Genomic DNA, 57,671 nt, shown 5'->3' with positions numbered 1-57,671 from the left:
CACCGCTATTGTCCACGGGTCCGGACGGGGGCGACCCAGTGCCGCCGGGTACGCCGAACAATCCGAGATTTCCGCTGTCGTCATCCGGCGGCAATGCGCCGGGACTGACCGGTTCGTACGGCCTGGAGGGGATGCCGTTATCCGCCTGCGGCGCTGACGGATTTGCAGGATTGCCGGACTGGCCCGGATTGGATGCGCCGGCATTGTTCTGCGTCTGGAGTATATTTTCCTGAACGGCGCCACGCAGAGGGGGGCGTCCTGGGCCCGGGCCCCGAATGCAAACACGGTACTGCTGAGCAACGCCGTCGTCAGACAGACATTGATCGCAGTCCGGAAGCTGCCGCGGTGCGGTGCTTCGAAACGTGGTTGCCAAAAATGCATCAACAGGTTTGCCGCCGGTCTCCAAGAGGCCGCTCGATAACTCTTCGAACGGGCCTTTATCGTTTATGGAGCGTAAACGGCCATGGTTAATGACTGGCTAACCGCCGCCTGCTGCGACGTCGTTGCCTGTTTTCCGTTGAACAAAAAATGGACAGATGACGAGCAAAGCGCTAACGGTTGCGGCCATGCAGGCTATAAACGACACCGAACTGGACAAGACCGCGGCGGTTGATTCCGCCAAGCGGACGATTTCAACCGAGAAAGACGGGCTGGCGGCACTGAGCAGCGCGCTCGAGGGCCCGTTGGCCGAAGCTTTCTGCAAGGCGATCGAAAAGATTGCCGCCGTGCGCGGACGCATCATCGTAACGGGCGTCGGCAAGAGCGGTCATATCGGTTCGAAAATAGCCGCGACGTTTGCCTCGACCGGCACGCCGGCCTTCTTCGTGCATCCCTCCGAAGCCAATCATGGCGACCTCGGCATGATCGCCGCAGATGATGCGATCCTTGCCATATCCTGGTCGGGCGATACGGCGGAGCTCAAGGGTATCGTCAGCTATTCGCGCCGCTTCCGCATTCCGCTGATCGCGGTGACGGCAGGCGAAAATTCGGCGTTGGCAACGGCTGCCGACGTGGTACTGCTGATGCCGCGTGTAACGGAAGCCTGTCCGCATGGCCTGGCACCGACGACCTCGACGCTGATACAGCTGGCGGTGGGCGATGCGATCGCCGTGGCGCTGCTCGAGGCACGCGGGTTCACGGCAGGCGATTTCAAGACATTCCACCCAGGCGGGTCGCTCGGCGCCAGCCTGACGCATGTGCGCGAGATCATGCACCGCGGCGACAGGATCCCGCTGGTGCCTTTGGGCACGCCGATTCCCGAGGCGATGAAGGTTTTGTCGGAGAAGCGTTTCGGTTGCATTGCGGTGCAGAATGACGACGAAACGCTGGCAGGGATCATCACGGACGGCGATCTTTCGCGCAACCTTCACCGCAATCTGGTGACGATGAGGGTGGAGGAGATCATGACGCGCAGTCCGAAGACGGTGCCGCCGACGATGCTCGCCAGTGCGGCGCTGGCGTTGCTCAACGAGCACAATATCGGCGCGCTGATCGTGACCGAAAACAACTTCCCGATCGGGATCGTGCATTTCCATGATCTGCTGCGGATAGGCGCCGCCTGAGACGTTGCGAATTCAACCTGACGGATATCTGATGCAGCTTCCTGTGCTCATGGACCTAATGTCCACTGCGCTCCGGTGCTCGAAAACCACACCAGCTGCCTCAAAAGGATGAATTCAAAATTCGTCTCAGCAACCTTTTGTGTCGAACGCCTTGGGCAGGCCTGCTTGTTTCAGAACGGCGTTGGCAGTGTGGCGTTTCTCGATATTTGAGGGAACGACGAAGAACGGAGACGAAGTTTGTGTGGATCGCTCACCCAGCCATTCAGAACGGCAATCTCCGGCGCGATCTCCCAAACCCTTTCAAGCAACTCACTATAGCTTGGCGCTTCTGTTGCTATGGGCAAATCATCGTTGACGGCGATCCAGGCACCATCTTCCTGAAAAACAGATACGACAAAGCTTGGCGTTTTGTTCTTCATTTTCAAATCATATCACAGGCGCGACAGGCACCGCAAACGAGACAATAGTCTTAACCGATGACCCTAAACCGGCTCCACCACCAGTGTGCCATGATCGATGCCGGTGATGCGCACCGGCGTGCCGGCAGCGAGGTCCGGCCCTGTCACGCGCCACAGGCTGTCGCCGATGCGGGCGCGGCCGCGACCGTTGACCGTTGCCTCTTCCAGCGTCACCACCTGACCGATCAGCTGTTCGCCGCGCATGTTGAGCAGTGGCTCGTCGGACACGACGTCCGTCGCGCCGATCAGCCGGCGGCCGATGAAGACGGAAATGACGGAGAGGATCAGGAACAGGATGACCTGCAGCTGCCAGCCCAGGCCGAGCGCTTCGCCAAACAGGATCGCTACCGTGCCGACGATCAGCGCGGCGATGCCGAACCAGAGGAAGAAGATGCCGGGTGCGGCGACCTCGAATATCATGAGGACAAGGCCAAGAACGACCCAGTTCCAGGGGCCGAGTTCAGCGAAGAGACGTTCCAGCATAGGTGTCACTCCCCCGCTTGCGGATTATGAATTCGAGCCGCCACCGGTGCCGGGAACCGTGCGGGCACGCGCGGGCGGGGTTGCGGGAGCGGGCGGGGTTGCGGATGCGCTGTCGCCGAATACTTCGCGGGCAATCGCGCCGATACCGCCAAGCGAGCCGATGAGCGAAGAGGCCTCCATCGGCATCAGGATGACCTTCTGGTTGGGGCTCGTTGCGAACTTGCCGAAGGCTTCGGTGTATTTCTGCGCCACGAAATAGTTGAGCGCCTGCACGTTGCCGGCGGTGATGGCGGCAGAGACCAGTTCCGTGGCCTTGGCCTCGGCTTGCGCCAGGCGTTCGCGCCCCTCGGCTTCACGATACGACGCCTCGCGCTTGCCCTCTGCTTCGAGGATCTGCGCCTGTTTCAACCCTTCGGCGCGCAGAATCTGCGCCGCCCTCGTACCTTCGGCTTCGAGCACCACCGCGCGTTTATCGCGTTCCGCCTTCATCTGGCGGCCCATGCTGTCGAGCAGGTCCTGCGGCGGGTTGATGTCCTTGATCTCGACGCGGGTCATCTTGATGCCCCAGGAATGCGCAGCCTCGTCAACGACGCGCAACAGGCGGTCATTGATCGTATCGCGGTTCGACAGAAGTTCGTCTAGTACCATGGAGCCCATGACGGTACGAATATTTGTCATGGTCAGGTTGAGGATGGCGTTCTGCAATCCGCTGACCTGATAGGCCGCCTGCGGCGCATTGAGGATCTGGTAGAAGGCAATGCCGTCCACAGCGATGTTGGCGTTGTCCTTGGTGATGACTTCCTGGGTCGGAACGTTCAGCACCTGTTCCATCATGTTCAGCTTGGCGCCGATCCGGTCGAAAAAGGGCACGATGAGGTTGAGCCCCGGTGCGAGGGTGCGGGTATATTTGCCGAAGCGTTCGATCGTGTAGTTGTAGCCCTGGGGGACCGTCTTGACGCCCGCAAACAGAACCACCAGTACCAGAATGACGAGAACTGGAATGGTAAAGTCGAAACCGCTGAACGGCATGGTGGTCTCCCCTGGCCGACACCGCTTGAGCAGCGTCACATATGATCATCGCCCCTTGGATGGGCGAGGGCAAGATAGACGATAGTTATGATTCTAGCGAGCCCGGGGAGAGCTCAAATCCAGCCTTGCAATTCACGCCGGACCAGCTCCTCGATGACCTTCATGCCCTCGCTGGAATCATTGAGGCAGGGGACGTGGGTGAAGTTGACGCCGCCATTGTGCCGGAAGATTTCCGCGCCTTCGCCGGCGATTTCCTCCAGCGTTTCAAGGCAATCGGAAACAAAACCCGGATTGAAGACGGCAACTGACTTCACGCCATCCCTCGCAAGTTTCTCGAGCGTCTTGTCCGTATAGGGCTGCATCCATTCTTCCGGGCCGAAGCGGGACTGGAAACAGGTGATCAGCTTGTCTTCGCTCCAGCCAAGGCGTTCGCGCAGGAGACGCGTGGTCTTCCAGCAATGGCAGGGATAGGGGTCGCCGCGTTTGAAATAGCTCTGCGGAATGCCGTGATAGGAGGCGATGAGGGCTTCAGGCTCGAAATCAAGCGTCGCGTAATGTTTTTCGATGGAGGTGGCGAGGGCATCAATATAGACAGCTTCGTCCTGATACGACGGAACCGTGCGTGTTGCAGGCATGTAGCGCATCTTGATCAGCGCCTCGAAGAACTTGTCGTTGACCGTCGCAGTCGTCGTTGCCGAATATTGCGGGTAGAGCGGAAACATCAGGATGCGCTTGCAACCGGCATTGTCGAGGCGCTCCAGCGCTTGCTCGATCGACGGCTGGCCATAGCGCATACCCCAATCGACGAGGATTTCAGGATGGGAAGCGAGGGCAGCACCGAGCTTTTCGCCCTGCGAACGGGTGTAGGTACGCAGGGGCGACTCGTTGCGTTCGCGGTTCCAGATCTTCGCATAGAGCGCGCCGGACTTCTTCGGGCGGGTGTTGAGGACGATGCCGTAGAGCACCGGGAGCCAGAGGGCGCGCGGCCATTCGATCACGCGCTTGTCGGACAGGAATTCCTTCAGGTAGCGCCGCATCGACACCTTGTCGGTGCCGTCCGGAGTGCCGAGATTGACGAGAAGGACACCGACCTTCGAGGTTTCGATGCGTGGATGGTCTTCGGGCTTTATTACCACCGCCAGATCCCCGCCAGAAATTGCCATGTCCATTACTCCACTTCTGCGCGTGGAACCTAGTGGGGGCGGGTATTATTGCAAGAGTGCGAATGGCCGCATGTTTTGGGCGGTCATGTTTGAAGCAGTGTGGCGTTCTCACCCCCCTGTCCCGCACGACAGAGGGGGCGAGAATCAACTCTTACAGCGCCGGGACTTTCATCGCCGCACCGATCGGCAACTTCATTACCCTCATGTCGGGATTGGCTTCAGCGAGTTTCTTCCACTCGCTGCCCTTGCCGTAGACCTCTTCAGCAATATCCCAGAAATTGTCTCCGCGCTTGATCGTATAGGTATCCGGATGATGGTTGGCCGCCGGCGCCGCCGCTGCCGATTCCGGCGCTGGCTTTGCGGCAGCTTCCGCCGCCGGTTCAGCCGGTTTTGTCTCCGCGGAAGTTCCTGGCGCGAGCACAGTGATACGCCCGTCGGTGTATGGCTTGTAAGGCGTGTTCTTGCCCATGTAGTCGGCAAGGACCAATTCAAGCCCGGGGCCGTAATCATAGGCATTCACCGCGTTGGTGGAGAAAATCTTGTAGCCGTCGCCACCCGCGCGCATGTAGTTGTTCGAAACGACACCATAGGTCGCCCCGGTATCGATCGGCCTCCAGCTGTCACCCTGCATGACCTGAACGTCAGAGACGCGGCTGCCAACCGGCTTCGACGCATCGAATGCATATTTGAGCCCGGCGACCTGCGGGAAACGGCCCGCTCCCTGGTCGATCTGACTGACGCCGTTTTCAAGCGCTGCGACCACATCGGACCCGCGCAACTGGAAAGTCGCCAGCGTGTTCTGGAAGGGCAGGACTGTCAGGACTTCACCCATGGTAACTTCGCCCGCATCGATTGATGCGCGCAGGCCGCCGCCATTGATGATGGCGATCGTCACGCCTTGGCCCTTGACGCGGTCGAGCAGGGCATCGGCAACCAGATCGCCCATGCTGCATTCCTTGACGCGGCAAACCTCGCGCGCAGCTTCGATCACACCGCTGGATTCACCGACGTTCTTCGCCTTCAATTCCTCGATCGGTTTGCCCAATTCCTTGATGCGGGCCACAAAGGCGGGATCCGGAGTGACAGACGCGTCGAGCAGGATCGGTGCGCCTTCGCTCTTGGTGACATTGCCGTCATCGTCGAAGGTGACCTTGAGCTCACCGAGATATTTCGAATAGGACTTTGCCTGAACGATCGGCACGTCCCGGCCGGAAGGATTCTTCACCAAGGTCGGATAGGGACCGAGCGCTTCCGCGTCGGTGTTCGACAGGAGCGTATGGCTGTGGCCGCCGACAATGACATCGATGCCGTCGACCTTTGCCGCAAGCTCCTTGTCCCTGAGATAGCCGTAATGGTTGACCGCGATGATCTTGTTGACACCTTCGGCCTTCAGTGTGTCGACCAGTTTCTTCAGCGTCTCGACTTCATCGGCGAATTTGACATCGGGACCGGGGCTCGAAATTTCCGCCGTATCCGTGGTCAGGGCGGAAATGATGCCGATCTTCTGGCCGCCGATTTCCTTGATGAGATAGGGTTTGAATTTACCGGCGATGGGCGAATTCGGCGCGACTTCGATGTTGCTGGAAATGACCGCGAACTTCACCTTGTCGAGAAATTTGCCGAGCGTGACGGGGGTGTCGTCGAATTCGTGGTTGCCGAGAGCCATGGCATCGAAGCCCATCTGGTTCATGAATTCGGCGGTGTCGTCGCCCTTGTAGGTCGTGTAGAACAGGGAACCCTGGAACTCGTCACCGGCATCGAGAACAATCACGTTGCCGCCGTCTTTCGAAAGCGCGGCCCGGCGCTCGTCGATCTTGGTTTTGACGCGGGCGATCCCGCCGAAACACTCTTTCTTGGCCTCTTCCTCGGCCGAGCAGGTGGAATCAAACTTGTTGATCGCCTCGATGCGCGAATGCTCATCGTTAATATGCAAAATATTGAGCGTGTAGTCGGCCATCGCCACGCCGGCCGTCATGCCGAGGGCGGAGGTGGCTAACAGGATTTTCGGCAGGATCTGGTTGAGGATTCTGGACATGACTGCTCCGCGGGCTCATTTCGATCGAATGGTTTAGTATCTTCATCCTATGTTTCGCGCGTCAAGAAGATATGACACGTGCCGCTGCCGAGGACGTAGATTTTGCCGAGTTTTCCAAGACAGGAACAATTTGGCGAAAATACCAATCTGAAATGCAAGAACGAATCCCATCATCCATTTGATCAGCATCAATTCGGACTTGATTGAGGTAATGTCGTCGTTTCGCCTGCTCAATGCAGTTGCCGCCCTCATCGCCCTATCTCTGGAACATCGATTGCTCGAACTGCCTCAAATACTTCTTTGCACGACGCTCATTATTGCCTCTTTCCGTTGACCACCGATGGCCTTCGAAGAAGGTAGCGTCATGCATTGCGGCGTTCAATTATACGATCGTTCAGCCATTCGCGCGAGGAATTGAGGAGCCTAGCCTACCTGCGGTGAGCGGCGCGTCAGTGAGAATTGCTGACCTGATGAGGAAGTGCAATTCAGCTGGCCAGCACTGACCAAGGCGCAATTAACCTTGGATTGGGTGCCGCGGGCAAGCGAGCGCAAATTGATCTCGATCAGATTGGCCGAAGCGAAGCGATAGCTGCCCTCCGCCAATTTTTCCTTGGTATCGTTGGCCCGCGTTTCGAACGCGCCACCATTGAAATTGGAGAAAGCGACGCCGGATGTGTCGAACCATTGACCCTGCACGGCGTCAGTGGGCCGGGTGACCGGACCGCCTTCCTGGACGCCGCCGCTCATGCAGCCGGCAAGGGTGATGGTCAGTGCGGTTGCGGCGATGGCCAGCGAAAAGCGTTTCATCCAGACTGTCTCCCAATGGATCTGCCTCATTCAATGCCGCGAAAATCAAGCCAAAACAAGACCTAAGTTTAATTGAAGATTTGAAGGATACGATATTTTCCGGCAGAGACTACTGACATGGCGGCCTTGTGACCTGGACCACAGTTGGCGATAGTAGCGACCACAAATTATGGAGCGAGGCGATGATCGGCTATACCATGGTTGGAACCAATGATCTTCAGCGGGCGATCAAATTCTACGATCCGCTCATGGCAGAAATGGGCCTCGATCAGTGCTACAGGGATCATCTTTCGAGCTCCTGGGGCCGGAAGGGCGATGACACTTTCCCCCTGTTTTTTGTGGGTCACCCTTTCGACGGCGGGCGCGCGACCGTCGGCAATGGCGTCATGACGGCATTCCGCTTCGACGATAATGCACCGCTGGTTGACCGGCTCTATGCACTTGCGATCAAGAACGGCGGACGGGACGAGGGCAAGCCCGGTTTCCGCCCGCAATATGGCGAGGGCTTTTATGCTGCCTATATCCGCGATCTTGACGGCAACAAGCTGGCGTTCGTCTGTTATGACGCCAAGCCAGTTGCGCCGGAATAGCCGGCAAAGAATGGCGGAAGCGAAAACGGCAGCCCGAAGGCTGCCGTTTTGATTTGAGCGCTGCTGTCAGCGCACCAGGATGTTGCGGAACTGCCAGGGATCGTCAAGGTCGAGATTTTCCTTGAACAGACCCGGGCGGTTTTCCAATGGGGTCCAGTCCGTATAGTGGCCCCTGAGCGGACCAAGATAGGGCTTCTGGACTTCAAGGCAGCGGCGGAAGTCCATTTCGTCAGTCTCGACGATGCCCGCGTCGGGATTTTCCAGCGCCCAGACCATGCCGGCCATGACCGCAGACGTAACCTGCAGGCCCGTCGCATTCTGATACGGAGCAAGCTTGCGGGCTTCCTCGATCGTCAGCTGCGAACCGTACCAATAGGCGTTTTTGTCGTGGCCATAGAGCAGGACGCCGAGTTCATCGGCACCATCGACGATTTCGGATCTCGTCAAGCACATGCTGGATCGCCTGCGGCTGACCGGCTGCACCGAACATCTCGTCGAGAGACAATGTCGCGACATTCGAGGGATGGTAGGCATAGTGGCATGTCGGCCGGTACGATGCCTTGCCTTTCTTGTCGTACACCGTGAAGAAGTCCGCAATCGAGATCGCTTCGTTGTGCGTGACCAGCAGGCCGAACTGGGCGCCTTCCGTGGGGCACCAGGTGCGGATACGTGTATCGGCGCCGGGCTGTTCCAGGAAGATCGCGGCCTTGTTGCCCTTTTTCTGCTTGCGGGCATTCTTTGGCATCCACTTTTCGTGGGTGCCCCAGCCAAGTTCGGCCGGTTGCAGGCCCTCGGAAATGAAACCGTCGACGGACCAGGTGTTCCAGAAAGCGCCGAAAGGTTTCGGCTCGGTGGCGCGCTGGGTGTCACGCTCGGCAATGTGAATGCCCTTGACGCCGACCTTGTTCATCAGACGGGCCCAGCCGTCACGATCATTGCGCGCCGGTTCGGTGTGATCAACGCGCAGGTCCCGCGCCAGGTCGAGCACGGCCTGCTTGACGAACCACGAAACCATGCCTGGATTGGCGCCGCAGCATGAAACCGCCGTCGGTCCGCCGGGACGCTTCTTGCGTTCGGTAAGAAGTGTCTGGCGCAGGGCATAATTGGTGCGGTCAGCGTTATCGAGGTCGTTGGCGTAGTAGAAGCCGGGCCAGGGTTCGATGACGGTATCGATATACAGCGCGCCGAGCTTGCGGCAAAGATGCAATATGTCGACGGACGAGGTATCGACGGAAAGGTTGACACAGAAACCCTGTCCACCGCCTTCGGTCAGAAGCGGCTTGAGCAGCGTCTTGTAATTTTCCTTGGTAACGGCTTGCTGGATGAAGCGGATGCCGCGCTCGTCGAGCAATTTCTTGTTGGCAGCGCTTGGATCGATAACGACCAGCCGGGATTTATCATATTTGAAGTGGCGTTCGATGAGGGGCAGGGTACCCCGTCCGATGGACCCGAAACCGATCATCACGATCGGACCGGTAATTTCTCCATGTACAGGCCAATCAGCCTTCGCCATTTTTTTGTTGCTCCTAATTTTGATCTCCATCAATGAGTGCAGCGGTTAATTCCCCGCTTCAAAGAAACCATAGAGCATAGACATGACAAAGAGCAAACAACCCATTGCCCTTTTAGGGTGAATTGCCTATAGCCGCTTGAGCGCTTCGATAAGCCGTTCGCGGATTGCCATAATACCTTTGTAATGCAATTGCGCAGGATTAAGCGCTTCGAGCTGGCGGGAAAAAGCTTCAGCCACGGCCCGGCACTCCGGGTGTTTCTTCAGCGCTTTTATCGGATCAAGATGAATGCGGATGGTGAAAAGAATATCGCCGGACCCAGGCAGTTTGCGCAATGTCTGGCGCTCGACCCGAACGTAGCTCTGTTCGGCGATGTCACCATCGGTGTAGAGCGCGCCCTTCTGGTGGCTGGCGAGCGGGTGATAGAGATTGCCATCGGGTTGGAGCGACCAGTTCATACGCCAGACCGGGCGGTCGAGGCGCAGATTGTCGAACATGCGGGTGATCAGCCCGGCATTGCGGGTTCCCGCGCCGAAATCAGGGACGGGCGCGTGGATTTCGTCCATCGAGCGGCCGAATTTCTCCAGCAGCGTCCAGGACGAGGGAAACGACAGGGAGGCAGCGCCAAGGTGCCAGCCGCGCTGCTCATCCTTGCGCATCAGGACCAGGTCTTCCTGAACGAGACTGGCGGCGCGGCGCAGGGAGGGCGTTTCCGCTTCGCCAAGCGGCACCGGTTCATCCCGGCCGGCAATGGCGATGGTTTCGCCGTCACGGGTGTAGATGGAGGGGTAGTGCCCGGTGAGATGGGCGGCGAGCAGCTCCAGCACTTCCTTTTGAGCCTCGTCCGTTCCCGTCTCCTCGACGAATATGCGCTCGCCATGCAGTGTGAACAGGCGCTGCTTTTCTGCCAGACAGGCGAGAAGATTCTCGTCGATCTCAATCCAGTCCTTCAGGTCGAGCTGCTGCAATCCTATGGTGAAGGGTTGCGCCGAACCATCATAAGGCGTGTGAGCCGGAGTAGTCGTGACCATTATGCGGCGTCCATCGCCTCCAGCTCGTCGATAATGCTTTCGATGACCGACAGGCCCTTCTGCCAGAAGGCAGGATCGGTCGCATCGAGGCCGAAAGGCGCCAGCAATTCGGAGTGGTGCTTGGTGCCGCCGGCCTTGAGCATGTCGAAATACTTTTGCTGAAAACCTGCATCGGCATTCTGGTAGGCCGCATAGAGCGAGTTGACCAGGCAATCGCCGAAGGCATAGGCATAGACGTAGAAGGGCGAGTGGATGAAATGCGGAATATAGGTCCAGAAGGTTTCGTAGCCGGGGCCGAAGCGGACCGCCGGTCCAAGGCTCTCCTTCTGCACATCCAGCCAGATTTCGCCGATGCGGTCGGAGGTCAATTCGCCGTTCGTGCGTTCAGTGTGGACACGGCGCTCGAACTGGTAGAAGGCAATCTGGCGCACGACCGTGTTGATCATGTCCTCGGCCTTTTGCGCCAGCATCGCCTTGCGCTCGCGTTTGTCCCTGGTCTTCTCCAGAAGCGAACGGAACGTCAGCATTTCGCCGAACACCGATGCGGTCTCGGCCAGGGTCAGCGGGGTCGAAGCCATCAACGCCCCCTGGTCGCCAGCAAGCACCTGATGCACGCCGTGACCAAGTTCGTGCGCGAGGGTCATCACATCGCGCGGCTTGCCCATATAGTTGAGCAGCACATAGGGGTGCACGGAGGGCACGGTGGGATGGGCGAAAGCGCCGGGGGATTTGCCAGGCCGGGTCGGTGCATCGATCCAGCTCCGGTCAAAGAACCGCCTGGCGATATCGGCCATTTCCGGGGCGAAGCCGTGATAGGCGGAAAGCACGGTTTCGCGGGCTTCAGTCCAGGATATGACGGCCTGCGGGGTCTCGGGCAGCGGCGCGTTGCGGTCCCAGTTGTTCAGATATTCCAGACCGAGCCACTTCGCCTTCAGCGCATAGTAGCGATGCGACAATCGGGGGCAAGCGGCCTGCACCGCCTCGGCAAGCGCGTCGACAACCTCGCGCTCGACGCGGTTGGCGAGATGGCGGCTATCGGCGATGTCCTGAAATCCGCGCCAGCGGTCGGAGATTTCCTTGTCCTTCGCCAACGTATTGGTGATGAGGGTGAAGGTGCGCAGGTTTTCCTTGAATGTCTTGGCAAGCGCTTCGGAAGCGGTCTTGCGTACGTTCGCGTCCGCATCCTGAAGCAGGTTGAGCGTGGGCTCGAGCGACAGCTCCTCGCCATTCACCTCAAAACGCAGGGCGGTCATGGTTTCATCGAACAGGCGGTTCCAGGCGCCACGGCCGGTAATCGATTTTTCGTGGAACAACTGCTCAAGCTTGTCCTCAAGCTGGTAGGGCCTGTCCTTGCGCAGGTCGACAAGCCACGGCCGGTAATGGCCGATGGCGGGATTGTTCGCCATTGCCTTTTTCGATCACCGCATCGTCGATGCGATTGAGCTCGAGGCTGTAGAAGATCAGATGCGTGCTGGCATCCGTCATCTTCTGCTGGATATCGCCATAAAGCTTGGAGCGCTTCGGGTCTGACGTGTCCCCTGCATAGACCAGGCCGGCGAAGGAGACGATCCTGCCAATGAGTTCCTCCAGCGCCTCAAACTCCCGGATGGAGACGGCAAATTCGCCGCCGTCCGGTTTGCCCGCTTCGGCCGTGAGATTGCCCTTCCAGCGCGCTTCGAAAGCTGCGGTGAGCTCATTGGCCCTTGCGATATCGGCTTTCAGCTCGCTACTTTCGGTTGACGGATACAGATCCGCCAAATTCCACTCGGGAAGGACGCCAAGCGCCGCCTGATCGTTTTTCATGGCTGCCGCGCCGCCGGTTTTTGCCGCAGCCATAAGTGCGTGATCGAGCGTGTATCCAGTTGTTTCAGAAGTCATTTTGGCACCATGTCATTGTAGCGAATGAAATTTCGAAGGTCCGAATCACAAGAGGAAGACCGGCGATCCAAACCTTAAGAGTCCGTTGGCGATTGATCCAGTTCTGTCTTGCTTGTTCAATACTTGAGCAAATTTTAGACTTTCGTGGGGTGGATTCATCAGCCAAAAGACGTTAACTGTGCTGTGAACAACCCGTTTACCATGCCACATAACGATGGATTCTGCGTGAGTTTTTGCCATGCTCTCAACGTATTTGTTCTTCAATAAAGCGACCATTAACCATTAAATCCGATAATCCAGCTGTTCGGGGGTTGGAATAGCGGTCAAGGTTGGGACGAATTGTCAGACATGAATCATGTTAAGAACGGCGGATCGACGGTGGGTATTCTTGTGCGTTCCGGCTGGTTTGCGTTCCTCGTGGTTCTTGCGTCGATGTTGTTTGCATCCACGCAGGCTAATGCCGAGACACGCACCCTGAAACTTTATTTCGTCCATACGAACGAACGTGCTGAAATCACATTCAAGAAAAACGGCCGCTTTCAGCAGGACGGCTTGAACAAGCTGAACAAGTTCCTGCGCGACTGGCGCCGCAACGAACCAACCAAGATGGATCCCCGCCTGTTCGATCTGGTGTGGCAAGTATACCAGGCGGCCGGTGGCAGGGACTACATTCACGTTATCTGCGGTTATCGCTCCCCCTCCACGAATTCAATGTTGCGTTCCCGTTCGCGCGGCGTCGCGGAGAAGAGCCAGCACATGCTTGGCAAGGCGATGGACTGGTACCTCCCGGGTGTGAAACTCGCGACGCTTCGCAACACGGCCCTGAAGTTCGAGGCTGGCGGCGTGGGTTACTATCCGACCTCCGGTTCCCCCTTCATACATACCGATGTCGGCAATGTTCGCCACTGGCCGCGCATGAGCCGCAAGGAGCTGCTCACAGTTTTCCCGAATGGCAAGACCTTGCACGTTCCCTCCGACGGCAAGCCGTTGCCCGGCTATGAGCAGGCCGTTGCCGCCTATGAATCGCGCAAGCGCAGTGGCAGTTCGATCCAGATTGCCAGCGCCTCCTCGAGCTCCGGCCGTAAGACACTTTTCGGTGTTCTCTTTGGCGGCGGCGCCGATGAAGCAGAGGATTCCAGTGAAGGTTCAGTTGCTGTAGCATCGGCGGCGAAACCCTCGAGGACCGTTGCTGCAAAAGCGGAAGTAGCCGATGGCGATGGAGCACCAGCACAGACCAAAGCGTCACAGGCCAATCCTGTAGTGCCGGAGCCTGAAACGCCGATGGCGGGAACGCCCGAGGACAATCAGGCTCTAGCACTCAACGTTCCGGTTCCCCTGCGCCGTCCGGACTATTCGCCGACGCCGGTGCCGGCTGAGCCGACACTGAATGCGCTGGCTGCATTGCCAGAACCCCGGCCGCAGAACGGCGTCGGTGCAATCAATGAGCTCATGGCGGCCAACACCCACGGTTCCAGTGCCGCTGCCCCCAAGACGTCCGCTGAAATGGTCAATGCTCTGGTGCCTGTACCTTTCGACAAACCCAAGCACAATGACATGATGGTAGCGGCGATTGTGCCCGACCAGCGCCCTGCGCCTGCCTCGGCTTTGCCGGAGACGGCGGCGAACGACCGGGATATCATTCAGGTACCGGACGTCGACCCGACACCGGAAACGCTTCTCAAACAAGCCCAGCAATTGCCCACACTGCCAGGAACGATCGGCGGGCGCCTTGCCCACCCGCAGCCAGCCGTGCAGCAGAATATACAAATGGCATCAGCTGAACCGCGTGAGCCCGCTGTCATACTTGACAGCGGTGTGAACACCACGGCGAAAGGATCGAAACCGCGTCGTCAGACCGCGCAGGATGAAAGCGCCAAGGCGATCCAGGTTTCCTCGGATGTTCCGGATCGCGCGCTCTCGACCGAGCAGGTCGCTGATGTAGCGCCACATGTGGAACCGGCCGTCCTGCGCAATGCATTGATGCGAACGGCACCAACGACCGTTTATGTGGGCGGCTTCCGCCATGACACGCCAGTGGCCGCCAACAAGTTCACAGGCAAGGCGGTTACCTTCCTGCAGATCGCCAAGTTCAATCCGACCAGCGGATCGTAACGCTCCTCCCTATCTCCCTCATTGGTGAGATAGGGATTTCAACATTCTAGAGCGGTTTGCACCAAAATTCCGGCGTCTACGCGGCCAGCTTGACTGCTTCGGCGGCGAGTCTGGTGATCTCGTTCCACTTGCCAGCCTTGACCAGTTCCTCCGGTGCAACCCATGAGCCGCCGACGCAGACGACATTGGGTAAGTTCAGATAAGTCTTGGCATTGGCGATACTGATACCGCCGGTCGGGCAGAAGAGCGTACCGGCCAGCGGCGAGGCCAGCGATTTCAGAAAGGTCGCGCCGCCAGCCTGTTCGGCCGGGAAGAACTTCAGCATCGTATAACCCTCTTCGCGCAGCGCCATGATTTCACCGGGCGTGATGGCGCCAGGGAGCAAAGGGACCTTGCTGTGGCGCGCAGCTTCGATGAGCTGCGGGGTCACACCGGGGCTGACGATGAATCGCGAACCGGCTTCGCTTGCTTCCTCATACTGGCGGGCGTTGAGGATGGTTCCCGCGCCGACAATGGCTTCCGGCACTTCATTGGCGACAGCGCGAATGGCGTCGAGGGCTGCGGCCGTGCGCAGTGTGATCTCGATTGCCGGCAGGCCCCCGGCGGCAAGGGCGCGCGCCAGCGGAACGGCGTCGGCAACGTTCTGGATGAGAATGACCGGAATAACCGGCTGGCCCTTGAGGACGGGTAGGAGCAAATCGGTCTTCTGGGTCATGTAGCTTCTCCGCAATCTTGAACTTCAATCGATTTAGTAGGGCTTGGCAGATTTGTCTACCTGGTTATCTCACAAGCTGCACAACTGGAACACAGTTCGAGGCCGGCAGCGTAAAACCCTTGAAATTGCAGGCATAGCACAGTAGTTGGATGCGATCATGACGGATCATTCTTCAAACCTGCCATTTACAGTGGCCGCACTCTATCGCTTTGCCCGGCTGGATCACTACCAGTCGTTGCAGGAGCCGCTGGCGAAGCTGTGCTGCGGTGAGGGGATCAAGGGCACGCTGCTCCTTGCCGCTGAAGGTATCAACGGCACTGTCGCCGGGTCGGCGGCCGCAATCAAAAACCTGGTCGAATTTCTCGAAGCCGAGCCAGCCATTGCCGGAATGGAGCTTAAATATTCCCATGCGAGCGAGATGCCTTTCAAGCGCATGAAAGTGCGGCTGAAAAAAGGAAATCGTCACCATGGGGGTGGAGGATATCGATCCGTTGCAGAGCGTTGGCACCTATGTGCCGGCGAAGGACTGGAATGCGTTGATCTCCGACCCGGCGACCATCCTGATCGATACACGCAATGATTACGAAACGGCGATCGGTACATTTGCCGGCGCGATCGACCCGCAGACGAAGACCTTCCGCGAGTTTCCGCAATGGGTGGAAAATCACCGCGAAGAGCTCGAAGGCAAGAAGATTGCCATGTTCTGCACCGGCGGCATTCGTTGCGAGAAGGCGACCGCCTTCGTCAAAGGTCTTGGCTTCGACGATGTGTTTCATCTGAAGGGCGGCATCCTGAAATATCTCGAAGATGTGCCGGCGGAGCAAAGCCGCTGGGAAGGCGAATGTTTCGTCTTCGACGAGCGGGTTTCGGTCGGTCATGGTCTTATCGAGGGTGAGGCCGAACTTTGCCACGCCTGCCGCAATCCGATTGCGCCGGAAGACAAGCTTTCGCCGCTGTTCGAGGCAGGCGTCTCCTGTCCGAACTGCTACCACGAGCGCACGGATGCAGACCGTGCCCGATTTGCCGAACGGCAGAAGCAGGTCAGATTAGCCAAAGAGCGCGGCGAGAAGGCGCATATAGGCAGCTAGGCGCCTGACAAATTCCTCTCCTGTCATTGCAATGCCATGAACCCGTTCTTAGTTATGCGGAGCGAATTCATGCAGCCAAGAGGAGATTTGCATGCTTGATCCGAAGAAGATTCTCGATGATTTCCTGGGAAGCAACATCCCCGGGGTCGGAACCTCGGTTCGTGATACGGCCGGCAAGGCAACGCAAATGGCCAAGGACAATCCGCTTGCTGCCGGTGCGCTGGCTGCAATCCTGCTTGGCACCGGCACGGGGCGCGAAGTGGCTGGTGGCGCGCTGAAGCTTGGCGGTCTCGCCGCCGTGGCAGGGCTCGCCTACAAGGCTTACCAGAACTACCAGTCCGGCAAGACCCCGGCAGAAACGCCTCAGGCAAGTGAACCCGAGCTGCTTTCGCCACCGGACGATCTCGAGCTTTCACCCGGCGACCGCACCGCAGGGCGAGCATGAGTTTGCCCTGGTGCTGGTCCGCGCGATGATCGCAGCCGCCCGCGCTGACGGCATGGTGGACGACGCAGAAAAGGCGCGCATCATCGAAAAACTCTCGCTATCCGGCATCAATAGCGACACGCAGGAGTTCCTGGCGAACGAGCTCAACGCGCCGGTCGATATCGACGCGCTGGTTGCCGCCGCCGTTACCGATGCGCAGAAGGTCGAGCTTTACACCGCTTCGCGCCTTGCCATCGATCCGAAGACGCGCGCCGAACGCGGCTATCTCGACCTGCTCGCCGGCCGGTTGAAGCTGCCGGACAATCTGATCGAGCATATCGAAGCGACGGTGGCCGAAGTCAAGGTCACTTCCCCGTCCTGAGGGCTGGTGGTTTTAGCTCTCCCCACAAAGGGGGAGGGCCGCCGGTCTACTTCGCCAGGAATTTCTCAATGCGCTCGATGGCTCGGACGATGTTCTCTTCCGAATTGGCGTAGGAAAGGCGGATATAGCCTTCACCAAGAATGCCGAAATCCGGGCCGCCGATCAGCGCTACGCCCGCTTCATCGAGCAGCGCCGCCGCCAGCTGCTTGGCCGGCCAGCCGGTTTCCTTGACATTGGGGAAGGCATAGAACGCGCCCTTTGGCGTCGTGCAGCTGATGCCTGGCAGACTGTTGAGACCATCGACGACGATCTTGCGCCGGTTGTCGAATGCCTTGCACATTTTCACAACATCGTCCTGCGGGCCGTCGATGGCGGCGATGCCGGCAAACTGGCTCGGCGCGTTGACGCAGGACCAGCAATTGACCGCGAGCTTGCGCACCTTGTCGTAGAGTTGACCACTCTCGTGCGAATTCGGCCAGATCGACCAGCCCATGCGCCAGCCGGTCATCGCCCAGGTCTTCGACCAGCCATTGAGCACGATCAGCCGGTCACGGATCTCGGGAAAGGTCAGGAGCGAACAATGTTCCTCGCCGTCATAGGTCATGACGTCGTAGATTTCGTCGGACATGATGGCAACGTGCGGATGGGCTTCGAGACCCTTCACCAGCTTCACGATCTCGGCTTTCGGGGTCACGCCGCCGGTCGGGTTGGCCGGTGAATTGAGGATCAAGAGCCGTGTCTTCGGCGTGATCAGCGCCAGCGTCTCTGCGGCGGAGAATGCGAAACCGTTTTCTTCACGGATCGGGACGGGGATAGGCTTGGCGCCGGTAAACTCAATCATCGAGCGGTAGATCGGGAAACCAGGGTCCGGATAGAGGATTTCTGCACCGGGCTCACCGAAGATGAGGATTGCGGCGAACATCGTTACCTTGCCGCCAGGAACGATCATGATGTTTTCCGGCGAAACCTCGACGCCGGTCGTGGTGAACGTGCGGCGGGCTACCGCTTCACGGGCAGCGAGCAGGCCGGTTGCCGGTGTGTAGCCGTGGTGCCCATCCTTCAGTGCCTTGATGGCGGCTTCGACGATGTGGGCGGGTGTCTTGAAGTCGGGCTGGCCGATGCCGAGATTGATGATGTCCTTGCCCTCGGCTGCGAGCGCCGTTGCCCGGGCAAGCACTGCAAAGGCATTTTCCTCACCGATACGGTCGAACCCCGCGATAGTGCGCAACATTTTCTTGTCCCACATACAATTTTCAACTTCTGCTTTGTGCTTGTAGCATCGTAAGGAGTCAAACAATCTTACGCAAAACAGGCCTGTAATATCATGACCGATCTGACAAACTGGACGCCGCGACCTTTGCCCGCCCGCGAACCGATTGAGGGCCGCTATGTGCGTCTGGAGCCGCTCGATGCCGCAATGCACGGCGACGGGCTCTATGAAGCCTCATCGGTTGCGGACGCTGGCGACCGGTTCCGCTTTCTGTTCGAAAACCCCGCCGAAGACCGCGAAGCCTTTGCGGCGTGGCTGGAAAAGGCCGAAGCGAGCAAGGACCCGCTGTTTTTCGCGGTCATTGACAAGGCCAGCGGCAAGGTCGCGGGGCGCCAGACACTGATGCGCATCGATCCGGCGTTTGGAGTGATCGAGATCGGCAACATCTACTGGGGGCCGCTGATTTCGCGCAAACCTGCAGCGACGGAAGCGCAGTTCCTGTTCATGAAATATGCCTTTGAGCTCGGATACCGGCGTTATGAGTGGAAATGCAACAATGCCAACGAGCCGTCGAAGCGGGCAGCAGAGCGGTTCGGCTTCACGTTTGAAGGTATCTTCCGCCAGCATATGGTGCAGAAGGGCAAGAACCGCGACACGGCTTGGTATTCGGTCATCGACAGCGAGTGGCCGGCGCTCAAAGCCGCCTATCAGGCATGGTTGTCACCGGATAATTTCGATGCGAACGGGATGCAGATCAAAAGGCTGGAGGAGTTTCGGGCTCCTTGAGCTCGCATGTGGTGGCGCCGGTTATCTCTCCCTGGTGGGAGAGAAAGGATTTTCTTGGATTTAGCCTCTTTGCTAAATCCTTAGAAAATCCAAGTGAGGGGATTTGCCTAAGTGCGCAGCGGGATTTCCCCTCTCTTGTGATCTCTAGCACTCAGCTGACGCTAAGATACTGAAATCACTTTCTCCCCCACAAAGGGGGGAGATAATCGGCATCGACCTTTCGTGCACTTGCATTACCGCACAGCAAGGTTACAACCACTTCAAACCGGCGTTGAAGAAGGGCTTGTGAAGCGCGATGGATCCGAAAACCCGTAATGCGGCGATAGCGGCTGCTTGCATCATGCTTGGCTTCGGCATTGTGGCCTATTGGATGCCGACGCTGATGCTGGCGCTCGGCGAACGCTCGACGCTTGCGGCCGGTATCTTCGCGATGGTTTTTGTCGCCGGGTTCTTCTTCGTTTTCTGGCTGCGCGCCAGAAAACAGCACGAGGATGACAGGCGCTAAAACCGTATCGATGCGGTCAGGAGCAACGCGCCGAACAGCACGATGAACAGCGCGCCGGCAACCTCGATGATGTTTTGAACCCGGCCCGAAAGCGCCGAGGCGCCGGAAACCTTGAGCGCCACATTCTTGGCCGTGACGGCCAGCGTTGCCAGTATGGCAACTGTGATGAATGTGCCAAGTGCCATGGCGAAGACGGATAGGATACCGCCAAGAATGAGGCCGTTGAGCAGCGAGAAGGTCAGGACGATCAAAGCGCCCGAGCAGGGACGCAAGCCTACCGCGACTATTGCCGCCCAGGCGGTCTTCCAGTTGAATTCGCCGGCAAGCATCGCCGGGTCCGGCGCGTGCGAATGGCCGCAGGTGGCGCAGACTTCTCCCTCGGCATGATCATGATGGTGGTGGCCGTGGTCATGATGATGATCGTGGCTATGGGCGGCGTGGGAATGGCCGTGATGATCATGATGGTGGTGATCATGATGATGATCCGCCAGCACCGAGCCGTGCTTTTCAGGCATGAGATGGGCGACGCGCGGGCGGAACAGCAGCGGCACCTTGCGCCATAGCAACGACAGACCAAAGGCGATGATCAGCACGAAGCTTGCCATTTCCATGTAATGCGCCGCATCGTCCATTGAAACCGTTGTGCCGCGCAGCACCAGAAAGGTCAGGCCGATGATGAATAGCGCCGTCAGCGCTTGCAGCATCGACGATGCGAAGGAGAGGAGGACGCCGCGCCTCAACGTCGTCTCATTGGCCAGCATGTAGGAGGAAATAACAGCCTTGCCATGGCCGGGGCCAACAGCGTGGAGAATGCCGTAAAGAAAGGACAGGCCAACGAGAACCGATGCCTGCCACGGATCTTCGCGCATGGCCTTGAGCGCGTGGGTCATGGCCAGATAGAAATTGCGCTGCTGGACATTGATCCAGAGGATGATTTCGCTGAATGGTCCTGTGGGCTGCATGGCAACTTCGTTCGACCCGATGCCAAGCGAAGATTGTGCCAGCGCATGACCACCGAGAACCACGACGAGAGCCAGGGCGCCGAACAGGGTTCTTTTCTGCATATTCTATTCCTCTGTCACCCGTTCTGGGCGCATTCGATTTCGAGCCGCGTTGCGAATATTTTCGACATATTCGTGCCGGTGGGATCGTTGAAGAAAGCTTCGGTCAATGTGCCTTGATTTTGGGCGATGGCTTCGTCCGGGTCAGGGCGCACTACCTTTTGCGTGCAGCCGGCAGGCAGCCCGGTAACGTGGATATCCGTGTCGTTCACGTAGTCGATGGCCGTGTAGAAGGTGGGGTCGTAAACGCCAAAGCTCGTCTTTTTGCCGAGCTTGAGCGGCTGTTTGGGTGTGCTCTCGAAGATAATCAGCAATTGATTGTTCTGGAAATCGGCCATCAGATGCGCCGGCGCGGCCATGGCGATATTCTTGCCATCATGCATGACGGCCTGAAAATAATCGTACTCGGATATGGATTGGCTGATCGTGGTGGCGAGATCCGCCAGCTCCTTTTCGTCGAGCTTCATGTCAGCGTTCTTGTCGAACTCGACGAGCACCGTCGAGGAGAACAGATCGTCGAAACGCCAGACATGGCCGAGTTTTTCGACGGTTCCATCGGGTTTGATGGTAATATCTAGGCGGGCTTCAGCAAAGACGTGCGGATGCACATGGGCCGGTGTGGCGAAGGTCAGTCCCGCCGCGAGCGCGCCGATGAAAACCGCGAATCTTTGGTGCATGGATGACCCTTTTTGAGTTGCTGCACAGGACATCCCGAACTTGGCGAAATTGGGACGATATAACATAATCATGCGTTGCGGTTGTCCTTGAACCACTTGGCCAGATAATCGACAAGGACGCGGACTTTTGCCGGGAGGTACCGGCGATGCGGGTAAACGGCATAAATGCCGGCATCGCGCGGCACGAATTGCTCGAGAACGCCGACCAGCCTGCCACTCGCAATATCCGCCCGCGCGGTGAAATCGGGCAGCATTGCAAACCCAAGCCCGGCAAGTGCCGCTCGACGCGCCGAAAGCGGGCTGTTGATTTCGATGGGTCCCGAGACCTGCACGGACACAGCTGCGCCATCATCATTGTGAAACTGCCAGGCGTTGCGTGTGCGATTGTTGGTGTCGATGATGCAGGGGAGGCCCGCAAGCTGTTCTGGCCGTGCTGGCTTGCCGACGCGCTCGATCAGTGCGGGCGATCCGCAAGCGATGACGTGAAATGGCGCGATGCGCTTGGCGATAAGTGAGGAATCCTGCATGCGGGTGATGCGGATGGCGAGATCGAAGCCTTCCTCGACAAGATCGACAAAGCGGTCGTCCAGCCGCACATCGAGAACGATATCCGGCTGTTCTGCGCAGAAATCGACAAGACACTGACCGACTTCCGCATCGGCAAACGTACGGGGCGCCGAAATCTTGATGCGGCCCTTGATGTCGCTGCTGGATCTGCGCACAGCTTCCTGCAGGCTTTCAACCTCACGCAGGATCTCGCTGGCGCGCTGGTAATAGGTGTGCCCCGCTTCCGTCAGCGAGAATTGTCTGGTGGTGCGGTTGAGCAGCAGCGCACCAAGCTCGTCTTCCAGTTCGCGAACATATTTGGACAGGAGCGCCTTGGACCGCCCGATTTTGCGCGCCGCTGCCGAGAACCCTTCGGCTTCGACCACGTCGATAAAGGCGCGCATGCGGGTGAGCGTGTCCATCAGGCTGCCTTTTCCAAAATGTCGCGCCCGAGGCGGATCAAGGCGCGGTCGCTGCCCTTCGGTCCGAGCAGGGAAATGCCGAATGGCGCGCCATGCACCTGCCCGAGCGGCAAAGTGATCTGGGGAAAGCCGGACAGGCCGGAAAGGCAGAACAATCGGACGCAGCGCTCGCGGTAGGCTTGCGAATCGTCAAAGGACGTGGAGACGAGCGGAGCGGCGCTTGGAACGGTCGGCATGACCATGACGCCGTCGTCCTTCAAAAGGTCCGCCAGTTCGCTGCGGAACAGGTCGCGCCGCTTCATCTGTGCCTTATAGGTTGCAAGATTAATGGTCGAACCATACTCGAACCGCTCTTTGACGGCGGGGCCAAGGTTTCGCTCTTTTGCCGAGATCCAGGCGCCATGTGCCGCCCAGGCTTCAAAACCCTGAATCTGCCTCAGGCAAAGATAGAGGTCGTCCATGGATGCCGTAGGCTGGCGGGCCGAACGCGCCTGACCGAGATGCGCGCAGACGGCTCCGTACATAGCCCTGTAGGCGGCGTCTTCGGCCTCGCCGGTGAGCAGATGTTCCAGCAGGGGTATGAAGAGCGGGCGATCGAGCCTGAAGTCGTAAGCGTCGGCGCCGAGCAGGACCGATCCAACCTGTTCATAGAGGGCCATGTCCCTGGCGAACCAGCCGAAGGTGTCGAGCGAAGGGGCAAGCGGCATTGTCCCTTCAAGGGATATGCGCCCGTGGGTTGTGCGAAGGCCGATCAGGCCGCAGAAGCTTGCCGGTGCGCGGATGGATCCGCCGGTATCGGAGCCAACGGCGATGGAGGCGAGACCACCTGCAACAGCGGCGGCTGAACCTGAGGAGGAGCCGCCGGTAACCCGGTCCGGCGCAGCCGGATTGACCGGGTATGGAAAATGCGCGTTCTGGCCCATCATGGAGAAGGCAAGTTCGTCGGTCTGGGTCTTGCCGATGAAATGGGCACCGGCGCCGAGCAGGCTCTGCACCGCGGGGGCGGTCTTGATTGCTGGAGATGATCTCGCTCGCTCGTTGCGGATTACCGCCCCCGGTGACCAGACCAGCGATGTCAAATATGTCCTTGACCGCCAAGGTTTCACCGGTCAGCGGGCTGCTGCCCGCGACAAGGTTAACAGAGGGTAAATCCAACAGGGCGTTCAGCGGGGGAATTGTGCTCATCGTTCAACGATTCTAGGGCATTTACCCCTTGTTGTTCAATGAATAAAAAATTTTGCCCAGACCCACATTTGTCATTGATTGGACACAAGTTTCGACTTATATCGCGCTTGCCCAAAGTCGCACGTGCCCATGGGTGTCCGCCGATCTTCATTATGGTGAGGAAACGGTATGGTACCTGGAACTAACCCCTCCAGTCAGTTTGACGGCCTACTGCCAAGCTGAGGACATCTGAAGCAACGACGGTGCGGGCCTTTCTGGTGTCTTCCGGCTGTCCATAAGCCGGGATTACTGAAGAGGCACACCTTCATTGCCGGTAGTGCGGATGGGTTCATCCAAACCAAGGCAGACAAAGCGGATCTACGCTGGCTTTAGCGTTGATCCATCGCCGCATGAATCTTTCCCGTGGTTCCAGCATCTCCAAAGGCTGGCCTCGCGCTGGACCGACTCATGCACTTTGTCCCTGCGGTCCATCGGGTGCGTCCCGTGACCTCAGACTTGCATCAAGGCGGCCGCAAGTGCCGCTACGGATTGGAGACCCAAGATGGCTACACAGCGCATCCTCGACTTCATCAATACACGACGCCCGAATGGCCCCTGCATGGTGCTTGATCTCGAGGTGGTTCGGGAAAATTTTCATAATTTCGAGATGGCGCTGCCGGAATCGAAGATCTTCTATGCGGTGAAGGCCAATCCTGCGCCGGAAATCCTGCGTCTGCTCGCCTCTCTCGGTTCGAACTTCGACACGGCATCGGTTGCCGAAGTCGAAATGGCACTCGATGCCGGTGCGACGGCTGACCGCATCTCCTTCGGCAACACGATCAAGAAGGAACGCGATATCGCGCGTGCCTTCGAACTCGGCATTCGTCTCTATGCCGTCGATTGCGTCGAGGAAGTCGAGAAGGTCGCCCGCGCAGCTCCCGGCTCGCGCGTGTTCTGCCGCGTCCTGACCGACGGGGCCGGCGCCGAATGGCCGCTGTCGCGCAAGTTCGGCTGCGTGCCGGCAATGGCGGTCGACGTGCTGCGGGCCGCGCAGAAGCTCGGCCTCGACAGCTATGGCGTATCGTTCCATGTCGGTTCGCAGCAGACGGATCTGGCCGCCTGGGATCGTGCGCTCGGCGATGCGAAGCAGGTCTTCGATACGCTCGCCAAGGAAGGCATCACGCTGAAGATGGTCAATATGGGCGGCGGTTTCCCGACCCGTTACCTCAAGGACGTGCCGACCGCCCAGGCTTATGGTCAGGCGATCTTCCAGGCATTGAGCAAGCATTTCGGCAACCGCCTGCCCGAGACCATCATCGAGCCAGGCCGCGGCATGGTTGGCAATGCCGGCGTGATCAAGGCAGAAGTCGTACTCGTGTCGAAGAAAGCCGACAATGACAATGTCCGCTGGGTCTATCTCGACATCGGCAAGTTCGGCGGTCTCGCCGAGACGATGGATGAGGCAATCCGTTACCAGATCACCACGCCGCGCGATGGCGACCGCAGCGAGCCTTGCGTCCTTGCAGGCCCGACCTGTGACTCGGCCGACGTGATGTACGAAAAGAACCCCTATCCGCTCCCCATTTCGCTGACCATTGGCGATGAGGTGCTGATCGAGGGAACTGGCGCCTACACCACGACCTACTCGGCAGTCGCCTTCAACGGGTTTGAACCACTCCGATCATACGTCATTTAAGGGGTTTTTGCCCCGTTGCAAAAGCTGTCCCGGCCTCTCGTGCCGGGCGGCGTTGACGCACCTTTATGATTGATTGGTCAAGACAATGAGCGCAGTAGACTTCATCGAACACAATCTGCATCCGGATGGATCGCAGGCTTGCATTATCCTCAACGAAACCGTGCAGGACGAACGGGCACGCGAAGCTTTGCTGGATCGCGCCATGGGCGAGGGCCGCCGCCGCAAGTCGTCGGAAAAGCTGCGGCGCGGCCGGCTGCCTTCCGCGGGCCTTGCCTTTGTCGCGCGCGGCGAAGACGGCGCATTGCTGGGCACGGTGCGCCTTTGGGACATCCAGGCCGGACACGACGCGGCAGGCAAACCGGTGCGTGCGCTCCTGCTCGGACCTTTGGCCGTCGATCCTTCGGTCAAGGGGCAGGGCATCGGCGCGGCACTGATGCATCATGCGACAGCCGAGGCCGCACGCCTTGGCCACGGCGCGATCATCCTGGTGGGTGATCCGGAATATTACGAGCGTTTTGGTTTCAGCGGTGCGAACACGTCAGGCCTTGCCATGCCTGGTCCGGTCGAGCGCCGCCGTTTTCTGGCGCTGGAACTAAAGCAGGGCCACCTTGACGGTGCGCACGGATTGCTCACGCCACGAGGCCGCCGTTCATCGCGGGCGACGAGAGTACTGCCTGTGTCGCTGCGGTTTTCAATGTAAAGAGACCTTTTGATCTCTTCACCCTGATGGACATCTGATGCGATTTTCTCTGCTTCCGGTGCTCATGGACCCAAAAGTCCACTGCGCTCCGGTTCTCGAAAATCAGCCCAGCTGCCTCATCGGCGTGAATTCTCAAAAGGCCTTTAGAATAGAGGACCGGCCTCATTTGGGCCGGTTTTTGTTTAACGGGCATTTTTGCGGACGAAATTTTCAATCGCCGTCACTTCACCCTGCTGGATTTCGTGCCCGCCTGGATGCCAGAAAAGGTCGGTCTCAACCTCCTGCGAGATCAGATAATCGGCAAAGGATTGGGTCAGTTCCGGCGGACAGATCGGGTCCCTTTGCCCGGCGGTGATCAATACGTGTTTGCCGGCAAGCCCGGTTTGCGCGGCCGGTTTCCACGGTACCAATGGGTGCATCAATATCGCTGCGTCGAACAGTTCGGGTTGCGACAGCATCACTGAAGCCAGGATATTCGCACCATTGGAATAGCCAAGGCCGATCACAGTCGCGGGCTTCGCACTGTCCTTGTGAGCCCGGATGTATTGCGCCATGGTGCTCGTGCGCGCGGCGAGGTCGTCCATATCGTAGACGCCTTCGCCCGTGCGGCGGAAAAAAGCGCGATGCGCCATGTTCCGATACATCGCCGCGCGGCGATACGATCGTGGCGTCCGGCAGCAAGCGCCGGCCGAAATCGAAGAACTGGTTTTCATCGCCGCCCGTGCCGTGAAAAACGAACAGCAGCGGGCCGCCCGGCTGTTCGGCCTTGTGGATGCGATGCCGATAGCTATTGATTGACATGTCTAACCTCTCCAGTGCGGCGTCATCCGCACCACTTGGTTGCTTTTCCATGTCCTGCATATGTCGCGGGAGCCGGGATAGTTAAACCCGTCTCCCGCTTGATACATTGTCTCCGTCCTGTAGACAGTCACCACTCAGAGTACCCGGTCTGTTGACGCAGTTAACCGATATCCGACCATGGGCCGTGGAAGTCGCCTTCCTCGCCCAGACGCTTGAAACCATGTGCGCCGAAGAAATCGCGCTGTGCCTGGATGAGGTTGGCGGTGCCGCGCGCCTGGCGGTAACCGTCGAAATAATTCAGCGCGGCAGAGAGCGCCGGAGTCGGCAGACCCGCAAGAGCCGCCTGCGCAACGATCTGGCGCAGTGACTTCGAACCGGCCTTCATCCGTTCGACGAAGGCTGGCGCGAGCAGAAGGTTCTTGCCTTCGCTGCCTTCGAAAGCCGCGGCGATCTGGTCGAGGAACTGCGAGCGGATGATGCAGCCAGCGCGCCAGATGCGCGCCGTCGTGGCAAGCGGGATATTCCAGCCGTGCTCCTTCGATGCACCTGCCATCACGTCGAAGCCCTGCGCATAGGCAGCGATCTTGCCGGCGAGAAGGCCTCGTTCCAGCGTGTCGATGAAATCGGCGCCGCTGTTCGCAAGCCTGGCGCCATCGAGATTGCCATAGGCTATCGAAGCCTCGCTACGCTCTTTGATGAGCGATGAGATTGAACGGGCGGCGACGGCTGCCTCGATGGCGGTCGCGGGTATGCCGAGCATTTGCGCCTCGATCGCGGCCCAGCGGCCAGTGCCCTTCTGGCCGGCGCTGTCGAGGATGACGTCGACGGCAGGCTTGCCCGTCTTCTTGTCTGTCGCCAGCAAAACCTTGGCGGTGATCTCAATCAGATAGGAATTCAGGGGACCGGCATTCCATTTTTCGAATATCCTGCCGATGTCCGGGGGAGTAAGGCCGAGACCATCGCGCAGCACGCCATAGACTTCGGCGATCATCTGCATGTCGGCATATTCGATGCCGTTGTGGATGGTCTTGACGAAATGGCCGGCGCCATCGGGACCGAGGAGAGCCGAACAGGATCTGCCTTCATATTTCGCCGAGATCGCCGTCAGGACGGGCTCGATACGCGCATAGGATCCCGGCGTGCCGCCAACCATGATGGACGGGCCATGACGCGCGCCTTCTTCACCGCCGGAAACGCCCATGCCGACAAATGTCGGATCATTGGGTCCGAGTTCGGCCAGGCGGCGGACCGTGTCATGGAAGTTCGCATTGCCCGCGTCGATGATGATGTCGTCCTTGGCGAGGAACGGCTTCAATGCGGCGATCTGCTCGTCGACGGCTTCGCCCGCCTTGACCATCAGGATGATGGGGCGCGGCGCGCGGATGTTCTTGGCCAATTCTTCCAGCGTTTCGCACGGTATGATCTTGTCCTGCAGGGAACCTGCTTCTTCGTAGAACTCGCGGGTCTTTGCCACAGTTCTGTTGAAAACCGCGACGCGATAACCGTTTTCAGCGATATTGAGCGCCAGATTGGCGCCCATGACGCCAAGGCCGATCAATCCGATGTCAGCTTGCTGCATGATTTGGGTCCTTGATAATTTCGATATGGGCCGCAGGCCTTGAGCGACCTCTGAGTCCGGAAGAGCATTTGTATATCAATGGGCACTGACGGCAACGATTAGATGCGCATATAGTCTAATTATCACGCAGCTGTTCCATGTCGCGGATCCGATTAGCGCTGCTTTTCTCGAGTTTGCGGGTGACTTCGGCGATCAGTGTTTCGGCAACGAGGAATAGCGTTGCCGACGAATCCCATGGCGAAGGAACGGCGGTGCGACCGGCAATGACATGACGGGCAAATCGGGCAATGGGGGATAGCCACTGATCCGTGATCAGGACAATCTCCACACCGCGCGCCTGGGCCTTTTCAGCAAAGCGGATCAGGCTGTCCTGGTAGCGGCGGATGTCGAAGATGATCAGCACATCCTTCTTGCCCATGTCGATCAACTGATCGCGCCAGTGACTTTCCTGTCCGACCAGATGCGTCACGCCAGGGCGGGTAATCTTGAGGTGCGCAGCCATGTATCTGGCGATGGGATCGGTGAAGCGCCCGCCGAGGAGATAGATACGGGCACGGTTGCGGCTGATGGCATCTGTTACGTCGTCAAGCTGTTGCAGGGACAGGTGCTGGAAAGTTTCGCGGATGTTTTCGATGGCAGCTTCCATGAGGGGAAATGCTGCACCACCCTTTGCAGGTACGATTGCGGCCGCCCGGTTCCACGGCGATTGTACCTGTGCAGCGAGTTCCTCCTGGAGCGCACCCTGGAAATCCGGGTAACTCTGGAAACCCAAGCGCGAAACAAAACGCAGGATCGTCGGAGAACTAACCCCGGCCTGAGTCGAGAATTCGGCAACAGTGCGCAGACCGATCAATGGATAGTTGGCAATGAGCGTCTGCGCGGCCTTGCGTTCCGATGCGGACATGGCGCCGATCTTCTCGGCGATCAGCTCGGAAATGCTGGTGCTCATCGGTGTTTCCCCACGTCTGCCGTGACCGTTTTTTGCAAAGTGCAATTTTCGGATTTGACAATTTTAGTTGATATGTATCAAATCATACGAGAGTGGAAATAAAAATACAAAATGTAACGTAAAGTACAATTGCCAAAGAGGGCAATATGGGATTGTCGCAGGCAGTGGAGCATGGCTGGAGTCCTGTCCGGGTGTCGAACCCCGATGGGCTCGGACCCTTCGTCATTCTGTGTGATCACGCCTCCAATTACATTCCCGAAGGCTTTGGCACCCTGGGCCTGCAGCCGGATGATCTGCAAAAGCACATTGCCTGGGATCCTGGTGCTCTGGGTGTCAGCCAGGTGATGAGCCAAATGCTGGATGCGCCGCTGGTCGAATCCTGCGTGTCGCGCCTTATCATAGATTGCAATCGTCCGCTTGATGCGCCCGATCTCGTTCCCTCCCTGAGCGAGGTCACGACGATTCCGGCCAATGTTGATCTGGAGTTAGCAGCCAAACAGCAGCGAATTGCACTTTCACACATACCGTACCATGCCGCCATTGAAACGCTTGTGCAGGAGCGGGCCAGCGAGGGTCTGCCGGAGCCGATTTATGTGGCGGTGCATTCCTACACGCCGGTCTATCGCGGTGTGGAACGCCCATGGCATATCGGCATCATCCATGATGATGACGACAGGGTCGCCGCGCCCTTGATCGCGGGCCTGCAGGCGTTGAATCAGTTCAACGTCGGCATCAACGAACCCTATTCACCGGCAGACCGTGTTTACTACACGCTGGAGCGGCACGCTTCTGCCCTTGGATTACCGGCCGTGATGATCGAGATCCGCAATGATCTTATCACAACGCCGCAAGAAGAAGAGGCCTGGGGCACGATGCTGTCCGGCCTGCTCAGGGAGATTCTGGAACAACCGCTTTCCAAAAAGCGGGCACACCAAAGAGGGGAACGGCGTAGGCAAATTACGGAGTAGCGCTCTAGCGGGTATCTGACGTTGCAACTTACCAGAATAATAGGGGAACGTGATGACACAGCAAGATTATACCGAGACAGACAAATCGGAGGATATAAAGGTCCTCCACAGCATGGGCTACGCCCAGGAACTGGAGCGGCGATTGAGCCGCTTTTCGAATTTCGCCGTCTCTTTTTCGATCATCTGCATCCTGTCCGGCGGTATCAATTCACTGGCACAGGCGACATCGGGCGCCGGCGGTGCCGGAATTGGCATTGGCTGGCTGGTGGGCTGCTTCGTCTCGCTGACGTTTGCCGTCGCCATGTCGCAGATCAGTTCCGCCTATCCGACGGCAGGCGGGCTTTATCACTGGGGTTCGATCCTCGGTAATCGCGGAACCGGCTGGGTGACGGCCTGGCTCAACCTGCTGGGCCTGATCACCGTGCTTGGCGCCATCAATGTCGGGACGTGGACGTTCTTCGTCGGCGCCTTCGGCGCGACGCGCTCGGCATCGAGAACACGATCACAACGCAGACCATCTTCCTGATCATCATCACCGGTGGTCAGGCTCTGATCAATCATCTCGGGATCAAGCTGACCGCGAAGCTTACCGATTTTTCCGGTTACCTGATATTCTTCGGCTCGATCCTCATCGCGGTCGTTTGCCTGTTCGCAGCCGACACCTGGGATTTCGGCAGGCTCTTCACCTTCCAGAACTATTCCGGCGAGGCCGGCGGCAATGTATGGCCAGCAGTCTCGAACTGGTGGGTGTTCGCCTTGGGCCTTCTGCTGCCGATCTATACGATCACCGGCTATGATGCCTCGGCCCATACGTCCGAAGAAACAATCAAGGCGGCCCATTCCGTACCGCGCGCCATGGTCATGTCGGTGGTTTGGTCAGCGATCTTCGGCTACCTGTTCCTTGCCGCATTCGTGCTCATGATCCCGAACATGGACGAAGCAGCCAAGCAGGGCTGGAACGTGTTCTTCTGGGCTTTCGACCAGCGGGTCGGCACTGGCCTGAAGGAGTTCGTCTATATCGTGGTGTTCCTGGCACAGCTGCTTTGCGGCCTCGCCACGGTGACATCAGCATCACGCATGATCTTCGCCTTCTCGCGTGACGGCGGACTGCCGGCGTCCGGGGCGCTTTCAAAGGTCAGCCCGACCTACCGCACACCGGTGGCCGCCATCTGGACATCGGCTGTCCTGTCGGTGCTCTTCGTCTGGGGATCGTCTTTGGTTTCGGTTGCAGGCACTTCGGCCTATACCATCGTCGTATCCTGCACCGTTATCTTCCTGTTCCTTTCCTTCACCGTACCGATCGTGCTCGGCCTCCTCGCCTGGGGCACGCCGAAATGGGACAAGATGGGCCCATGGAACATGGGGCGCGGTATCTTCACCCTGTTTGCGATCCTGTCGATCCTGTCGATGATCCTGATCTTCGTCATCGGCATCCAGCCGCCGAATGACTGGGCGCTCTACATCACCGTCGGTTTCTTCATCCTGACGGCGATCATCTGGTTCGCCTTCGAGAAGCGCCGGTTCCAAGGCCCCCCGCTCGGCGAAATCATTGCCGCGCGCCAGGCGGCTATCAAGGCTGCGGAAAAGGCAGTGGGCGAAACATCCTGATTTTGAAACAAGGGGCGACCGGCTTTGGCGGGTCGCCCCTTTTATTTTGCCCTGGATCGACATTTTTTGCTTGAGGAAAAAATATGCCCGGACATTGGAGTTTCGACGAACTAAAGCGCCACGTGACCAATGGCGAGATTGATACGGTTCTGGCTTGTTTCGTCGACATGCAGGGCCGCCTGATCGGCAAGCGGTTCCACGCGAGTTTCTTCGTTGAATCCGCGCATGACGAGACGCATGGCTGCAATTATCTGCTGGCCAACGATATCGATATGGAGCCGGTGCCGGGCTACAAGGCGGCGAGCTGGAAGCAAGGCTATGGCGATTTCGTCATCAAGCCCGACCTCGCCACGATCCGCCACATTCCATGGCTCGAGAAATGCGCGCTCGTTCTTTGCGACATTCTCGACCACCACCACCATGAAGACCTTGCTCACTCTCCCCGTGCTATCCTGAAACGTCAGCTTGCCCGGCTGAAGGAGCGTGGCTATCTTGCCTATTTCGCCTCGGAGCTGGAGTTCTATCTCTTCGACGAAACCTACGAGACCGCCCGCGCCAAGCACTGGAAGGGCATGGCGACCGCATCGCCCTATATCCAGGACTATGTGATCCAGATGACGACCAAGGAAGACGCGGTCATGCGCGCGATCCGCAATGGCCTGTTCGATGCGGGTATTCCAGTCGAGAATTCCAAGGGCGAGTGGGGTCCGGGCCAGGAAGAGATCAATGTGCGCTATGCCGAGGCGCTGGAAATGGCTGACCGGCATGTAATCATGAAGAACGGCTGCAAGGAAATCGCCACCCAGATGGGCAAGGCGATCACGTTCATGGCGAAGTACGATTATTCGCTCGCCGGAAGCTCCAGCCATGTCCACAACTCCCTGTGGAGCGCGGACGGCAAGACGCCGCTGTTCTTCGACAAGAAGGCCGAGCACACCATGTCGCCGCTGATGCGCCAGTGGGTGGCGGGGCAGCTGAAATATGCCGATGACTTCACCTATTTCCTCGCACCCTACATCAACTCCTACAAGCGCTTCCAGGCGGGCACGTTTGCACCGACAAAGAATGTCTGGAGCCTTGATAACCGTACGGCCGGGTTCCGGCTGTGCGGTGAGGGGACGAAAGGCATACGCATCGAGTGCCGCATCGGCGGCGCCGATCTCAATCCATACCTCGCTTTTGCCGGGCTTATCGCCTCGGGTCTTGCCGGGATCGATGAGAAGCTGGAACTTGGCGCGCCATTCCAGGGCGATGCCTATGGTGGCGCCCGCCTGCGGGAAATCCCCAAGACCTTGCGGGATGCGACGGAGACGCTCGCGCGCTCGAAGATGCTGAAAGCGGCGCTGGGTGAGGATGTGGTCGAGCACTACGTGCATACCGCCAAATGGGAACAGTTCGAATATGACCGCCGCGTGACCGACTGGGAGTTGCATCGCGGCTTCGAACGGTATTGAAGAACGAAACTGACATAAATAGCCTAGAGGTTTTGCCATGACCGAGACGGTCAAACTGATTACCCCGATCGACGGTTCCGTCTATGCGGAACGCCCCATTGCAACCGACAAGGCCGTCGACGCCGCTGTAGAAACGGCGAAACAGGCACAAGCGGACTGGGCACAGACGAGCATTGCCGAGCGTGGCCGGTTTTGCCTCGCCGCGCTTGATGCACTGCTCGCCATGAATGACGAAATCGTTCCCGAGATCGCCTGGCAGATGGGGCGGCCGGTGCGCTATGGCGGCGAAAAGGGCGGTGTCGAAGAGCGTACGCGCTACATGGTCAGGATCGCCGAGCAGGCACTCGCACCGGTCGTCGAGAACGACAGGCCGGGATTCCGCCGCTACATCAAACATGTACCACTCGGCGTCGTCATGGTCATCGCGCCTTGGAACTATCCATACCTGACGGCTGTCAACACCATCATCCCGGCGCTGATGGCGGGTAACAGCGTGATCCTGAAACATGCGGCACAGACGCTCATCGTTGGCGAGCGCTTCGTGCAGGCATTCGAGAAGGCCGGACTGCCGAAGGGCGTCTTCCAGAACATCGTGCTGAGCCACGGCCAGACAGAAAAACTGCTGGGTTCGGGGCGTATCGATCATGTCAATTTTACCGGTTCCGTCGGCGGTGGCCGCGCCATCGAGAAGGCTGCTGCCGGAACGTTCATGACGCTTGGCCTCGAGCTTGGCGGCAAGGATCCGGCCTATGTGCTGCCGGACGTCAATCTCGACCACGCGGTGGCCAACCTTGTCGACGGCGCCTTCTTCAATTCCGGCCAATGCTGCTGCGGTATCGAGCGCATCTATGTGCACGAAAACGTCTATGACCGCTTCGTCGATGGCTTTATCGACCTCACCAAGCAATATGTCGTCGGCAACCCGCTGGATGCTTCAACGACGATGGGACCCATGGCGCAGACGCGCTTTGCCGATCTCGTGCGTGAGCAGAAGGCCGAAGCCCTGCGCAAGGGCGCCAAGGCGCACGTCAACATGAGTGCTGCCAATGACAAGGCGGGTTCGCCCTATCTCGCGCCAGAGGTGCTGACGGGCGTCGATCACCAGATGAGCGTCATGCGCGAGGAGAGTTTCGGCCCGATCGTCGGCATCATGAAGGTGCGCAACGACGAGGAAGCCGTGGCACTGATGAATGACAGCCAGTACGGCCTGACGGCGTCGCTGTGGACCACCGATACGGATCACGCGGCAGATATCGGCGACCGGATCGAGACCGGCACGGTGTTCATGAACCGCTGCGACTATATCGACCCGGCGCTGGTATGGACCGGCGTCAAGGAGACCGGCAAGGGCGCGGCAATGTCCGCCATCGGCTATGGCAATCTGACGAGACCCAAGTCCTATCATTTGCGCGAACAGATCTAATTCCCTGAGAGAGACATGACATGAGCAAACTCATTTCCAAATGGAACTATCCGACCACCGTCCGTTTTGGCGCGGGGCGCATCGCGGAATTGCCGGAGGTTCTGGAAGCGACGGGGATCAAGAAACCGCTATTCGTCACCGATCCGGGCCTTGCCAAGCTGCCTGTCGTGGCAAGCACTTTGAAAATCCTCGACGACGCGAAGGTGCCATACGGGGTGTTTTCGGATGTGAAGCCCAATCCGGTGGAATCGAACCTGACGGCCGGTATCGCTGTATTCAAAAAGGGCAAGCACGACGGCGTCATCGCCTTCGGCGGTGGCTCGGCACTCGATCTTGGCAAGCTGATCGCCTTCCAGGCTGGACAGACGCGGCCGGTCTGGGACTTCGAGGACGTCGGTGACTGGTGGACACGCGCCAACAGCGACGCGATCGCGCCGATTATCGCAGTCCCGACAACGGCCGGAACGGGTTCGGAGGTCGGACGCGCCGGTGTCATCACCAATGAGGAAACCCACACCAAGAAGGTGATCTTCCACCCGAAGCTTCTGCCGGCGGTGGTTATCGCCGATCCCGAACTTTCGGTTGGTATGCCGGCGTTCATAACTGCCGGCACGGGCATGGATGCGCTGGCGCATTGCCTCGAAGCCTATTGCGCGCCGGGCTATCATCCGATGGCCGATGGCATTGCGGTCGAAGGTATCCGGCTGGTGTTCGAAAACCTGCCGAAGGCCTACGCGAATGGCAAGGATCTGACAGCGCGGGCGCATATGATGAGCGCCGCTGCGATGGGTGCCGCCGCGTTCCAGAAGGGTCTCGGCGCCATCCATTCGCTCTCGCATCCCATCGGCGCGCTTTACGACACACATCACGGCATGACCAATGCGGTGTTCATGCCCTATGTGCTGGCCTTCAACCGTGATGCGGTGGAAGAGCGAATTGCGCGTCTTGCCAGCTATACCGGCATCAAGGGCGGTTTCGACGGCTTTGCCAAGGCGGTGATCAAGCTGCGCAAGGAGCTAAAGGTGCCGCACGCGCTGCCGGGTCTGATCAAGGACCTCAACATGACGAAGAAGCAGAAAGAGCTGATTGCCGACATGGCCATTGTCGATCCGACGGCCGGTGGCAATCCGGTCAAGTTGACGAAGAAAGCAGCATTGAAGCTGCTGGACGAGGCGATTGCGGGATAACTGCGAAGGTTTACCTGTTGAATGAGGCGCTGGAAACAGCGCCTTTTTTGATGCTGCGGGAACGATTTGATCTGTTAATGCCCCAGGACCAGCAAGTCCTTTGCGCAAAGGCTGACCTTGACGTTCTCGCCGGGTTCCGGCGGCGGGGCGCTCGGATTGTTGAAGGTATCGAAGGATACAGTGTTTTCGCCGAGCGATGCGCGGATGCGGATGACCGAACCCAGGAAATGCACACTGTTGATCGTGCCGTCGAGCGTCGTCTCGCGCTTGTCAGTCGCATCGCCGAGGCTGACAGCTTCCGGACGGACGGCGAGTGATATCTTGTCGCCGGTCTTGTGACCATTGAGGCGTGTCCGGTCGATCGAAATATCCTTGCCATCAATGCTGATGAGTCCAGCCGCTGCATCGCGCACCGTGGCATCCAGCGTATTGAGCGTGCCTACGAAGGAAGCGACGAACCGGGATGCTGGCTGGTTGTAAATTTCGAAAGGAGCACCGACCTGTTCGGCGTTCCCTTCATACATCACCACAATACGGTCAGAGATCGACAAGGCCTCTTCCTGATCGTGGGTGACGAAAATGGTGGTGATACCGAGCTTGCGCTGGATCGCCCGGATTTCCTCACGCAGCGAAACGCGGATCTTCGCGTCGAGAGCGGAGAGGGGTTCATCCAGGAGTAGCACCTGTGGCTTCGTGGCCAGTGCGCGGGCCAGTGCCACACGCTGCTGCTGACCGCCGGAGAGCTGATAGGGGAAGCGTTCGGCGAGATGGTCGAGTTTGATCAGCGACAGCATTTCGTGCACCGTCGCGTTGATTTCCGCCTGCGGCTTCTTGGCGACTTTCAGACCGAAGGCGACATTCTGCGCCACGGTCATATTGGGGAACAGCGCATAGGCCTGGAACACCATCCCGATATTGCGCTGGTTTGGCTTCAGATTGACGACATCCTTGCCGCCGATGCTGATCTTGCCGGAGGTCGGGGTTTCAAACCCGGCTACCATGCGCAGGACCGTGGTCTTGCCGCAACCGCTCGGTCCAAGGAAGGAAACAAACTCCCCTTTCTCGACCTCGAGATTGAAATCATGAACGACGGTGGTAGCTCCGAAACTCTTTTTCAAATGACTGATGCTGAGAAATGACATGAGTGAGTATCCGGATTATCGCTTGGTCGCAGCGAGGGATTTATTGAGACGGGTGACGACCTGGATCAGCCCCATGCAGATCCAGGTGATGGCAAAGGCGATCACCGAGAGCGCTGCCGGTTCGTAGGCGCGATTTGCACCGAGCAACTGCAGGAACGGTCCGAACGCCGGGCGATTGAGAAGCGCCGCCATGGTGAATTCGCCGATGACGATGGCGAAGGTCAGGAAGGCACCGGACAGAACCGCGACGAGCACGTTGGGAAGAATGATACGCGACATGATGGTGATACGGCTGGCACCGAGGCTTTCGGCGGCTTCGGTTAGGGTGCGGATATCAATGGCGCCAAGACCCGTGTCGACGGCGCGATACATATAGGGCAGGGCAAGAGTCGTATATCCCAGGCAGAGCAAGATATTCGTTCCCATCGCCGATCCGGTCAGAGGCAGGATCGAAGACGTGTTGTAGAGCCGGATGTAGCCGAACACGATGACGATTGCAGGAATTACAAGCGGTAGAAGCGTGATGAATTCGATGAACGGGCGCCAGGCCGGCAACCTTAACCGCACCCAGTAGGCTGTCGGAACCACCAGCACGACGCCGACGATGATTGTCGCGATTGCCATGAAGACGGAATAGGTGAACGTCGCCTGAAAGCCGGGATCACTCAGCACGACCCAATAGGCATCGAGCGAATAGGTGCCGCGACGCATGCGCAATGAAAACTCGAGCAGACCCAGCAGCGGCAGCACAAAGTAGAGAATACCGAAGGCGAGAGCGATCCACGACCAGAAACGATTTGACTTCATTTGAGCCACCGCTCGCTGCGGGCACGCATCCAGATGTAGATTCCATTGGAAACGCCGGTGATGACAATCATGCCGAAGGCCAGCGCATAACCCAGTTGCGGGTCCTGCAATACATCGCCGCGGATCTGGGCGTAGAGGACGATCGGCACGATGCTGAGCGAGGAGCCGGTCAACGCATAGGCTGTGGCGATAGCACCGAAGGAATTGGCGAAAAGCAGAAGCATCGTTCCCAGCAGTGCAGGCCAGAGGATCGGAAATGCCACCATGCGCCAGTATTGCGGGCCGGTGGCGCCAAGAATTAGCGCCGCTTCCTTCCACTCCCGCTTCAAGCCATCGAGGGCTGGGGTGATGATGAGAACCATCAACGGAATCTGAAAGTACAGATAGGTGATGGTCAGGCCCCAGAAGCTGAGCAGATTAAAGCCATGGGCATAGAGGTTGAAGCCGAAAATATTGACCAGCAGATAGGTGACGAGACCTGTGCGTCCAAGTGTGAAGAGGAAAGCATAAGCCAGGGGAACACCAGCGAAATTCGAGGCGACGCCGGAAAAGGTCATCAGTGGCGAGCGGATCCAGCCTGGCAGGCCACCCAGAACGACTGCAGCAGCAATACAGAAGCCTATCACTGCGCCCAAAAGCGCCGAAGCCAGGGAGATCTTGATCGATATCCAGTAGGCGTCCCGAATTGAAGGCTGGAAAAGATTAGCCATATTCACGAGGGTCAGATTGCCCTGGGCATCCTGAAAAGCGCCCGCGACAAGGTAAATCGTGGGCAGAACCAGGAACATCACCGCAAAAATCATGAATGGCATGACGCCCAGCCAATCGAGAGAAAGGCGTTTGCGCTCGTTGACCGGCAAGGGAACCGGGGGTGAGGAACTATGTTCTGAAATCGCACTCATAAGTGTGTTGGGACCGCATTCATGGGTTCAATATAACTGTTGCCCCGCTCATTGCGAAGCAGGCAAAGCCCATAGTCTGACAGAACAGGAATCCCCGCGGATGGTTCCGCGGGGATCTGATAGCCAGAACTTACTTGACGTTGGCGCCGACGACCTTGTCCCAGCCTTTGGTGATGGCATCCTTGGCGGCTGCCTGTTCATCAAGGGTTGGGAAGAATGCCTTTTCATAGGCTGCCGCAGGCGGAAGCTTGTCGAGGACTTCTTTTGGCACCTTGTTGTTCTTAACCAGGTCCTGGAAACGTGTCGGGTGGCAATAGCCCTTCAGGTAGCCAATTTGCCCCTCGTCGGAATAGAGATACTCCATCCAGAGCTTGGCTGCATTGGGATGTGGTGCATAGGCGCTGATGGCCTGCACATACACGCCGGCAAGAACGCCGGAGGCAGGTACAACAACTTCAACCGGCGGGTTGCCCTTGAGTGTATCGCGACCGGCCAAAGCATTATAATCCCAGGTGATGATGATGGGTGTAGCACCCTGTGCGAGCGTGCCGGACTTGCCGATAACCGGGACGAAATTGCCAGCCTTGTTCAGATCGCCAAAGTACTTCAGACCAGCTTCGCCGGCTTCCGCGCCAGGCTTGGCACCAGTCGAAGCGCCTGCGGCCTGCACGGCAAGGATAGCCTGGTTGGAGGCGCGCGGGTCACCTGCAAGTGCGACGGTATTTGCATATTCGGGCTTGAGCAGGTCCGACCAGTCCTTCGGTACGTTTTTGACGATATCGGTGTTCACCTCAAGCGCCATAACGCCGTAGTAGTCGCCATACCAATGGCCGTCAGCATCCTTCAGTTCCGCCGGGATCGAATCCCAGGTGGAAACCTTGTAAGGCATTGTCAGGCCGTCTTTCTTGGCATCCGGGCCAAACGAAAGACCGACATCGATAACGTCAGGTGCCTGTGGGCCCTTGTTGTCCTTGTTTGCCTTGATCGCCTCGACTTCGTCCTTCGAGCCGGCATCCGGGTTCAATTCGTTGACTTCAATGCCATACTTGGCCTTGAAGCCAGCGATGATGTCGCCGTAACCGCACCAGTCGTGTGGCAAGGCAATCGTCGTGAGTGAGCCTTCCTTCTTCGCGGCATCGACGAGCTCGGCCGGCGCCTCGGCGAATGAAATTGATGTGCTCGCGAACAGCAGAGCTGTTGACAGTGCGAGCGCGCGTTTTTTGTAACCAACCATTTTAACACCCCTTTTTAAGCGATACGTCATTGGCTCTGTTTCGACGTCCAGCTCCGATATAGGTGTCTCGTGTCAGTTGGATGACAGAGCGATGAAGAGGCCGTGAACGTCGTTTTCCTGAGCAGTGAAAGGGAGTGAACCACTTTTTTCGTGGCTTAGCAATTCAGCCAAAAGCTAAATTTATGGCGTAACCCGTTGATGTCTAAATTGCTTCAATAACGACAGAAATGTTGGAACGCGCGGCAATTAGCCGGGTAAATGATGTCGCGTTCGTTCGAGTGCGACATTCACCCTTCTGCGCGAAAATGCCAACGACTTCAATTTATCTTAGTAGGCTAAACTTATTTTGCCGAATCCCGCCGTCTGACCGGCGGCTGGCTCATCGAATCCATCAGTGTCCGCCACCGCCGCCGGGAGCCGGCGCACCGGGCTTGCGCATCATGATGGCGAAGACCGCAAGCGAGGCAAACAGCACGGTCAGTATGTAGAAAACGTCCATGAACGACAGCAGAGACGCTTGCTGATGGACCATGCCGGAGACTTTGCTAAGTGCGGTCGTCGGCCCATCAAGACCATGGGAGGCAAAATTCTTGCTCATGCTTGCAAGGAGATCCTCTGCTTCCGGGTTGCCCCAGCGGACGTTCTCGGAGAGCTGCGCATAGTGGATCGCGCCGCGATCCGTGAGAATCTGGTTGATGACAGCAAGCCCGACTGCGCCCCCAAGATTACGCATGAGGTTGAAAAGACCGGAAGCGTTCTTCAGCCGCGACGGTGGCAGCGTGCCAAGGGCGAGATTGTTGATCGGTACCATGCACAGCATCAGCGAACAGCCACGCAGTATTTGCGGGATCAGCAATTCATGGAAATCCCAGTCTGCCGTGAGGTGCGTCATGGTCCAGGTGCCGGCACCAAAGCCCAGGAAACCGATCATGATCATGATGCGCGGATCCATGCGGCCCGAGAGGAACCCTGCAACTGGGGCAGTCATGAACATTGCAAGGCCGCTGACAAAGAGTGCTTCACCGATCATGAGCGCGTCATAGCCCCTGATCTGGCCGAGATAGACCGGATAGATGTAGGTCAAGCCGTACAGGCCGATGCCGAGGACGAAAGAGAAAGCCGAGCCGAAGGCAAAGTTGAGATTCTTGAATGCAAACAGATCGACGATCGGCTGTTCCGCTGTGAAAGCACGATAGAAGAACACCACTGCACCGATGACCATGACAATGCTGCAGTAATAGACGGCATGATCCTGCAGCCAATCATTGCGCGGGCCCTCTTCCAGCACATATTCAAGCGAGCCCAGAAAGGCCGCCATGCCGGCGAGGCCCCACCAGTCGAACTTGCTGAGCAACGAGCGGTCGCCCTTGTCGAAATCGATCAGGTTCCATGCGGCGATTGCGACGGCTATGCCGGGAATGACATTGACGAGGAAAAGCCAGTGCCAGGAAAAGGCATTGCTGAGATAGCCGCCGACGGTTGGCCCGATGGTTGGTGCCAGCGTTGCAACCAAGCCGATCATCGGGGAAACGATGGAACGCTTCGAAGGGGGAAAGATGGTGAAAGCCGCCGCAAAGACGCTGGGGATCATGCCGCCGCCGATGAAGCCCTGGATGGCGCGGTAAACGATCATCTGGTCGATATTGGTCGCCGTGGCACACAGGACGCTGGCGGCGGTGAAGCCTGCGGCGGAGACCGAGAAGAGGATGCGGGTCGATACGAGCCGTCCGAGAAAGCCCGAAAGCGGGATCATGATGACTTCGGCGATCAGATAGGAGGTCTGGACCCACGAAATCTCATCGGAGCTAGCGCTCAGACCAGCCTGGATCTCAGCGAGGGACGCCGAGACGATCTGGATATCCAGAATGGCCATGAACATGCCGAACACCATCGCCAGGAAGGCGATGGCTTTCTTCGGATCGATGCGATCTTCCGGAACGGCGGGTACTCCGGCATTACCGATTGTGGTGGCGTTCGACATGTTCTCGGGCCTATCCGGAGTGGTCCTACGAGGCAGGCGTCGTGCGTGTATCGACGTCGACGATGACGCTCAGGCCTGCCTGTAGTTTCCCGCTTGCCAGTGCATCGGCGGGCAGGGCGATGCGGACCGGTACACGCTGGACGACTTTGGTGAAGTTGCCCGTGGCGTTTTCCGGCGGAAGCAGCGAAAAGACCGCGCCGGACGCTGGGGCTACCGAGGCAACCGTGCCTTCAAACGTATCGCCTGACAGGGCATCGACGCGTACTTTGACTTTCTGACCCACGACGATATCGCGCAGCTGCGTTTCCTTGTAGTTCGCGTCGATATAGAGCGCGTTCACAGGGACGAGCGCAGCGAGACGCTGGCCGGGGCTGACGAGATCGCCTTTCTTGGCGGCAAGATTGCCGATCACACCATCGACCGGGGCGCGAATAATGGTAAACCCAAGGTCGCGGGCCGCCTTGTCCTTGGCGAGCTGCAGCGATGCGATCGAGCTTTCGGCTTCCTTGTACTGGGCTTCGAGCACGCTGATATTGGCGACAGCCGTGGCGATCTGCGCGTCAGCCGAAGCGATATTGGCTTTGGCCTGATCGAGTGCGGCAGTAGCATCGTCAAGCTGGGATTGCGAAGCGAAGCGTGTGGCGTGGAGCTGGTTCGCGCGCACTGACGCGGCCTGGGCATTGGTCAGAACCGCCTGTGCAGCCAGTTTGCCGGCCTGCGCCTGTTGCAGCGAAGCCCTGGCAGCTTGGGTCTGCGCCTCGATGCGGTCGAGCGACAGCTTCTGGGTTGCAATCTGCGCCTCGGCCTGCTCTTCGGCAATCGTGTAGTCGCCATTGTCGAGCGTGACCAGCGGATCGCCGGCCTTTACGCGCTGGTTGGCAACTACATTGATCGTGTCGATATAGCCGGTGACTTTCGGGGCAATCGCGGTGATATCGCCCTGAATATAGGCGTCGTCGGTCGAGACCATGAAACGCCCCGTCGTCCACCATTCGTGGCCGTACCAGGAACCGGCGCCAACCGCCGCCAAAATCAGGACTGGCAGAATAAAGCGTTTTGCAGAGCGCTTCGGCGGAGCGGGCGTCTGGGTTGTAACATCGGGTTGAGGCGCTTCGGTTTTTGCTGGTGCTTCAGCCTTTGAAGCAGGAGCCGGGGCTGGAAACTGACGGATCTCAGCTTCATTCGTTGCTTTCGACGCGGACATCTGATGGCTCTTTCTGATGACATTCAGCGTATAATCCCAAAAATCCCTCCGATTTTTGGAAAGGATCATACGCCACTCAACTTGTTACTGCGCCTGTGCGTCCCAAGCGACGTTCGGCCCAGTAAGGGAAAAGTGATTAAACCAATCGGTTCGATCGTTGACATAGCGCAATCGGGAGCGCATATCAAGAGGATCGAACCGATTGGTTCGAAAAAGAATCGAAAAATGAGGAAACTGCGCTAAAATGTCGTCTACGAAGCCAGCCTTTATGTCATCAGCGACGGCAGCAGATTCTGAATGTCATGTCCGATGCGGAGCGCCCGAGCCGATTGGCAGCCGGGCAGGACCCCGCCAAGCGCCAGCAAATACTCGAGGGTGCAAACCGGGTCTTTTCGCAGATGGGGTTTGACGCTGCGAGCATGAACGACATAACGCGTGAAGCCGGCGTCTCCAAGGGCACGATCTACGTCTATTTCGACAGCAAGGAGGAGCTCTTCATGGAGCTCTGCAACCATTACCGCGAGATATTGTTCGCCGATATCTACCACGCGCTGGAAAGCGACGGGGATCTTCGCGAGGCGCTGATCGAGTTCGGCACGGCCCTGGCGACCGTCGTTACTTCCGATGTCGTCATCCGTGCGCAGCGGGTGGTTATCGGTGTTGCCGAACGCATGCCGTCGATGAGCCGCGATTTCTACGAGAGGGGGCCGAGACGCGGGCAGGCCATGATGAGGGCGCTCATCGAGAAACACGTTGCCGCGGGCACACTCGATATCGATGACACCGAACTTGCCACTTATCAGTTGGCGGATCTGTTCATGTCGGGAATGTTCAAGAAGCGGCTGTTTGGCTGCATGGCGACTGCTCCCTCGCAAGAACTTATCAGAAAGACCGTGACCTCCGGTGTCGATGTATTCCTGAAGGCATACCGGCGCTGAAATCGAGGTTCTGCCCCTGGGTTCAAGCAGCTCCGCAGGTGGCGCAGAGCCCGCGAATCTCGATCGTGGTCTTCGACTGTTTGAAGCCGTTGCTGTTGGTCCATTCACGGACACGCCCGGTGATAACATCGTCTGAAAACTCTGAAACCTGACCGCATTTCTCGCAAATGGCAAAGGCAATCATGCCGTGGCTGTGATTATGGCTGTGCGGATGCGAGCAGGCAACGAATGCATTGATGCTTTCGAGCCGGTGAATCATTCCGTAGTCGAGCAGTTTGTCGAGGGCGCGGTAGACCTGAAGCGGCGCGCGGAAACCGTCGCCGCGCAGTTGGTCGAGGATAGTGTAGGCGCTGAGCGGGCCATCGGCGCGAGCCAATGCATTGAAAACCAGGGATTGGTTTTTGGTCAGCTCCTGCGTCGATGTCATTGCCGTATGCGCTCCTTGGTGGTGGACAAGAGATAGGAAAGATTTGCCTCTCCCGCCAGTGGATACATTAATTTTCACAGTTCTCAAATTTGCCATTGTTGACTAATGTAATAACATCACATATCGAAATGGCAAGCTGCGACCTGGCCGACTGCCAATTGCATTCCGGATACGGATATTCGAATGACCGAACCATGCCTGACATTTGACGACCTGACGCTGGGCTATCATCGCCATCCGGCCGTTCATCATTTGAGCGGGAGCATCAGGCGCGGGTCGCTGACGGCGGTCGTCGGTTCCAACGGCTCGGGCAAGTCCACGCTCATGAAAGGTATTGTCGGCGTCCTGAAGCCGATGTCAGGTTCGTGCACAGTCGAGAAAGACGTCCGCATCGCCTATCTGCCGCAGCAATCCGAACTGGACCGGTCGTTTCCGGCACGCGTGATCGACCTTGTCTCGCTCGGCCTCTGGCCAAAGCGCGGCCTGCTTGGCCGCTTTACGTCCGACGATCGCGAACGAGTGTCAAAGGCACTGATGAGCGTCGGGCTTGCGGGCTTCGAAAAGCGGCCGATCGACACATTGTCGGGCGGGCAATTGCAACGCGCCCTGTTTGCCAGGGTGCTGGTGCAGGATGCCGATCTCATTTTGCTCGACGAGCCCTTCAACGCGATCGATGCCAAGACCGTCAGCGACCTGATTGAACTGATCAAGCGCTGGCACGGTGAAAAGCGCACGATCATGGTTGTTGTCCATGATCTGCATCTGGTTCGTGAACATTTCCCCGAAACGCTGCTTCTCGCCCGCAAGCCGATTGCCTGGGGTGAATCGCGCGAAACGCTGGCGCCGGAAAATCTGCTGCATGCACGGCAGTTCCATGAAGCATGGGAAGAGGGCGCGCCGTGGTGCGAGGACGACGCCGCCCACGCGGCGCCGCACGCACATGACCATTTGCATGACCACCAGCATCATGAACATCACCATGGTGGCGATCATGATCACAGCGCTCAGCGAAACGGCTCCAAGGGGGCGGCTTGATCCATGTATGACTATCTGATCGCGCCCTTTGTCGACTACAGTTTCATGCAGCGTGCGCTCATCGGCTCGCTTGCGCTTGCCCTTGGCTCTTGCCCGGTGGGAGTTTTCCTGATGCTGCGCCGCATGAGCCTTACCGGCGACGCCATGGCCCATGCGATCCTGCCCGGTGCCGCCGTCGGGTTCCTGCTCTATGGTCTGCAGATCGTGCCGATGACTATTGGCGGCCTGGTCGCGGGTGTCATCGTGGCACTCGGCGCGGGTGCGGTGTCACGCTTCACGATCCAGAAGGAAGATGCCTCAATGGCGGCTTTCTATCTGATATCGCTGGCGCTCGGGGTATTGATTGTGTCGTTGCGCGGCTCGAATGTCGATCTGATGCATGTGCTCTTTGGAACGGTTCTTGCGCTCAACAACGAAGCGCTGAGCCTGATCGGCATGATCTCGGCGATCAGCGTCGTGACGCTGGCGATCTTCTGGCGCGGGCTCGTTGCCGAATGTCTCGACCCTCTGTTCCTGCGCTCGGTCAGCCGGATCGGCACGCCGGTTCATTTCATCTTCCTGGCGCTGGTCGTCATCAATCTCGTCGGTGGTTTCCAGGCGCTGGGCACGCTACTTGCGGTCGGGTTGATGATGCTTCCGGCCGCTGCCGCGCGCTTCTGGACATCGAGGGTGGGACCCATGTGCGCGCTCGCCATTGTCATCGGCTGCGTGTCGTGCACGGTGGGCCTGCTGGTTTCCTATCATTTCGCCGTACCGTCGGGGCCGGCCATCATCCTCTCCGCGGGCGCAATATATCTCGGTTCAATCCTCGCCGGCTCGCGCGGCATTCTCAATACCCGCTTGCGCCCGCATCGCCACAGAACAGCTTAGGATTTAAACCATGATGGCCCGCAAATGGCACTTTTCTCCGCTCCCGGTGCGCATGGACCCAAAAGTCCACTGCGCTCCGGGTCTCGAAAAGCAACATTTTGATCTCGTCCTGATTTAAATCCAGACATATACCTCGCAACTCAAGGAAATTGACCATGATCAAGGCTCTTAAACTCGCCACGGCATTAAATGTTATACTATTACTTGGCGCCGGATTTTCCACGGCTTCGGCGAAAGATCTGAAGGTCGTATCGAGCTTCACCGTCATTTCCGACTTTGCCAAGAACGTCGGCGGCGACAAGATTTCGCTCACCACGCTGGTCGGTCCGAACGGGGACGCGCATGTTTACGAGCCAAAACCTGCCGATGCCGCAGCGGTCGCTGCAGCCGATGTGGTTCTGGTCAATGGCCTGCATTTCGAAGGCTTCGTGCCACGGCTTGTCGAGGCAAGTGCCACCAAGGCGCCAATCGTCGAACTGTCCAAGGGTGTCGAGCCGATCAAGAGCGCTGAAGAGGAACATGTCCATGGAGCCGCCGGGACGGAAAAGGAAGAACATGGCGCCTATGATCCGCATGCCTTCCAGTCGATCCACAATGCAAAAATCTATGTCAAAAATATCGTCGAAGCGTTTTGCACGGCGGATACGGCGAATTGCGATACCTACAAGACCAATGCTGCGGCTTATACGGCGAAACTCGATACGACTGAAGCTGAGGTGAAGGCTGCCATCGCCTCCATTCCTGAATCGAAGCGTCTGATCATCACATCGCATGATGCATTCGGCTATTTCCAGCATGAGTATGGGCTAAAATTCCTGGCACCTGAAGGGATCTCGACGGATTCCGAAGCATCGGCCGCCGATATCGTTGCCCTGATCAAGCAGATCAGGGAAGACAAGGCTTCGGCGATCTTTGTCGAGAACATCACCAATCCGCGCCTGATCGAGCAGATCGCCAGCGAGACCAAGTTGAATGTCGGCGGCACACTGTTCTCGGATGCTCTTTCTACGCCGGAAGAGGGGGCAAGCACCTATATCGATATGATGCATCACAATATCGATACATTTAAAAAGGCTATTCTCAGGAGCTGATCTACAGAACTTCAGAAAAGCGGGGTGATTATTCCGCTTTTTTCATTCTCATAGTTGTTATGTTATTACATTATGAAGGGTTCGCGTCATGCTAAATAAAGCAGTAGCCGATCGTCTGCCGGTCACCGTTCTTTCTGGCTTTTTGGGGGCGGGCAAGACCACGCTACTCAATCATATTCTCAACAATCGCGAAGACCGCCGCGTCGCTGTCATCGTCAATGACATGAGCGAGGTGAATATCGACGCGGCGCTTGTCAGGGACGGTGGAGCCAATCTCTCGCGTACCGACGAACAACTTGTCGAAATGACCAATGGCTGCATTTGCTGTACGTTGCGCGACGATCTCCTGAAGGAGGTGCGTTCACTTGCGGAGCAGGGCAGGTTCGATCATCTGCTCATTGAATCGACAGGCATTTCCGAGCCCTTGCCGGTCGCTTCCACCTTCGATTTTCGCGACGAGAACGGATCCAGCCTTTCCGATGTATCACGGCTCGATACGATGGTGACAGTTGTCGATGCGGCCAACCTCCTGAACGATTATGCGTCGAGCGATTTCCTGAAGGACCGGGGCGAGTCGATGGGCAGTGCGGACAATCGCACGCTCATCGATCTTCTGGTCGATCAGATTGAGTTTGCGAATGTGATCATCCTCAACAAGATATCGGCCACATCGCTGTATGATCGCGATTTGGCACGCAAGATCATCCGCGCGCTCAACCCCGATGCAAGGGTGATCGAAACAGATTTCGCCGAGGTTGCGCTGGATGAGGTTCTGGATACCGGCCTGTTCGATTTCAACAAGGCGCAGCAACATCCGCTTTGGTACAAGGAGCTCAACGGTTTTGCCGACCATGTGCCGGAGACCGAAGAATACGGCGTGCGTTCCTTCGTCTACCGCGAGCGGCGGCCATTCGTTCCGCAGAAATTCCAGGACTTCATCAACGGAAACTGGCCTGGCGTCGTGCGGGCCAAGGGGTTCTTCTGGCTGGCGACGCGGCCGGATCATGTGGGCGAGCTGAGCCAGGCCGGGGCTTTGGTCAGGACAGAAAAGCGTGGCCTATGGTGGGCGGCTGTTTCGGAAAGCCGCTGGCCAGACCATCCGGACTGGCGCGAAGCGATGCAGCCTTACCTCGACCCGGTCTGGGGCGACCGGCGGCAGGAGCTTGTCTTCATCGGCATGGATCCAATGAACGAAGCCGACCTCAGGGCCAAGCTTGATGCGTGCCTGGTCGATGCCGAGGAATTCACGCCGCACAAATGGCAGGAATTGCCGGATCCATTCCCGAGCTGGACGTGGCAGGCGGCTTGAGGGCCAATCCCACAATGGGCGGATGGCCGTTTAAATAAACGCAGCCGTTTGCACCGGTGTCAGGCGCACTTTGCCGATATTGCGGCCGTCCATCTCGACGATCTCATATTCGAGATCATCGACGGTCACTTTCTCCCCAACCGAGGGGATGTGGCCCAGATTCCACAGGATGTAACCGGCGAGTGTCGTATACCGATCGCCCTCGTCGGTCAGATCACGCCCGATCAGGCCGCCAAGCCGGCGAATGTCGATATAGGCATCGACGACCATGCTGCCGTCTTCGGAACGTTCGAGGACGGGGCTTTCCTCACCCTCCTCGGGGAAGTCGCCGGCAATGGCCTCGAGAACATCCGTCGGTGTGACGACGCCTTCGAACGAACCATGCTCGTCGAGAACCACGCCCATCTGTACCGATGATCCACGGAGCTGTTCCATGACCCGCAGCACATTGGCATTTTCGTGCAGGATCAGCGGCTGGCGGGTGACTTTGTCCCAATCGATCTTGCCGCCATCGAGGATAGCGAAGAGCAGGTCCTTGGTCAGCGCAACACCGACGAATTCATCGACGCGACCGCGTGCCAGCACGACGCGGCTATGGCTGAGCGTTCGAATCTCGGCGAGCAGTTCCTCATTCGTCTCGTCCAGATCAAGCCATTCCACCTCGTTGCGCGGCGACATGATCGAACGCACGGGGCGTTCGACCAGATCCAGCACCCCGCGGATCATCTCCTTCTCCTCAGGATGGAACACTTCTCCCGCTGCGCTCTGTTCGGCGATGACATCAAGCGTATCAGAATGGGGTGCGTCGCCGCGCCCGCCGCCGAGAAGGCGCAGAACCGCACCGGCCGTGCGGTCACGCAGGTCCATCGTGGTGACGCGCTTCTCGCGATTGTGCCGCCCGACCTGGTTGGCCGCTTCGACGAGCACCGAGAAGCCGATCGCCGCGTAGAGGTAACCCTTGGGAATATGGAAGCCAAAACCTTCGACGATCAGGCTGAAACCAATCATCATCAGGAAGCCAAGGCAGAGAATGACGACCGTCGGATGCTTGTTGACGAAGGTCATCAAGGGTTTGGATGCCAGCATCATGACGCCAACCGCGATCACCACCGCGATCATCATGACCTCGAGATATTTCACCATGCCCACGGCCGTAATGACGCTATCGAGCGAGAATACCGCATCAAGGACAACGATCTGCGCAATGACTTGCCAGAACACCGCATGAGCCACATTGCTTTCCTTGGCGGACATATGGCCTTCCAGCCGCTCATGCAGCTCCATCGTGCCTTTGAACAGCAGGAAGATGCCGCCGAGTATGAGGATAATGTCGCGTCCGGCGAAATCGAGGCCGGCGACGTTGAAGAGCGGCGTCGTCAGTCTCACAACCCACGAAATGGAGGCAAGCAACAGGAGGCGCATGATCAGCGCCAGCGACAGTCCCACAAGCCGTGCGCGGTTGCGCTCTTGCGGAGGCAGCTTGTCGGCAAGGATCGCGATGAAAACGAGATTGTCGATACCCAGCACGATTTCAAGCACGACAAGCGTGGCAAGACCAATCCAGGCATTGGGGTCGGCAATCCAGTCCAGTGTCCAGTCCATTGGGGAGTCAGATCCTTTAATTATGAAATCAGCGCGCGGCTTCACAGGCGGATGCGCTTGCAAATGGCAGCGCAAATCCGCCTGTGGCGCAGGCAAAGGAGAAAACGGAAGATAAGGGGATCCGTTGCTGACGCTGCATATGCAGGGTCAGCATGCTTCGCAAGTCCGGACTTGGAGGCTCTTCAGATTGATCGTCCGGCATCGATGCGCCGTCAGTCCCTGTTTGACTGGCTGTCATTGTGAAATTTCGTGCTGCCAGATGGGCATATAATGGCAGTCAGACGAAAGCTGTTCAAGAGGCGGGCGCAAGAAAGGGGTGCGACAATAAATTGCCCTACCCGGAAAATCCGCCGCCCTCGAGGAATGCCTGCTCCTCCTCGGTCGTAGCGCGCCCGAGAATAGCATTCCGGTGCGGAAAACGGCCGAAGCGGCGGACAATGTCATAATGGTGATCGGCATATTCGAGATCTCGCCGGAGCTCCTTCCCGGCAAAGCTCGACGGATCGCCGCTGGTCGTCGACATTCTCCGAATGCATGAACGGCAGGTAGAAGATGGCGCGCAGTTGCGGCTCGAACGACAGGTCGTGGCCTTTTTCCAGCGCCAGGCTGGCATAATAGCGGGCAAGGCTATCGGTCGCATACATGTGGCCGGTGTCACGGAAGAGATTGCGCGGAAACTGGTCGAGCAGGATCATCAGCGCGAGCGCACCATCGGGACTATCGAGCCAACCGCTGCACTCACGGCGCGCGGCGGCGTAGTGATCGGCGAGGAAGCGCTGGCGGCAGGTCTCGTCGAATGTTTCGTCTTTGGCGAACCATTTGTCGGGACCGGCTTGGCGCCAGAAGTCGACAATACGGGCAATGTTCTCGCTGTCAGCCATGTGCTTGCTCCCGTGTGTTCAGTTTGCGTCCGCGCCTTGTGGCGAAGGCAGGACACTTGCGGTCTCCTCGTTGAGGGCGCGGCCGGCTTGGCGCGGCTTTATCAATGGCCCCGGAACCGGCGCGTTGCCCTTCATCAGATCATTGCCGGCGTAAATGTCACCGGCCAACTGGAGATCGAGCCGTTCGGCGTCACGCTGGCGCACGTCGGCAGCGATGTCAGCTGCTACCTGCGGATCCACGCCCAGGCCGATCAAGGTGTTTTGACCGAAGACCACCGCCGATCTCGAATGTTTCGCGCATCTGGTAGTCCACACCGATCTTGATGAGCTCGATCGTTGTGCCGCGATCGTAGGCGCGCGCATAAATCTGCACGAGCGGAAATTCCGCCTTGATCAAATGGGCAATCGTCAGGATGGTTTCGGCCTTGTCAACGCAGATGAGGACGGCCTGCGCCCGTCCCGCGCCTGCCGCATGGAGGATGTCGAGCCGGGTGCCATCGCCATAATAGACCTTGAAACCGAACTGCGCCGCGGCCTGGATCATCTCGATGTCGTTGTCGATAATGGAAATATCGACGCCGCGCAGCAAAAGCGGCTGGCTGGAGATCTGACCGAAGCGTCCGAAGCCGATAATCAGGACGTTACCGGATAAACCTTCGGCAACATCGACCCCCTCCATCGCCTGCTCTTCCTTTGGCAGCAGCAGACGCAGGGCAACAATGAAAAGCGGTGTCAGCACCATTGAGAAGATGATGATTGCGGTCAGGATGGCATTGGCCTCGCCATCGAGAATACCGACCGCCGTAGCGGTCGAATAAAGCACGAAAGCAAACTCACCGCCTTGTGCCATGATGACCGCGCGCCTCGAGGGCTTCGCGATTGGATGATTTGAGCAGCCGCGCGACAATATAGATCCCGGCGCCTTTGACGAGTTTGAATGCCAGGACGTAGAAGATCACTGTCTGCCAGTTCGCGGCGACGACACTGAGGTCGAGCGACATTCCGACGGCAAGAAAGAAGAGGCCAAGAAGGATGCCGCGAAACGGCTCGACATCGGCCTCGAGCTGATGGCGGAAGGTCGATTCCGAGAGGAGCACACCAGCGAGGAATGCGCCCATGGCCATGGAGAGGCCGCTGACCTGCATGATAAGTGCGGCACCCAGCACGACGAGGAGGGCGGCGGCCGTCATGACTTCGCGGGCGCGGGACTGGGCGAGAAATCCGAAGAGTGGATTGAGAAGATACTTTCCTGCCAGGACGAGACCGACGATAGCTCCGATGCCGATACCGATATCCATCCAGAGCAGGCCGCCGGTTGTGGTCGTGCTTATTGGTGCGAGGAACGCAACGAGTGCCAGCAGCGGTACGATGGCAAGATCTTCAAACAGCAGGATCGACACCATGCGCTGGCCCTGCGGCGACGCGATTTCGCCGCGCTCCTCGAGCAATTGCATGACGATAGCAGTGGAAGTCAGGACAAAACCGGCGCCCGCGACGAAAGATTGGGCAATGGGGAAGCCGGTAGCGATGCCGACACCAGTCAGGAGCACGGCGCACAACCCGACCTGCAATGCGCCGAGGCCAAAAATGTCCTTGCGCAGACCCCAGAGCCTGGAGGGCTGCATTTCAAGGCCGATAAGGAAGAGAAACATCACAACGCCGAGTTCTGCAACGTGCAGGATCGTTTGCGGGTCGGTGAAGAATTTGAGGCCGAACGGGCCGATCACGAGGCCTGCCGCGAGGTACCCAAGAACGGAGCCAAGGCCCAGCCGTTTGAACAGCGGCACGGCGACGACGCCAGCGCCGAGAAGCACGACAACACTCAACAGGTCAGGTCCGCTTACTTCCGCCGCCATTGTGGCTCCTCTGCATTCGCTTGATGTCGAATGTCAGACGTAAAGCGAGAGGGTGCAGCAGGCAAGTCTATTCACGCCCGTCGAGGATTTTGGCCCGATCACCCCAAATTCCAGATGCGCTTTGCATTTTCTGAGAACAGCTTGGCTTTTTCACTGTCGCTGCAGCCGGACAACAATGCATGAGTTGCGGCAACCCAAGTGGCAAGACCGCCGCCGAGCGTGCAGACTGGCCAGTCACTGCCCCAGACTAGGCGGTCCCAGCCAAAACTGTCGATGACATGGTGCACATATGGCTCAAGGGTCTCAACGCGCCATGTCCGTGCGTCAGCATAGGCGACGACACCCGAGATCTTGGCGGTCACGTTGGGGCGTCCGGCAATATCGCTGATCTTGCCGCGCCACGCGTTCAGCCCGTCGCCCTCGATATCGGGAACGCCGCAATGGTCGAGGATGAACTGGATATTGGGTGCAAGGTCAACGAGCGCGATGGCCTTGTCGATCTGCCGTGGCAGCACGCATAGGTCGAAGGTGTAGCCTGTACCGCCAAGTCGGCTGATATTCTCCCGGAAGAGTGCGCTTTCCGCCAGATCGTCCGGCATGACATGGAGCACGCGGCGGAAGCCCTTGACCAGAGGATTGGCCCGTTGCCGATCGAGGAAGGCGGCAAAGCCGTGTTCTTCCGGCCGGCATGAGGAGATGGCGCCAGCGATGAGGCTGCCTTCGCGTTTCGCAAGGCCCGCGATGTAATCCGATCTCGGATCTCGATATCGGAAGGCGAGACGTCCACTTCCATGTGCAAGGCCTGGGTTATCCCGGCGCGATGGGCTTGAAGCGCATATTCCTCGTAGGGAAAGTCCCGGTTCAGCGCGTCAACGCCGGACAACCATGGATAAGACAAGGCCGACCGGTCGATCAGATGCAGATGTGTGTCGATCATTGATGTAAGTGACATGGTCAATCTTCCTGCCATCAGGCTTGGCGGAGAACGCTCGAATGAATCACGTCGGCACCGGCGAGTTCCGAGAGTTTCTGTGCCGTGGCCACAAGCATCTTGCGGGCATCGTCGACACCTGGCGCATCCGGAATGTTGAGCAACTCAATATAGGGGCATGTCAGCGCAGCGATCGCCCTTCCGTCGGGCCCGAGGACGGGCGCTGAGACGTTGAAGACGCCTGCCGTCTGGGCGCTGGGCATGACCTCGTAACCCCGCTCGCGAATTTGATTCAGCCGCTCGTCAAAGTCCGATGGCTGCACAATGTCGTCGGCGTGCTTTTCATATTCTGCGATCATCAGGGCGCGCTCGTCGTTGGAACGGAATGCCAGCAAGACGTGCCCGGAGCCGGTGTTGAAGAGGCTGATATGTGATCCTACCCTGATGGAAATGCCCCAGTAATCCGGCGCTTCCTGCTGGGCGATCACGACCGCCGCACCACGATCAAAAACGCTCAACTGATTAGCCTGTTTCGACACGACCGCAAGGTCGCGCATCAGCGGCGCCGCATAGGATGCGAGGCGCCGGACAGGTGCGTGCAACTGGGCCAGGCCGAAGAGCTTCAACGTTAACGAGTAGCGGTCACCTTCGAGACGCGTGACATAGCCGCGGCGCACCAGGCGATCGAGCATGCGGTAGAATTCATTGGGGCTGCGGCCGAGATATTTGGCGATTTCCGCCTGGGTAAGGCCGCCGTCGATCCCGGATAGAAGCTCCAGAATGTCGAGCCCCTTATCAAGCGCCGGTGCGCGGTACCGGTCGCTATCGTCGTCTTCTGTCATATGAAGTCTCCCCTTGGATCGTATGCATATACGAAGACCATATTCGTAGGAAAGCAGTTTCCTTGCTTGACGGTCAAGCGTATTAATGTTTGTATATGAATGAAGCGCCCATATATGGGTATTCATAAATTGCGAGAGCCGGGGAGCGGCCACTCGCTCTGGGGAGGGAACCGATGAAGAACCTGTTGGCCAGTGTTTCAGCTGGTGTGATTGCACTTTTCAGCGTGCAAGCTGCCTTTTCTGCAGAGTTGCCGGGAAAATTCGAAGGCGTGACGATCGACGCCAAGCTCATCGGCGGTCAGCAATATGAGCCGCTGTATGAGCGCATCGGCGAATGGGAAAAGCTTACCGGCGCCAAGGTGAACATCCTGTCGAAGAAGAATCATTTCGAGCTCGACAAGGAGATCAAGTCGGATATCGCCTCAGGCAGCCTGAACTGGTGCGTCGGTTCAAATCATTCATCATTCGCCCCGCAATATCCGGGAATCTATACGGACCTGAACAAACTCATACCGGCCGAAGAAGTTGCTGCATTCGTACCTTCGAACATCAAGTCATCGACGCTGGATGGCAAGCTGGTCATGCTGCCGCGCGCACAGTTCGACGTGTCGGCGCTATATTACCAGAAGAGCCTCTACGAAGATGAAGGCAACAAGAAAGCTTTCAAGGAGAAGTACGGCTATGACCTGACCCCGCCGGACACCTGGCAGCAGGTCTCCGACCAGGCGCTCTTCTTTACCAAGGCACCGGATTTCTACGGCACGCAGTTTGCCGGCAAGGAAGAGGCGATCAACGGCCGCTTCTATGAAATGGTGATTGCGGAGGGCGGCGAATATATCGACGCCGAAGGCAAGCCCGCATTCAATTCGGAAGCGGGCATCAAGGCGCTCGACTGGTTCGTCAATCTCTACAAGGCAAAGGCCGTTCCGGCTGGCACAACCAATTACCTCTGGGATGATCTGGGCCAGGGCTTTGCGTCAGGCTCCATCGCCATCAATCTCGACTGGCCGGGCTGGGCAAGTTTCTTCAACGATCCGAAGTCGTCCAAAGTTGCCGGCAATGTAGGCGTCAAGGTTGCGCCCGCCGGTTCCTCCGGCAAGCGGACGGGCTGGTCCGGCCATCATGGCTTCTCGGTAACCGAATCCTGCGCCAACAAGGAAGCGGCGGCCTCGCTCGTCTGGTGGCTGACCAATGAAGACAGCCAGAAGCTTGAAGCCAAGGCCGGTCCCTTGCCGACACGCACGGCAGTCTGGGCCTGGGACATCGAGCAGGCGAAGGGCGATCCCTACAAGACCGAAGTCCTGAATGCTTTCCAGGAAGAAGCCAAGAACGCCTTTCCGGTTCCGCCGCTAGCCGAGTGGATCGAAATTTCCAATGCGGTCTATCCGGAACTGCAGGCTGCTATCCTTGGCGACAAGACGTCGAAGGAAGCGCTCGACACCGCTGCCAAAAAGGCAACCGAAATCCTTCAGGATGCAGGCAAGCTTTGAGGGATACATGCCGCTCTCGACTCTCCCCTCGTGGGGAGGGACGGACGCAAGTCCTGGGAGGGTATTTCTGCAGCCAGCACGGCTGATCAGTAAGAAATAAACAAGTCCCTCCCTGCTGCTTCGCAGCCTCCCTCCCCAAAAGGGGGAGGGTGGGAGGTGGCAAAGCAGAGACCGAAGGCCAATATTTCAGATGAAATTTCCCAAACTATCAGCGCCGACGCTACTGCTGCTGCCTGCAATTGTCGTTCTTGCCGCTGTTATCGTGCTGCCGCTGCTGTTCTCGCTCTATTCGAGCTTCACGCCGTTCCGGCTGACCAAGCCCGAGTCGATCTGGATATTCATCGGCTTTCGCAATTATGTCGGCGTGCTGACCAATCTTGAATTCTGGACCGCGTTCGGCCGGACCGTATTGCTCTTGACCATCGCGCTCAATGCCGAAATGTTCCTCGGTCTCGGGCTTGCCATGCTGGTCAACAAGGCGACGCGCGGCCAGCGTATTCTGCGCACGCTGATGATGTTTCCGATGATGTTCTCGCCGGTGCTCGTCGGCTTCCAGTTCAAGTTCCTGTTCAATGACAATATTGGCTTCGTCAACAACGCGCTGCAATCGCTCGGGCTGACCACGAATGCCATTCCCTGGCTGATCGATGGCAACCTGGCATTGTTCTCGATCATCGTTGCCGAGGTCTGGTCGTCGACGGCTGTCTTCGCCATTCTCATCCTCGCAGGGCTGCTTGCCATGCCGCAGGAGCCGGTCGAAGCGGCGCGTGTCGATGGCTGCACGCCGTGGCAGACTTTCCGCTACGTCACATGGCCATATCTGATGCCGTTCGCCTTCATCGCCATGACGATCCGCTCGCTCGACGTGGCACGCGCCTATGACATTGTGAAGATCATGACCGACGGCGGACCCGCCAAGCGCACGGAGCTACTGTGGACGCTGGTCGGACGCACGGCCTATAGCGACGCACGGATGGGTCTTGCCAATGCGATGGCCTATATCTCGATCCTGCTGTCGATCCTGTTCACCGTATATTTCTTCAGAAAGCTTGCGGCCGCCCGCCAGCAAATCGGAGCGGAGTGGTAGGGCCTTTCATGATTACACGAAATCATTCTGTTTCTCGT

Annotated in this window: 42 protein-coding genes and 11 pseudogenes (1 of these 53 running past the window's edge); 22 read left to right on the top strand and 31 right to left on the bottom strand. The window is 58.3% G+C overall.

Annotated features, from left to right (window positions below; all coding sequences use genetic code 11):
- Window positions 1-84, bottom strand: a pseudogene (locus N8E89_RS03685) (outer membrane beta-barrel protein); its annotated part reaches 810 nt to the left of the window's first position; the annotation flags it as partial.
- Here N8E89_RS03685 and N8E89_RS03680 point away from each other — a divergent pair.
- Together N8E89_RS03680 and N8E89_RS03675 are read left to right on the top strand one after the other, a co-directional pair.
- Window positions 9-233 (top strand): hypothetical protein, encoded by a 225-nt coding sequence (locus N8E89_RS03680; RefSeq protein ID WP_262261998.1) that lies wholly within the window; start codon window positions 9-11, stop codon window positions 231-233. The pseudogene N8E89_RS03685 and the gene N8E89_RS03680 overlap by 76 nt on opposite strands.
- 333 nt (window positions 234-566) lie before the next feature.
- Entirely contained in the window at window positions 567-1,562 is a 996-nt protein-coding gene (locus N8E89_RS03675) for a KpsF/GutQ family sugar-phosphate isomerase (protein ID WP_113173940.1), read from the top strand.
- Window positions 1,563-1,732: 170 nt separating this feature from the next.
- Here the strand turns inward: N8E89_RS03675 and N8E89_RS03670 are convergent, their stop codons facing one another.
- The 6 genes from N8E89_RS03670 to N8E89_RS03645 all read right to left on the bottom strand — a co-directional run bounded on the left by N8E89_RS03670 (window position 1,733) and on the right by N8E89_RS03645 (window position 7,537).
- Window positions 1,733-1,981 (bottom strand): DUF1902 domain-containing protein, encoded by a 249-nt coding sequence (locus N8E89_RS03670; protein ID WP_262261176.1) that lies wholly within the window; start codon window positions 1,979-1,981, stop codon window positions 1,733-1,735.
- A gap of 63 nt (window positions 1,982-2,044) precedes the next feature.
- Window positions 2,045-2,503 carry an NfeD family protein gene (locus tag N8E89_RS03665; RefSeq protein WP_113173910.1) on the bottom strand — a complete coding sequence of 153 codons (459 nt, stop codon included), beginning with the start codon at window positions 2,501-2,503 and terminating at the stop codon, window positions 2,045-2,047.
- A gap of 24 nt (window positions 2,504-2,527) precedes the next feature.
- Window positions 2,528-3,532 (bottom strand): SPFH domain-containing protein, encoded by a 1,005-nt coding sequence (locus tag N8E89_RS03660; protein ID WP_262261813.1) that lies wholly within the window; start codon window positions 3,530-3,532, stop codon window positions 2,528-2,530.
- Between the two features lie 113 nt (window positions 3,533-3,645).
- A complete protein-coding gene (gene hemH / locus N8E89_RS03655) occupies window positions 3,646-4,695 on the bottom strand; it encodes a ferrochelatase (protein ID WP_262261175.1) in 1,050 nt (349 codons plus the stop codon).
- A 151-nt stretch (window positions 4,696-4,846) separates the two neighbouring features.
- Window positions 4,847-6,730: a 5'-nucleotidase C-terminal domain-containing protein gene (locus N8E89_RS03650; protein WP_262261173.1), complete on the bottom strand. Its 1,884-nt coding sequence runs from the start codon at window positions 6,728-6,730 to the stop codon at window positions 4,847-4,849.
- A gap of 423 nt (window positions 6,731-7,153) precedes the next feature.
- On the bottom strand, window positions 7,154-7,537 hold the full coding sequence (locus N8E89_RS03645) for an outer membrane lipoprotein Omp10 (protein ID WP_262261172.1): 384 nt from the start codon (window positions 7,535-7,537) through the stop codon (window positions 7,154-7,156).
- A 182-nt stretch (window positions 7,538-7,719) separates the two neighbouring features.
- Here N8E89_RS03645 and N8E89_RS03640 point away from each other — a divergent pair, with 182 nt between their 5' ends.
- Window positions 7,720-8,127 carry a VOC family protein gene (locus N8E89_RS03640; RefSeq protein WP_106664171.1) on the top strand — a complete coding sequence of 136 codons (408 nt, stop codon included), beginning with the start codon at window positions 7,720-7,722 and terminating at the stop codon, window positions 8,125-8,127.
- 66 nt (window positions 8,128-8,193) lie between these two features.
- Here N8E89_RS03640 and N8E89_RS03635 read toward each other — a convergent pair.
- From N8E89_RS03635 to N8E89_RS03625, 3 genes and pseudogenes are all read right to left on the bottom strand, one after another.
- Window positions 8,194-9,640, bottom strand: a pseudogene (locus N8E89_RS03635) (homospermidine synthase).
- A 126-nt stretch (window positions 9,641-9,766) separates the two neighbouring features.
- Window positions 9,767-10,669: a heme-dependent oxidative N-demethylase family protein gene (locus N8E89_RS03630; protein ID WP_262261170.1), complete on the bottom strand. Its 903-nt coding sequence runs from the start codon at window positions 10,667-10,669 to the stop codon at window positions 9,767-9,769.
- Window positions 10,669-12,505 (bottom strand): annotated as a pseudogene (locus tag N8E89_RS03625) (M3 family oligoendopeptidase). Before N8E89_RS03625 ends, N8E89_RS03630 begins: the two are co-directional and overlap by 1 nt.
- A 390-nt stretch (window positions 12,506-12,895) precedes the next feature.
- Here N8E89_RS03625 and N8E89_RS03620 point away from each other — a divergent pair.
- Window positions 12,896-14,659, top strand: coding sequence for a peptidoglycan L,D-endopeptidase MepK (locus N8E89_RS03620; RefSeq protein ID WP_262261169.1), 1,764 nt, complete (start codon window positions 12,896-12,898; stop codon window positions 14,657-14,659).
- A 76-nt stretch (window positions 14,660-14,735) separates the two neighbouring features.
- Here N8E89_RS03620 and N8E89_RS03615 read toward each other — a convergent pair whose 3' ends face one another.
- Window positions 14,736-15,374 carry a 2-dehydro-3-deoxy-phosphogluconate aldolase gene (locus N8E89_RS03615; RefSeq protein ID WP_113173904.1) on the bottom strand — a complete coding sequence of 213 codons (639 nt, stop codon included), beginning with the start codon at window positions 15,372-15,374 and terminating at the stop codon, window positions 14,736-14,738.
- 157 nt (window positions 15,375-15,531) lie between these two features.
- Here N8E89_RS03615 and N8E89_RS03610 point away from each other — a divergent pair.
- Window positions 15,532-16,462: pseudogene (locus N8E89_RS03610) on the top strand (rhodanese-related sulfurtransferase).
- A 91-nt stretch (window positions 16,463-16,553) separates the two neighbouring features.
- Window positions 16,554-17,268, top strand: a pseudogene (locus N8E89_RS03605) (tellurite resistance TerB family protein).
- A 46-nt stretch (window positions 17,269-17,314) separates the two neighbouring features.
- Here N8E89_RS03605 and N8E89_RS03600 read toward each other — a convergent pair.
- Window positions 17,315-18,499 carry a pyridoxal phosphate-dependent aminotransferase gene (locus N8E89_RS03600; RefSeq protein WP_106664283.1) on the bottom strand — a complete coding sequence of 395 codons (1,185 nt, stop codon included), beginning with the start codon at window positions 18,497-18,499 and terminating at the stop codon, window positions 17,315-17,317.
- Between the two features lie 93 nt (window positions 18,500-18,592).
- Between N8E89_RS03600 and N8E89_RS03595 the strand changes: the two genes are divergently transcribed.
- Window positions 18,593-19,264 carry a GNAT family N-acetyltransferase gene (locus N8E89_RS03595; protein ID WP_262261167.1) on the top strand — a complete coding sequence of 224 codons (672 nt, stop codon included), beginning with the start codon at window positions 18,593-18,595 and terminating at the stop codon, window positions 19,262-19,264.
- Between the two features lie 295 nt (window positions 19,265-19,559).
- A complete protein-coding gene (locus N8E89_RS03590) occupies window positions 19,560-19,769 on the top strand; it encodes a hypothetical protein (RefSeq protein ID WP_113173901.1) in 210 nt (69 codons plus the stop codon).
- Here N8E89_RS03590 and N8E89_RS03585 read toward each other — a convergent pair.
- The 4 genes and pseudogenes from N8E89_RS03585 to N8E89_RS03570 form a co-directional block, all read right to left on the bottom strand.
- Window positions 19,766-20,833, bottom strand: a complete 1,068-nt coding sequence (locus N8E89_RS03585) for a nickel/cobalt transporter (RefSeq protein WP_262261166.1) — start codon at window positions 20,831-20,833, stop codon at window positions 19,766-19,768. The two genes, N8E89_RS03590 and N8E89_RS03585, sit on opposite strands and share 4 nt — an antisense overlap.
- Before the next feature lie 14 nt (window positions 20,834-20,847).
- On the bottom strand, window positions 20,848-21,507 hold the full coding sequence (locus N8E89_RS03580) for a DUF1007 family protein (RefSeq protein ID WP_106664162.1): 660 nt from the start codon (window positions 21,505-21,507) through the stop codon (window positions 20,848-20,850).
- A gap of 68 nt (window positions 21,508-21,575) precedes the next feature.
- Window positions 21,576-22,475 carry a LysR family transcriptional regulator gene (locus tag N8E89_RS03575; protein ID WP_262261165.1) on the bottom strand — a complete coding sequence of 300 codons (900 nt, stop codon included), beginning with the start codon at window positions 22,473-22,475 and terminating at the stop codon, window positions 21,576-21,578.
- Window positions 22,475-23,660, bottom strand: a pseudogene (locus N8E89_RS03570) (amidase). Before N8E89_RS03570 ends, N8E89_RS03575 begins: the two are co-directional and overlap by 1 nt.
- A 541-nt stretch (window positions 23,661-24,201) precedes the next feature.
- On the opposite strand from N8E89_RS03570, the gene odc2 reads away from it, so the two are divergent.
- Both odc2 and N8E89_RS03560 read left to right on the top strand, forming a co-directional pair.
- Window positions 24,202-25,335 (top strand): ornithine/lysine decarboxylase, encoded by a 1,134-nt coding sequence (gene odc2 / locus N8E89_RS03565; RefSeq protein WP_106664159.1) that lies wholly within the window; start codon window positions 24,202-24,204, stop codon window positions 25,333-25,335.
- 85 nt (window positions 25,336-25,420) lie between these two features.
- The gene (locus N8E89_RS03560; protein WP_262261163.1) at window positions 25,421-26,035 is read left to right on the top strand and encodes a GNAT family N-acetyltransferase; all 615 of its coding nucleotides are present in this window, start codon (window positions 25,421-25,423) and stop codon (window positions 26,033-26,035) included.
- Between the two features lie 182 nt (window positions 26,036-26,217).
- Here N8E89_RS03560 and N8E89_RS03555 read toward each other — a convergent pair.
- The 3 genes and pseudogenes from N8E89_RS03555 to N8E89_RS03545 all read right to left on the bottom strand — a co-directional run bounded on the left by N8E89_RS03555 (window position 26,218) and on the right by N8E89_RS03545 (window position 29,364).
- Window positions 26,218-26,836, bottom strand: a pseudogene (locus tag N8E89_RS03555) (alpha/beta hydrolase).
- Between the two features lie 160 nt (window positions 26,837-26,996).
- Window positions 26,997-28,415, bottom strand: a complete 1,419-nt coding sequence (gene gndA, locus N8E89_RS03550; RefSeq protein ID WP_262261162.1) for an NADP-dependent phosphogluconate dehydrogenase — start codon at window positions 28,413-28,415, stop codon at window positions 26,997-26,999.
- 115 nt (window positions 28,416-28,530) lie between these two features.
- A complete protein-coding gene (locus tag N8E89_RS03545) occupies window positions 28,531-29,364 on the bottom strand; it encodes a MurR/RpiR family transcriptional regulator (protein WP_262261160.1) in 834 nt (277 codons plus the stop codon).
- A 146-nt stretch (window positions 29,365-29,510) separates the two neighbouring features.
- Here N8E89_RS03545 and N8E89_RS03540 point away from each other — a divergent pair, with 146 nt between their 5' ends.
- The 5 genes and pseudogenes from N8E89_RS03540 (at window position 29,511) to N8E89_RS03520 (ending at window position 36,004) form a co-directional block, all read left to right on the top strand.
- Entirely contained in the window at window positions 29,511-30,332 is an 822-nt protein-coding gene (locus N8E89_RS03540; RefSeq protein ID WP_262261159.1) for an N-formylglutamate amidohydrolase, read from the top strand.
- A 52-nt stretch (window positions 30,333-30,384) separates the two neighbouring features.
- Window positions 30,385-31,940, top strand: a pseudogene (locus N8E89_RS03535) (amino acid permease).
- Window positions 31,941-32,023: 83 nt separating this feature from the next.
- Window positions 32,024-33,394 (top strand): glutamine synthetase family protein, encoded by a 1,371-nt coding sequence (locus tag N8E89_RS03530; RefSeq protein WP_106664153.1) that lies wholly within the window; start codon window positions 32,024-32,026, stop codon window positions 33,392-33,394.
- Between the two features lie 37 nt (window positions 33,395-33,431).
- On the top strand, window positions 33,432-34,817 hold the full coding sequence (locus N8E89_RS03525; RefSeq protein ID WP_262261157.1) for an aldehyde dehydrogenase family protein: 1,386 nt from the start codon (window positions 33,432-33,434) through the stop codon (window positions 34,815-34,817).
- Between the two features lie 20 nt (window positions 34,818-34,837).
- Window positions 34,838-36,004, top strand: a complete 1,167-nt coding sequence (locus N8E89_RS03520; protein ID WP_262261156.1) for an iron-containing alcohol dehydrogenase — start codon at window positions 34,838-34,840, stop codon at window positions 36,002-36,004.
- A gap of 74 nt (window positions 36,005-36,078) precedes the next feature.
- On the opposite strand, the gene N8E89_RS03515 is transcribed toward N8E89_RS03520, so the two are convergent.
- The 6 genes from N8E89_RS03515 to N8E89_RS03490 all read right to left on the bottom strand — a co-directional run bounded on the left by N8E89_RS03515 (window position 36,079) and on the right by N8E89_RS03490 (window position 43,274).
- A complete protein-coding gene (locus tag N8E89_RS03515; RefSeq protein ID WP_106664150.1) occupies window positions 36,079-37,146 on the bottom strand; it encodes an ABC transporter ATP-binding protein in 1,068 nt (355 codons plus the stop codon).
- A 15-nt stretch (window positions 37,147-37,161) separates the two neighbouring features.
- Window positions 37,162-37,953 carry an ABC transporter permease gene (locus N8E89_RS03510; RefSeq protein WP_106664149.1) on the bottom strand — a complete coding sequence of 264 codons (792 nt, stop codon included), beginning with the start codon at window positions 37,951-37,953 and terminating at the stop codon, window positions 37,162-37,164.
- Window positions 37,950-38,765 carry an ABC transporter permease gene (locus N8E89_RS03505; RefSeq protein ID WP_410010355.1) on the bottom strand — a complete coding sequence of 272 codons (816 nt, stop codon included), beginning with the start codon at window positions 38,763-38,765 and terminating at the stop codon, window positions 37,950-37,952. The genes N8E89_RS03510 and N8E89_RS03505 overlap by 4 nt, the downstream gene beginning before the upstream one ends.
- Window positions 38,766-38,985: 220 nt before the next feature.
- Window positions 38,986-40,089, bottom strand: coding sequence for an ABC transporter substrate-binding protein (locus N8E89_RS03500; protein WP_113173890.1), 1,104 nt, complete (start codon window positions 40,087-40,089; stop codon window positions 38,986-38,988).
- Between the two features lie 391 nt (window positions 40,090-40,480).
- Window positions 40,481-42,070, bottom strand: a complete 1,590-nt coding sequence (locus N8E89_RS03495; RefSeq protein WP_113173889.1) for a DHA2 family efflux MFS transporter permease subunit — start codon at window positions 42,068-42,070, stop codon at window positions 40,481-40,483.
- 25 nt (window positions 42,071-42,095) lie between these two features.
- On the bottom strand, window positions 42,096-43,274 hold the full coding sequence (locus N8E89_RS03490) for an HlyD family secretion protein (RefSeq protein ID WP_113173935.1): 1,179 nt from the start codon (window positions 43,272-43,274) through the stop codon (window positions 42,096-42,098).
- Between the two features lie 302 nt (window positions 43,275-43,576).
- Here N8E89_RS03490 and N8E89_RS03485 point away from each other — a divergent pair, with 302 nt between their 5' ends.
- Complete coding sequence (locus tag N8E89_RS03485; RefSeq protein ID WP_262261152.1) at window positions 43,577-44,212, top strand: TetR/AcrR family transcriptional regulator; 636 nt, start codon at window positions 43,577-43,579, stop codon at window positions 44,210-44,212.
- A gap of 22 nt (window positions 44,213-44,234) precedes the next feature.
- On the opposite strand, the gene N8E89_RS03480 is transcribed toward N8E89_RS03485, so the two are convergent.
- Entirely contained in the window at window positions 44,235-44,639 is a 405-nt protein-coding gene (locus N8E89_RS03480) for a Fur family transcriptional regulator (protein WP_106664144.1), read from the bottom strand.
- Between the two features lie 183 nt (window positions 44,640-44,822).
- On the opposite strand from N8E89_RS03480, the gene aztA reads away from it, so the two are divergent.
- The 4 genes from aztA (at window position 44,823) to zigA (ending at window position 48,944) form a co-directional block, all read left to right on the top strand.
- Window positions 44,823-45,674: a zinc ABC transporter ATP-binding protein AztA gene (gene aztA, locus N8E89_RS03475; protein ID WP_262261151.1), complete on the top strand. Its 852-nt coding sequence runs from the start codon at window positions 44,823-44,825 to the stop codon at window positions 45,672-45,674.
- A 3-nt stretch (window positions 45,675-45,677) separates the two neighbouring features.
- Window positions 45,678-46,544, top strand: a complete 867-nt coding sequence (aztB, locus tag N8E89_RS03470; RefSeq protein WP_106664142.1) for a zinc ABC transporter permease AztB — start codon at window positions 45,678-45,680, stop codon at window positions 46,542-46,544.
- Between the two features lie 155 nt (window positions 46,545-46,699).
- On the top strand, window positions 46,700-47,635 hold the full coding sequence (gene aztC / locus N8E89_RS03465) for a zinc ABC transporter substrate-binding protein AztC (protein ID WP_113173887.1): 936 nt from the start codon (window positions 46,700-46,702) through the stop codon (window positions 47,633-47,635).
- 88 nt (window positions 47,636-47,723) lie between these two features.
- Window positions 47,724-48,944, top strand: a complete 1,221-nt coding sequence (gene zigA / locus N8E89_RS03460; protein ID WP_106664140.1) for a zinc metallochaperone GTPase ZigA — start codon at window positions 47,724-47,726, stop codon at window positions 48,942-48,944.
- 30 nt (window positions 48,945-48,974) lie between these two features.
- Here the strand turns inward: zigA and N8E89_RS03455 are convergent, their stop codons facing one another.
- The 5 genes and pseudogenes from N8E89_RS03455 to N8E89_RS03435 form a co-directional block, all read right to left on the bottom strand.
- Complete coding sequence (locus N8E89_RS03455) at window positions 48,975-50,546, bottom strand: TerC family protein (RefSeq protein ID WP_262261146.1); 1,572 nt, start codon at window positions 50,544-50,546, stop codon at window positions 48,975-48,977.
- Between the two features lie 334 nt (window positions 50,547-50,880).
- Window positions 50,881-51,427, bottom strand: a pseudogene (locus N8E89_RS03450) (DUF924 family protein).
- 18 nt (window positions 51,428-51,445) lie between these two features.
- Window positions 51,446-53,283, bottom strand: a pseudogene (locus tag N8E89_RS03445) (monovalent cation:proton antiporter-2 (CPA2) family protein).
- A 98-nt stretch (window positions 53,284-53,381) separates the two neighbouring features.
- Window positions 53,382-54,220: pseudogene (locus tag N8E89_RS03440) on the bottom strand (amidohydrolase family protein).
- 32 nt (window positions 54,221-54,252) lie between these two features.
- Window positions 54,253-55,056: an IclR family transcriptional regulator gene (locus N8E89_RS03435; RefSeq protein ID WP_262261145.1), complete on the bottom strand. Its 804-nt coding sequence runs from the start codon at window positions 55,054-55,056 to the stop codon at window positions 54,253-54,255.
- 173 nt (window positions 55,057-55,229) lie between these two features.
- Between N8E89_RS03435 and N8E89_RS03430 the strand changes: the two genes are divergently transcribed.
- Window positions 55,230-56,546, top strand: a complete 1,317-nt coding sequence (locus N8E89_RS03430) for a type 2 periplasmic-binding domain-containing protein (protein WP_113173882.1) — start codon at window positions 55,230-55,232, stop codon at window positions 56,544-56,546.
- Window positions 56,547-56,736: 190 nt separating this feature from the next.
- A complete protein-coding gene (locus tag N8E89_RS03425) occupies window positions 56,737-57,633 on the top strand; it encodes a carbohydrate ABC transporter permease (protein ID WP_262261143.1) in 897 nt (298 codons plus the stop codon).
- Window positions 57,634-57,671: the final 38 nt, after the last annotated feature.

Origin of the sequence: Phyllobacterium sp. A18/5-2, from assembly GCF_025452215.1 — a bacterium.
In the GTDB taxonomy this organism is placed as follows: Bacteria; Pseudomonadota; Alphaproteobacteria; order Rhizobiales; family Rhizobiaceae; genus Phyllobacterium; species Phyllobacterium sophorae.
This window is presented reverse-complemented; position numbering and strand designations above follow the sequence as displayed.

What these genes read in the sequence shown, in the direction of transcription:
- N8E89_RS03675 (WP_113173940.1), top strand. Translation starts at nt 567, where the DNA reads ATGCAGGCTATAAACGACACCGAACTGGACAAGACCGCGGCGGTTGAT.
- N8E89_RS03670 (WP_262261176.1), bottom strand. Translation starts at nt 1,981, where the DNA reads ATGAAGAACAAAACGCCAAGCTTTGTCGTATCTGTTTTTCAGGAAGAT.
- N8E89_RS03665 (WP_113173910.1), bottom strand. Translation starts at nt 2,503, where the DNA reads ATGCTGGAACGTCTCTTCGCTGAACTCGGCCCCTGGAACTGGGTCGTT.
- N8E89_RS03660 (WP_262261813.1), bottom strand. Translation starts at nt 3,532, where the DNA reads ATGCCGTTCAGCGGTTTCGACTTTACCATTCCAGTTCTCGTCATTCTG.
- hemH (WP_262261175.1), bottom strand. Translation starts at nt 4,695, where the DNA reads ATGGCAATTTCTGGCGGGGATCTGGCGGTGGTAATAAAGCCCGAAGAC.
- N8E89_RS03650 (WP_262261173.1), bottom strand. Translation starts at nt 6,730, where the DNA reads ATGTCCAGAATCCTCAACCAGATCCTGCCGAAAATCCTGTTAGCCACC.
- N8E89_RS03645 (WP_262261172.1), bottom strand. Translation starts at nt 7,537, where the DNA reads ATGAAACGCTTTTCGCTGGCCATCGCCGCAACCGCACTGACCATCACC.
- N8E89_RS03640 (WP_106664171.1), top strand. Translation starts at nt 7,720, where the DNA reads ATGATCGGCTATACCATGGTTGGAACCAATGATCTTCAGCGGGCGATC.
- N8E89_RS03630 (WP_262261170.1), bottom strand. Translation starts at nt 10,669, where the DNA reads ATGGTCACGACTACTCCGGCTCACACGCCTTATGATGGTTCGGCGCAA.
- N8E89_RS03620 (WP_262261169.1), top strand. Translation starts at nt 12,896, where the DNA reads ATGAATCATGTTAAGAACGGCGGATCGACGGTGGGTATTCTTGTGCGT.
- N8E89_RS03615 (WP_113173904.1), bottom strand. Translation starts at nt 15,374, where the DNA reads ATGACCCAGAAGACCGATTTGCTCCTACCCGTCCTCAAGGGCCAGCCG.
- N8E89_RS03600 (WP_106664283.1), bottom strand. Translation starts at nt 18,499, where the DNA reads ATGTTGCGCACTATCGCGGGGTTCGACCGTATCGGTGAGGAAAATGCC.
- N8E89_RS03595 (WP_262261167.1), top strand. Translation starts at nt 18,593, where the DNA reads ATGACCGATCTGACAAACTGGACGCCGCGACCTTTGCCCGCCCGCGAA.
- N8E89_RS03590 (WP_113173901.1), top strand. Translation starts at nt 19,560, where the DNA reads ATGGATCCGAAAACCCGTAATGCGGCGATAGCGGCTGCTTGCATCATG.
- N8E89_RS03585 (WP_262261166.1), bottom strand. Translation starts at nt 20,833, where the DNA reads ATGCAGAAAAGAACCCTGTTCGGCGCCCTGGCTCTCGTCGTGGTTCTC.
- N8E89_RS03580 (WP_106664162.1), bottom strand. Translation starts at nt 21,507, where the DNA reads ATGCACCAAAGATTCGCGGTTTTCATCGGCGCGCTCGCGGCGGGACTG.
- N8E89_RS03575 (WP_262261165.1), bottom strand. Translation starts at nt 22,475, where the DNA reads ATGGACACGCTCACCCGCATGCGCGCCTTTATCGACGTGGTCGAAGCC.
- odc2 (WP_106664159.1), top strand. Translation starts at nt 24,202, where the DNA reads ATGGCTACACAGCGCATCCTCGACTTCATCAATACACGACGCCCGAAT.
- N8E89_RS03560 (WP_262261163.1), top strand. Translation starts at nt 25,421, where the DNA reads ATGAGCGCAGTAGACTTCATCGAACACAATCTGCATCCGGATGGATCG.
- gndA (WP_262261162.1), bottom strand. Translation starts at nt 28,415, where the DNA reads ATGCAGCAAGCTGACATCGGATTGATCGGCCTTGGCGTCATGGGCGCC.
- N8E89_RS03545 (WP_262261160.1), bottom strand. Translation starts at nt 29,364, where the DNA reads ATGAGCACCAGCATTTCCGAGCTGATCGCCGAGAAGATCGGCGCCATG.
- N8E89_RS03540 (WP_262261159.1), top strand. Translation starts at nt 29,511, where the DNA reads ATGGGATTGTCGCAGGCAGTGGAGCATGGCTGGAGTCCTGTCCGGGTG.
- N8E89_RS03530 (WP_106664153.1), top strand. Translation starts at nt 32,024, where the DNA reads ATGCCCGGACATTGGAGTTTCGACGAACTAAAGCGCCACGTGACCAAT.
- N8E89_RS03525 (WP_262261157.1), top strand. Translation starts at nt 33,432, where the DNA reads ATGACCGAGACGGTCAAACTGATTACCCCGATCGACGGTTCCGTCTAT.
- N8E89_RS03520 (WP_262261156.1), top strand. Translation starts at nt 34,838, where the DNA reads ATGAGCAAACTCATTTCCAAATGGAACTATCCGACCACCGTCCGTTTT.
- N8E89_RS03515 (WP_106664150.1), bottom strand. Translation starts at nt 37,146, where the DNA reads ATGTCATTTCTCAGCATCAGTCATTTGAAAAAGAGTTTCGGAGCTACC.
- N8E89_RS03510 (WP_106664149.1), bottom strand. Translation starts at nt 37,953, where the DNA reads ATGAAGTCAAATCGTTTCTGGTCGTGGATCGCTCTCGCCTTCGGTATT.
- N8E89_RS03505 (WP_410010355.1), bottom strand. Translation starts at nt 38,765, where the DNA reads ATGCCATTCATGATTTTTGCGGTGATGTTCCTGGTTCTGCCCACGATT.
- N8E89_RS03500 (WP_113173890.1), bottom strand. Translation starts at nt 40,089, where the DNA reads ATGGTTGGTTACAAAAAACGCGCGCTCGCACTGTCAACAGCTCTGCTG.
- N8E89_RS03495 (WP_113173889.1), bottom strand. Translation starts at nt 42,070, where the DNA reads ATGTCGAACGCCACCACAATCGGTAATGCCGGAGTACCCGCCGTTCCG.
- N8E89_RS03490 (WP_113173935.1), bottom strand. Translation starts at nt 43,274, where the DNA reads ATGTCCGCGTCGAAAGCAACGAATGAAGCTGAGATCCGTCAGTTTCCA.
- N8E89_RS03485 (WP_262261152.1), top strand. Translation starts at nt 43,577, where the DNA reads ATGTCCGATGCGGAGCGCCCGAGCCGATTGGCAGCCGGGCAGGACCCC.
- N8E89_RS03480 (WP_106664144.1), bottom strand. Translation starts at nt 44,639, where the DNA reads ATGACATCGACGCAGGAGCTGACCAAAAACCAATCCCTGGTTTTCAAT.
- aztA (WP_262261151.1), top strand. Translation starts at nt 44,823, where the DNA reads ATGACCGAACCATGCCTGACATTTGACGACCTGACGCTGGGCTATCAT.
- aztB (WP_106664142.1), top strand. Translation starts at nt 45,678, where the DNA reads ATGTATGACTATCTGATCGCGCCCTTTGTCGACTACAGTTTCATGCAG.
- aztC (WP_113173887.1), top strand. Translation starts at nt 46,700, where the DNA reads ATGATCAAGGCTCTTAAACTCGCCACGGCATTAAATGTTATACTATTA.
- zigA (WP_106664140.1), top strand. Translation starts at nt 47,724, where the DNA reads ATGCTAAATAAAGCAGTAGCCGATCGTCTGCCGGTCACCGTTCTTTCT.
- N8E89_RS03455 (WP_262261146.1), bottom strand. Translation starts at nt 50,546, where the DNA reads ATGGACTGGACACTGGACTGGATTGCCGACCCCAATGCCTGGATTGGT.
- N8E89_RS03435 (WP_262261145.1), bottom strand. Translation starts at nt 55,056, where the DNA reads ATGACAGAAGACGACGATAGCGACCGGTACCGCGCACCGGCGCTTGAT.
- N8E89_RS03430 (WP_113173882.1), top strand. Translation starts at nt 55,230, where the DNA reads ATGAAGAACCTGTTGGCCAGTGTTTCAGCTGGTGTGATTGCACTTTTC.
- N8E89_RS03425 (WP_262261143.1), top strand. Translation starts at nt 56,737, where the DNA reads ATGAAATTTCCCAAACTATCAGCGCCGACGCTACTGCTGCTGCCTGCA.